The sequence below is a fragment of the Streptococcus sp. IMAU 99161 genome, assembly GCF_014435245.1.
In the GTDB taxonomy this organism is placed as follows: Bacteria; Bacillota; Bacilli; order Lactobacillales; family Streptococcaceae; genus Streptococcus; species Streptococcus lactarius.
In genome coordinates, this window is the sequence record NZ_JAAPAW010000009.1 from 1 (window position 1) to 52,826 (window position 52,826).

A 52,826-nucleotide genomic window follows, 5' to 3' on the forward strand; every position below is an offset into this window, starting at 1 on the left:
TAAGGGAGTTTAGCTCAGCTGGGAGAGCATCTGCCTTACAAGCAGAGGGTCAGCGGTTCGATCCCGTTAACTCCCATTTAAGCGGGTGTAGTTTAGTGGTAAAACTACAGCCTTCCAAGCTGTTGTCGCGAGTTCGATTCTCGTCACCCGCTTTGAACGATTGTTCAATTTACCAAGTTTTTAACTTGGGCGCGTAGCTCAGGTGGTTAGAGCGCACGCCTGATAAGCGTGAGGTCGGTGGTTCGAGTCCACTCGTGCCCATTAATTGTATGGTCCGTTGGTCAAGGGGTTAAGACACCGCCTTTTCACGGCGGTAACACGGGTTCGAATCCCGTACGGACTATATTTTTGGAGGATTACCCAAGTCCGGCTGAAGGGAACGGTCTTGAAAACCGTCAGGCGTGTAAAAGCGTGCGTGGGTTCGAATCCCACATCCTCCTTATTCATATTAACGCGGGATGGAGCAGCTCGGTAGCTCGTCGGGCTCATAACCCGAAGGTCGTAGGTTCAAATCCTGCTCCCGCAATTTGGCTCGGTAGCTCAGTTGGTAGAGCAATGGATTGAAGCTCCATGTGTCGGCGGTTCGATTCCGTCTCGCGCCATCAATTCAATAATTCGGAAGGGTAGCGAAGAGGCTAAACGCGGCGGACTGTAAATCCGCTCCTTCGGGTTCGGGGGTTCGAATCCCTCCCCTTCCATCCTTTACGGGCATAGTTTAAAGGTAGAACTAAGGTCTCCAAAACCTTCAGTGTGGGTTCAATTCCTACTGCCCGTGTTAATAATTATGGCGGGTGTGGTGAAGTGGTTAACACACCAGATTGTGGCTCTGGCATGCGTGGGTTCGATCCCCATCACTCGCCTATTTATTATTTATATTATTGGGGTATAGCCAAGCGGTAAGGCAAGGGACTTTGACTCCCTCATGCGTTGGTTCGAATCCAGCTACCCCAGTTATACTTTGCCGGCGTGGCGGAATTGGCAGACGCGCTGGACTCAAAATCCAGTGTCCGCAAGGACGTGCCGGTTCGACCCCGGCCGCCGGTATAGTATTAAAGACAAGGTTTTCGGACCTTGTCTTTTTCTTTTATTCGTTTAATTTTTGGTGCTGAGTTACTAAAAATTACTAATTCTATAACAAATCATCTAATTTATCCGCTATTTTTTGTTGTTTACTTGGATATAAATGAGAGTAAGTATCTATTGTTGTAGTTATAGATGCATGACCTAGTCTTTCTTTTACAACAAGATAATCTTCTCCTTGATTTATTAGAAGTGAAGCATGTGAATGCCTGAAGTCATGAATTCTTATCTTTTTTAGAGTATTATCTCTTTGTAATATCTTTTTATATTGCTTCTCTATTGAATCTTTAGTTATCGTAATAGGGCTATTTTGGAATATCTGTAGATCATCTAGGTTGGTTGTAAATTCTTTCAATTTTTCATGCTGTATCTGTTTCCACTCTTCTAGTGTCTCCACTAGTTTGGTATTCAAGATGATTCTTCGAGTTCCAGCCTTTGTCTTTGTACTACTAATATATTCTTCACCTTTTTTGACGTATACAGATTTACTTACATGAATTGTATTTGTAGAAAACTCTATATCTTTCCACGTTAGAGCAAGAGCTTCTCCGAGTCTTAGGCCAGTAAAGAATAGAACAGTGAATAGCAACTTTATATTGTATTCATCGTCGTTAAATAGTGTTAAGAAGTGCTTGAATTCTTTTACGGTCCAGAAGTTTAATTTTGCTTTTTCTATTGGCAATTTTTTTAGCAATCCTGCGGGGTGTTCCTTGTAAAATCCCTTTCTTAATCCAACATCCAAAATTTTCTTTAGTAGAATTATAATTTTATTAATAGTATTTGGACTTAGCTTCTTTTCCGAGTTTTGAACATTTTTATCTCTTAAATGTTCTCTGAATTGATAGATATCTTCATACGTTAATTTGGATACATCATCTACTTTTTCAAAATAGCTTTTTATATGCCTGTTATAATTGTTTTCTTGTGTATCTATATAACTTTGTTTTCTGTTGTTTATTTTATCCTCTTCTTTTAAGAGATCATAAAGGATATCGATTGATATTTTTGAGTTGAAACTTTTTTCTTTAAGTTCTACACTTCGTAAGTATTGTTCGGCTTCCAATGCTTCTTTTTTAGTTTTAAATCCTTTTCTTACAATTCTGCGTTGTTTTAAAGATATTGGATTTATACCATTGGAAACATCGACAATCCAAGTTCCGTCTCTACTTTTACGTAAAGCCATAAGCTACGCTTCTTTCTGGAGTTCAATTCCTAGTAGCTCTTCAGCGACACTGGCTGGAATTGTACCAATTCGTTTGTTATCGTAGATGTTAAAACCACGATTAACTAATAGTACCTTGCCGGTATGGATAATCTTTCTTGCAGTTCCTGGAGCAAATCCAAGTTCGATAAGGTCATCTTTTGTTACAGTTTTAATCATGTGATCTCCTTTTCTAATTAGATTAAGTAAGGGGAGGATTAACTCCCCTTGTCTGATACTTATTTTTGTTTTACATCTACTAAATGGATAGCATCCGCCTTGTAATACATTGTCGTGCTAATCATAGTAGCTTGTAAATTGTCAAATGTAACTGGTACCTCGTCCATTGCTTGGATATAGTCATTATCAACTAAAGCTTCCGGATTGTCTACTGAGACTTGGGTTGATTTCTTTTTAAATTGTCCATCTTTGATCGTTACATTGTATTTCCAACCAATGATTTTATCGGTATTGAAACGTCTTTCACTACCATCTCGGTTTTTGATAATTTCTCCGTTTGCATCTGCTCGGACTTCCGTTTCAAATTTTGGAATAACTTCATCCAATTCAAATTTTGTTCCAATGTTATTAAAATTCCAGTCATTTTGTGAAAGCATTTTTGCCATAATTAATTTCTCCTTTTGATATTTTCTTTGATTGTAGGGATCAAATCCTCTCTTTTAAAGAGAATTGTCCTTTCTATTAATCCACTTGCTAAATCTGGTGGATATTCCATATTGTTGAGTGCGAGATAGTTAGACTTCTCATACTCATGCAGTAAGTTATTGTCGTATAGAAATTTATACGCTTTTAGAATAGCTCCAGAACCTTTATAGGTAAACCATTCTAATTTTTGTTCTAGTTCTGTTTTTGGTTTTGAAATAATGATAGAGACAGGTCTTGAGTGACCTAAAAACTTTTCCCAAGATCTCAAAGGTTTTGAGAAGTGACTATCACTATAGAACCTCACTTTTTCTTTGAAATATCCCTTGGTAAAGTTGAGAAGATCTATTTCTGAATGCAACCATTCTTGAATGAAGTAGTGAGCTTTTTCTTTCCTAAGTTCTAACTCAGTTCTTATCCAATTTTCTATATACCGCTTGCTGATACCGAGCTTCTCAGCTCGTTCTAAGCGTTTATCGTAAATTCTAAGTCTTTCATCATCATTGGGTTTTCTCAAATATAAGGTCTGGCCGATTGTTTCATCTCCGTAGGTATTGTAGTAGGTACTTTTTCCATATATAAAGCGTTTCTTCTGACAAATCTTTAGAAGCTGATTAGGAGTGAAATAGGGTGTTTCATTAAAATCATCTATTGCAATATCAATTCGTCTTACTGAAAATTGATTGTAATTGTAGTAGAGGTTGTTCAGAAACTGTCTTTCGGACAGACTATTTGGATTTAATACCATATCTCTATAGAACTCGAGTGCCTGTCCTGACATGACAAGCATGTAGGACGACTCTTTCGCTCCATAGTAGATACGGATATTTCCATAATGAAGCTGGCTATCATAGTTATAGTATTTAAGGCTCCCTATATTCTCAATAAATAGGTCATAGTCAAGAAATAGAATGTCTTCGATTATTTCTCTTGGCGAAAATTCAGTCTTATCAAACTGAATTTGAATCCAGTCAAATACAGAACGTAAATGTTCATTTTTTGCCATAGATTTTGATTCAACTTTTTGCCTAATTTTGCCACCCTTAAAATCTCCGAAACCCTTGGGAATACTGAATTCTTTCGATGGTACACCTAACTTGCAGAGGGTGGTGTTACTACACACCCTCACCAACCTTTGAAAAAGCTCTTTGTCGTTCGTCTGCGCTTACGATTTGTTACGGTCTGCGGTAACATACTCGCTGACCGTAACAAACCTACTTGCCGAACTTCCTACGAGCTTTTTCCCAAGCACCAAATGGAAGTAGTTCAAGTGTTGCGAGAATTTCTTCTTGCTCTTTTTCCAATCGTTGAAATTTCATTTGCAGTTTGTTATTACTGGAATACAAATTCTTAAAATTATCATTCAAGGTAATAAAATCTTCTTTAAGGATTTCAAGTTGCTGAGTAAGAGTGTATTCCTTATGTTTATAAATATCTCCATAGGTTTCCCTTATAGCATCTTTTAATGACATCTCATTTTTCAAATAAGCAATTGTCTTGAAATCCTCAACATCATCATCAGTGAAGTTATAAAAACTCACAAACTGCCGACTATTCCTTGCTTGAACTTTTTTAAACTCATGACCACTAATTTCCTTTATCAAGGTTATCCATTTTTTGGCAGTACTGACAGAGTTTAAACCGTCAACCGTAGAAACAAGTTTATTTATATCCATATTCCCCCCGTTCTAACGGAAAGTGTGGTATAATGATTTTAGAAAAATTTTGTTTAGTCTTTGATTTTGTAGTGATTATCAAAGACTTTTTAATACAATCATAGGCATTTACCTCCGTTTAAATTTTTATCTTTTGGAAAACGTCGGATTATCCGACATAATTATAATACACCCGATTTTAGAGATTGTCAAGAAAAATGTCGTATTTTTCGACATTTTAAATTAATTAGGAGAAAATATGAGCATTTTTGGAGATAATATAAAGAGATTAAGAAAGAATAAGGGCCTAAAACAGCAAGAAATAGCTGAATTATTGGGTGTAAAACGAAATACATACAGTGACTGGGAAAATGGAAAGACGGAACCCAAACTGGAAAACGTTGTTAAAATAGCTCAAATTTTTAATACGACTACTGATGAGTTGTTAGGGCAAACAATATATTCAAAAGCAAGATTAGTTAGATTTTTAGATGACTATGATGTAAGTGATATAAAAAATTGGTCTAAAGAAGAAAGAGATAGCTTTAAATTTGCCATTTTATTTGAAATAATGCAAAGAAATGATAAAATTGGTTTGCTAAACTTAAAGAATAATTTAATTGTAGAGCATAACTTAGATAAAATTGAACGAGAAGTAATTAACACTATTTTTAAAGAAGTGCAATTGGAGTTTCAAGATTTTCCAAATTAGAACACAGTGTAATACCATAGGAATTAAAGTGTTGACAGAGAACTCAATTTGAAATAAGGACAAAAATGCTTTCACAAACCGATTTTGATTTTAAAGGAGAATTTATGAATTTGAAAGGTATAATCTTCGATATGGATGGAGTTATAGTTGATACAGAGTACCAAGATTTTCTAATACAGAAAGATTTTATCAAACACCTTAATCCAAAATCTAGTTACGAAGATTCTGAGCTATTGGTATTAGTTGGTAAATCATATTTTAATCTTTATAGGCTTTTACAGCAATTTATTGGGAAACAATATGATATAAAAACTATAGAAAAAGAATATGCTTCTTTTAGTGATGAGAGATATGAAAAAATTGATTATTCTTTACTTTTTAGAAAAGAAATTCTAAAAATTATTGACTATGCATTGAAAAACGGAATCAAATTAGCTGTAGCATCATCATCAAAATATGAGCATATTAATGAAGTTTTAGAAAGGTGTGACATAAAAAAATATTTTGATGTCATCGTTAGCGGAGAGAATTTTGTAGAAAGTAAGCCAAATCCGTCTATCTATTTAACAACGCTACATAAGTTAGAATTGCAAGCAGAACAATGTATTGCAATTGAAGATTCATACTCTGGAATTGAATCTTCAACTAGCGCCGGAATTGCAACTATTGGTTATTATGATAGCCGATTACCATTTTTTAATGACAAAGCGCAATGGAAAGTTGAAAATATGAAAGAAGTTTTACAAATAATAGAATCACAGAGTCTTTGAGTTGAAAGGCGATGAGGTTCTTGAGGACGTTAGAAAGAAATAAACTTGTTTCATAACGAAATTTAAGGTAACAGCGAACCGCTGAGTGTGTAGCTTTGTTGGTAAAAACGTAAATATTTTTGAGCGAAAGGTATTATGAAGTCACTGGAAACAGTGGCTTTTTGATATTAGTAGGGATGTATTATAGTAACCAATCAAGTTGAGATAGTTGCTTTTATACTAATACATTTTATTTTAATAATGAAGTTTATTACTATAGACACTTGATAGATATGTAAACTAACTACTATACCTCTAATTTTTAACGGACTATAGTTTAATTTGTTTTTTCTGTACTTGATAAGCGAAATCGAATCCCAAGGAAGTCCTTGAACTACCAAACTCCGTATCAAGTTTTTCTGAGTCAGGTGAAATTGTCTAGCTTAATTTGACAAATGAGATAACTAAGAAATAAGATTATCGACTCACTATTTATGGAAGTAGTTATTAAGAGAGAAAGATGAGTTACTAAAAAGGTACTAAATTCTGAAAAAAGTCCCCTTTTTGTGAAAACCAAAAGTTCCAAAAGTCTGTTAAATCAATACCTTGCTACTTAAAAAATGCAAGAATGGAACTCAAAATCCAGTGTCCATTAGGACGTGCCGGTTCGACCCCGGCCGCCGGTATAGTATTAAAGACAAGGTTTTCGAGCCTTGTCTTTTTTTCTTTGTTGTATGTCGAGTTACCAATTTTTTCCATTTTAAAAAGCTCTTTGTCAACTGTAGTGGGTTGATGAAAAGTTACAACCTGGAGAGGACCAAATTGGTTCTCTCCTTTTTCAAGATAATAATATTTTTGTCTTTAATTCCAAGTATCTTTGTTATAAAACTTAATTGTTCCATAAGGTTCTTTCTAATGAGGGTTTGGTCACTTTTTCATTATAGATCTTATGGAGCTTTTTTTACAACAAAACAGACTCCATAATTCCTACAGTGGTTTTACCCACTACAGAAATTATAGAACCAATTTCAATAAGTGTGTTCTTCTTGGAGTATTCTATATATTCGAGGTAACATTATCATGGTATATATCAGGAGAGAAAGGCCTCCAAATATGAATATCAGACCTCCGTTTATATCCTTTTGAAATAGATAAGTAAATACAATGGTACCTATCGGCATAATAGATGTATTTAGTGTGAACAAAGTACTCATTACTCTTCCTAAATAATTTGTTTCAATACTACTTTGAAGATAGGTCATGACGACAATATTTAGAATAACAAGAGTAAATGCGATAATTCCCATGAATAAACCGCCAACGGAAGAAATAATCACTTGGATGTTACTAGTTGCAAATGTAATACCCAAACCAATGATAGAGATAGTTAGAAGAAAAAGCGGGATGCGGATTCTATTAGTGAGAAATGTGTTGGTCTCTTTTTTGTCTGGCAGTAGCGACATAGACACACTGGCTACTAACATTCCAACTGCAGACATTGTTTCCAGGATACCTACTGTTGCATTATCTAATAAGAGTTGCTCTTTGACTACAAATGGCACTCCAATGCTAATGGAAGTATAGAAAAAATTCAGTACAACACTAACAAGAATAATATATTTGACAATCTGATTTTCTTTTAAAAATCGGATAATTTCTTTAACCCCGTGTTGATGGTTTTCATTCTGTTTGATCTCAGCTTCCTGCCCATCGTGTTCATAGAAGAATTTCATGGTAAGTAAGACACCTAAAGCAAGGAGATTTGCAATGATTTCTATGAGAATAAAGTCTGAGAAGCCTAACCAATTGTAAAAAATGACTCCAATAGCTGGGGAAAGCATGGTTGCGATAGCAATGGCGGTTTGTGTAACAGAGCTTAATCGTTGAATTTTTGTATCATTTACTAACTCGTGGATAGAGGCTGAGTAACAAGTATCATTGATGTTAACTGTGATAGAGTGAAGTATGACAAACGGGATTACTAGATATAAGATAGTAGATGAATTCGTTATAGAATAAAAAGCATAAAACAGAAGAAAAATTATAAGCCTAAAGATGAAATTATAAATTAAGATCTTTTTATGACGGTATCGGTCTACTAAATTACCGATTGGAAGCAAGAAAATCAAACTGACTAAAGGATAGATGATCATATTGATTCCAAAACTCATTGCCGATTTTGTTTGGTCCAGTAACATTAATCCTAAAGCAAAACTAAAAGCTTTTCCACTTAAGGAGCTAATAAAACTACTGATAAAGTCTTTAACGATTTGTCTATTAGACATTTGATCACTTATTAAATTTTTAATATTAACCCCCTCCATTCGTGTCAACATTGATTCGGTTATCTAATTCCATTCAATGAACCTGAAAGGTAATCAGATTATTAGATAAACCATAATTTTTGTTAATTAAGATTTTACCAATTATACTAATAAAAGTATATTAAAAAATGTAGAAAGAAAGTAAATTTTTTAAGATTAGTGGTTGTATTATTTAATAACTAAGAAATAAGATTATCGACTCACTGCTTATGGAAGTAGTTATTTAAGAGAGAAAGATGAGTTACTAAAAATTACTATTTAGGATTTGGTGAAATGGCTGCATCTATTGCTGATAATCAATTTGTAAATATGCGTTTTAACTATTTTAGAAATGAATTAGTAGGTTGGAAATATTTGAAGGAATATTTATATTTTTTAAGAAGTAAAGAGTTTTCTTAGTCTTGTATTACTAATAGAGTGTATAATGAACTTATTGCTTCTCAGTATCAGAATACTTTTCCTTAAAAAATTGAGTATGATTTGAAATTTTTCCTTCTCCTTTTTCTTTTTTTGTGATATAATTAACCAGTAAAACATTTACCGGTTAATGAGAAGGAGTTTATTTTGTCTGAAGTTGCTAATAAAATTGATCGTTTTTTAAATTCGATTTTATTATTATCTGAGAATCAGCATGAAATTCTAGTTGGTTCTTGTACTAGTGGCGTTTCTTTAACTAACACGCAGGAACATATCTTGATGTTGGTTGCTGATGAGCCGCTGACAAATTCAGTTTTGTCTAAGAAATTAAATGTCAGTCAGGCGGCTATTACCAAGGCTGTCAAACCGTTGTTGAGTCAGGGTATGCTAGAGACCTATCGTGATGAAAATGATGCACGGGTACTCTATTATCGTTTGACGGATATTGGAAAGCCGATTGCATTGGAGCATCAGCATCACCATCTGCATACACTTCATACGTATGAGGATGTGTTGGGGAAATTTACTCAAAATGAACAAGGTGTGATTTCTCGTTTCTTAGAATTATTAGAAAGGGAGTTGTGATTTGAGGTATATTACGGTTTCGAATTTATCTTTTTATTATGATCGCGAACCGGTCCTCGAAGGAATTCATTATTATTTAGATAGTGGTGAGTTTGTGACATTGACTGGTGAGAATGGGGCCGCAAAGTCTACCTTGATCAAGGCTAGTCTTGGGATTTTGAAGCCTAAAATTGGTTCTGTAGAGATTTCAAAGACAAATGTAAATGGAAAAAAATTGCGGATTGCTTATTTACCTCAACAAATTGCCAGTTTTAATGCAGGATTTCCAAGTACGGTTTATGAATTTGTGAAGTCAGGCCGTTATCCGCGGAAAGGTTGGTTTCGCAAATTAAATGAGCATGATGAACAACATATTCTTAAAAGTTTGGAATCTGTTGGAATGTTAGAGCATAAGAATCAAGCGATTGGATCTTTGTCTGGTGGTCAAAAGCAACGAGCGGTCATTGCAAGGATGTTTGCATCTGATCCGGATATCTTTATTTTGGATGAACCGACAACGGGGATGGATGCCACAACAAAGAGTGATTTCTATGAATTAATGCACCATAGTGCGCATCATCATCAAAAATCTGTTTTAATGATTACCCATGACCCTGAAGAGGTAAGTCAGTTTGCGGATCGCAATATTCATTTGGTGCGAGACCAGAGCTCTCCTTGGAGATGTTTTAACGTCCATGGGACTGAAGGGGAGGGTTACCATGCTTGATTTATTTCAGTATGATTTTATGCAACGAGCCTTACTAGCCATGATTGCCATGAGTCTATTTTCTCCGGTATTAGGGATTTTTTTGATTTTGAGACGGCAGAGTCTGATGAGTGATACGCTGAGTCACGTTTCTTTGGCAGGGGTTGCTTTTGGGCTTTTCCTGGGGATTTCTCCAACGCTTTCGACCATGTTGATAGTGATTGTAGCAGCGGTCTTTCTAGAGTATTTGAGGACCTTATTTAAAGACTTTATGGAAATCGGGACGGCAATTTTAATGTCAACCGGTCTTGCACTCGCCTTGGTCCTGATGCGTGGTGGCGGAAAGAGCTCGATGAGTCTGGATCAGTATTTGTTTGGTTCGACCTTAACGATTACAGATGAGCAGGTGCTGGCCTTGTTTATGATTGCCTTCGTTGTATTGGTGCTGACAGCCTTATTCTTGCGTCCCATGTATATTTTGACGTTTGATGAAGATACGGCCTTTGTCGATGGGCTTCCGGTTCGGACCATGTCTATCTTATTTAATGTAGTAACAGGGATTGCTATCGCCTTAATGATTCCTGCAGCAGGATCGTTACTAGTTTCAACCATCATGGTCTTACCGGCTAGTATTGCGCTGAAACTAGGGAAGAACTTTCGTGGGGTCATGCTGATTGCAGTCATCATTGGCTTTATCGGGATGTTTAGTGGATTGATTTTGTCTTATTTTGCAGATACACCAGCAAGTGCTAGCATCACGCTCTTATTTGTGGCTCTGTTCTTGCTTGTGAATCTTGGATCACGTTTGAGGAAGTAAATATGAAATATAAAAAAATAGGTCTAATGTTGTTGGTGGCTTTTGTCCTTTTCTTGACAGCTTGTGGAAAAAGCCAGAGTAAAAATGGGAAACTGAAAGTGATGACCACTTTTTATCCTGTTTATGATTTTACAAAAAATATTCTTGGAGATGAAGGAACGGTGGATCTGCTGATTGGAGCGGGGTCTGAGCCTCATGAGTATGAACTGTCTGCTAAGGGACGGGCCATGATTCAAGATTCAGATGTCTTTGTCTATGAAAATGAAAACATGGAAACATGGGTTCCAAATCTTTTGAAATCCATGAAGGATAAGAAAACCAAAGTGATCGATGCTACCAAGGGCATGGTCTTGCTTCCGGGATTGGAAGAGGAACATGAACACGAAGGGGGCGAAGAACACCATCATGAATATGATCCTCACCTTTGGCTTTCTCCACATCGTGCCATGAAGATGGTAGAGTCGATTCGCGATCAGTTGGTGGCAGCTTATCCCGATAAGAAAAAGACGTTTGAGAAAAATGCGCAAGCTTATTTGAAGAAGTTACAGGCTTTGGATCAAGCGTATCAGGATGGCTTGAAAGATGCGAAGCAAAAGAATTTTGTGACCCAACACGCGGCTTTCCGTTACTTGGCCTTGGATTATGGCTTGAACCAGGTGGCTATTTCGGGGATTTCACCTGATAGCGAACCTTCTGCTGCACGATTGCGTGAATTGACAGAGTATATCAAGAAAAATGAGATCAAGGTGATTTACTTTGAGGAAAATGCTTCTAAGTCTTTGGCGAAAACCTTGTCTTCTGAAGCTGGTGTTGAGTTGGCTGTCTTAAATCCTTTGGAAAGCCTGACGGATCAAGAAATGAAAGATGGCGAAGACTACGTGTCTGTCATGAAGGAGAATCTGAAGGCGCTAGAGAAAACAACGTCACAAGCTGGCAAGGACATTCAACCGGAACATGAGGAAGATACTAAGACGGTTCAAAAGGGCTATTTCGAGGATAGTCAAGTGAAGGATCGTAGCTTGGCCAATTATGCGGGAGATTGGAAATCCGTTTATCCATACTTGCAAGATGGAACTTTGGATCAGGTCTTTGATTACAAGGCAAAATTAAATCCAACCATGACTGCTGCTGAGTATAAGGAATATTATACCAAGGGTTACCAAACAGATATTGATCGGATCAAGATTGATAAGGATTCAATGGAGTTTTATCAAAAAGGTTCTTCTAAGAAATATACCTATAAATACGTAGGTAAGCACATTTTGACTTATAAGAAGGGGAATCGTGGTGTTCGTTATCTCTTTGAAGCGAAAGAGAGCGATGCGGGAGACTTCAAATATGTTCAATTTAGTGACCATGAAATTACTCCGGTAAAGGCAGCTCACTTCCACATTTTCCATGGAGGAAAGAGTCAAGAGGCGCTCTATGATGAGTTAGAAAATTGGCCAACTTATTATCCTTCGAATTTATCTGGATTAGAAGTGGCACAGGAAATGGTGGCTCATTCATAATCCGTATGCAAAGAAGTTGGGAGGAAACTCTCAGCTTCTTTTTGGTCTAAAATAGGGAGTGAAGCTTGTAAAATACTGGAAAATACGTTACAATGAAAGGGCTTTAAATAAAAATGTATGGGGAATTTTAAATGAAAAAAGTTGGTGCAATGTTAGTAGGCCTTTTCAGTGTGGTCTCGTTGGTAGCTTGTTCGCAGCAGAGTGCGAGTGAAAAAACAGCCACATCTTCTAGCCAAACGAGTGTTTCTTCTGAAGTGAAAAAGACGGTAGCTTCTAGTTCAGAAGCCAAGGAGAAAGAACACAAGGAAGAGAAAAAAGAAGTGAAGAAAATAGATCTTGAAGCGATTGCTAATGGGGATTACAGCAGTATTGCTGGTGTCTGGCAAGATGATAAAGGAAACAAGCTGGTCTTTAACGACAAAGGTTTGGTTTCTCAAGAGTTAGAGGGCTATGGGGCTTCTTTGACGGATTATGGAACAGCTTCTGAAGGTATCTATGGAGGTCGCGATGGAGGCTTCTTGTTGGAGTATATTCCTGCTGGAGTGAGCATTGGCGACCAAGTCGATGACCAAGGGCAAGTCGTATTTAAGGACTCCTCAGACACCACTAAAAATCGCTTGTGGTCTGGTGTTGGACAAGCTAGTTTCGCAGAACAAGGATCTTTCTACTACCATGTCGGAGATCAATAAAAATACAAAAAGGGAATAGGACAGGAGCAACTGGAACGAGTTGTGCTTCTATCTTATTCCCTTTTTAATCTGCACTTTACGGGCTTTGTATCTTGAGTTTTCCAACTAGTATTTGGGCTTCGATGGTGATTTCTGTGAGACGGGTCCAGTTGATTTTTTCTTGGTCAACATGAAATAAAAGAGGGGTCATGGCGAGGAGCGCCTGACGTTCTTCAGGAGTTAAACTCTTGGTGAGGCTGACCGTTTCGGATGAGAGGATCTGACAGTGATCTTCAAAGTGCTCCAAAATTTCCTGGTTGGAGTAAGATTGCTTGGCCAATTGATCTTGGGCCAACTGACGAATTTCTTTCAGATGAGAAGAGGTTGGGACGACCTTAATGATCACCCCTTCTGTCTTTAAGACACGTTCAAATTCAGCGTAATTAGCCGGGGAGAAGATGTCCAAAATGACCTCCATACTCTTAGATTGAATGGGTAAATGAGCTAAATCTCCTACAAACCAATTGACCTTCCAGCTAGCGTCACTCTTGGCAGCTAGTTGCACAGATTCCTTTGAAAGATCAAATGCATAGAAAGTAGCTTCGGGATAGGCTTCTTGTAGTTTTCGGGAGTAATAACCTTCCCCGCAGCCGATATCTAGAATTCTGGCATCATTGGTCGGAATTTTTTGTCCGATCGCTGATAGAATCGGCTCATAAAACCCTGCTTCTAAGATCAGCTGGCGATTCTGGAAATTTTCTTTGTCATAGTCCTTTGATTGTTTGATCTGGGGAGCCAGGTTGACATAGCCAAATTTCGCCAAATCAAAAGAATGGCTCTTGGGACATTTAAAACTGGTCCCCACAAGTTCTATGTCCAGTTGACAGATGGGACAGGCAAAAGCCGTTGCAGTCTGAAATCGTTGTAATTTTGGTTTGATCGGTGTATTCATATTAGTAGTGTAACAAAAGAGCCTCTAGATAGCAACTGATGCTTTAATGGGACTAAGTCACACTTTTTAAACGGTTCTACGCGGTATTGAGTGGACCTTGAGTTTCTTTATCTAATTTTGTCCACTGGATTGTTCAGGACAGTTTTCAATTCAGGACAATATTTACTTACCTCAAATTCAATGATCTCATATTGAGCAATCTCATTTTGATAGAATGGATCGTGTGTAATGATTTCTTGAACGGCTTCTTTATTTTTAGCTCTCATGAGAATGATACCGCCGGTTCTTGGATTTTTTCTTCCAGATGCGATAAAATGACCTTTTGTATAATACTGATTTAAAAAATCTATGTGTTTTTCTAAGAATTTTTCAACTTCATCAAGGGGCTTGATATAGGTAAGATTTACAATAAACATAAGTGACTCCTTTAAAATAAATGATAAATAGATTATAATACTTTACAAACTACCTGAATAGTAGGCACATTTTTGTAAGGAGAAAAAATGTTAACAAATAAAAATTGGAACTGTAGTATGTCTCGAGTCCTAGATGTGGTTGGTGGGAAATGGAGGATGAATATATTATGGGTTATAAACAAGCATAAGAGAGTCCGTTTCAATCAATTGAGAAGAGAAGTTGAAGGGATTACAACGATCAGTTTGACACGTGGATTAGATGTTTTAATAGAGAACCAATTGATTGAGAAATATGATTATGAGTCTCTGCCTCTTCATACAGAATATGAGCTGACAGAAAAAGGTAAGTCACTGATGCCGATTTTAAAGGACTTGAATCAATGGGGAAAAGAATGGTTGCATTAAATTTTCTTCTTTTTGTCACTTTCATCTTGCCACTTAGGTTCTCATTTTGACCGCTTATCCCAAAAGGCCGTTTTTTAAACGGCTTTTTTGCTAGACTGATATTGTCAAAAAGGAGAGAGAACATGATTTTACAAGCTAAAAACATCAGTAAACGGTATGGAAATCATCTAGTGGTTGATCATATTCACCTACAGTTTGAAAAGGGAACGTTTAATGCGATTCTAGGACCAAATGGGGCGGGGAAATCAACGACGATTTCCATGTTGATCGGTTTGAAACAACCAACGCAAGGCGAAATAATCTATGAACCCGGTACTAAAATTGGTGTGGTCTTCCAAACCAGTGTTTTAGATGAGATGCTGACGGTTAGGGAAAATCTGACCATTCGTGCTAAACAGTACAAAGGACTAAAACCAAATCGTGTGGCTGATCTTATTGATCGACTAGGCCTATCAGCTTTCCAAAAGCAGAAATATGGGACGCTTTCAGGCGGCCAAAAGCGTCGGGTTGACATTGCGCGTGCTCTACTGCACGGTCCAGATCTTCTGTTCTTAGATGAGCCAACAACGGGTTTGGATATCCAAACTCGAAAGTCTATTTGGGATTTGCTCTATCAATTGCAGAGGGAAGAGGGAATGACCGTTGTACTGACCACGCATTATCTTGACGAAGCAGATGAAGCTGATCAAATTTATATTGTAGACCATGGGAAAGTGATTGCTCAAGGATCGGCACTAGATATTAAGAGCCAATATGCTACTAATATCTTAAAGATTCGTTTCAAGGAGAGACAGCAGATAGAAAGTCTCAAATCTTCGGGAATGTCAGTAGAGCAACAAAGTCAATTGGAGTATGTTCTTCGACCCGAGAGTGAAAGGGAAGCCATTGATTACCTGGTACAAGTTAGAGATAAATTAGCCCATTTTGAGTTTCGTCCAGGGACCATGGATGATGCCTTTATTGCACTTACAGGAAGGGAGGTTCGCTAATGTTAGCCTTACTAAAGCGAAATTTTTTATTGTATTTTAGGAATCGTTCAGGTGTTTTCTTCTCCTTGTTGGGAGCCTTGATTTCCTTTATTCTCTATATTATTTTTCTTCAAAAAAATCTAACAGATGCCTGGGCTCAGCTTCCCAATGGTGCTCCTGTGTTAAATAATTGGTTGATGAGCGGGACGCTGGCAGTGACAGGTATCACAACGAGTCTGGCTGCCTTGACTCAGTTGGTAAAGGACCGTGAACATCAAGTAGATCAGGATCTTTATTTATCGGATCAAGGAAAGTGGCGGTTAGCATTTTCGTATCTAACGAGTGCAATCATCATTTCTTTTTCCATGCAGATCCTTATGTATGTGCTGATGTGTGGCTATTTTAGAGAAGTTCCCAAACTATCCATACTACCTGAAGTTCTCCTCATTATGTTGCTTAGTAGCCTGCTTTCTAGCTTGGTGAATGCCATTTTTGTTCACTTTTTCCAATCAGTAGATAGTCTTGGAAAGTTTGCGACCATAGTGGGTACAGCTTCTGGTTTTTTGGTAGGGACTTATGTACCTTTGGGCGTTCTACCTAATTTTGCTCAACTACTAATGAAATGTACCCCGGCTACTTATATTGCTGCACTTTATCGACAAGTACTCATGAAAGAAGCATTAAGTGAGACCTTTAAAGGTCAAGATAATCTTCTTCAAGAGTTTCAAGAAAAAATGGGTGTTCAACTCAAGTGGCAAGCTTTATTGACAAAGGAACAAACATACCTTATAGTGTTAGGAGGGATTCTTCTAGCTTTGGGGATTTGGATTTCCTTGGCAAAAAGATCGAGTAAAAGAAAGTAAGTGAGAATTGGAGTAGGAATGAAGATTCGTTTTGAGGAAAAACAAGATATCCCAGAAAACGACCCCTGTGTGGTCATTCAAGCCAAGCAATTATCTGATCAAGCACGAGAGGTGATGGAGTATCTCGAACAGTTTTCGACAGTGAATCAAGTAGTGATCCCTATCAAAACAGATGATCATTTGATCATGGTGAAAATTGATGACATTATTCTAGCCGAGATTGATAAGAATCAGCTAACCATTTATACGACAGACAAAACGTTCACCATCAGAGATACTTTGATAAATTTTCAACATCGGATTAATCGTCGTAATTTTTTACAGATATCACGCCACGCGGTGATGAATATCGACCATTTAGAATCGCTATCGGATAGTTTTTCAGGCAATATGATGGCTAAACTGACACGTGGAGTAAAATCAAGTGTCAGTCGGAAATATATCAAATCCTTGATGGATTATTTAGGGGTATAGGAGAAAGTGATGAAACGAGTTATAGCTTATTTTGTATCTGGTATGAGGACAGGCTCCTTCTTTTATTTGTGTTTGGTGTTATTATCCCATGTCTATACCAACATCGTCTATCCTGCTGTAAATGTCCGCAACATCCTGGCGATCTTTTTAATGAGTGGAACAATGGGAGTCTTGACCTTCATTCTTGAGGAAGAGGAGTTTTTGACCTATAGTTTGCGTGTGGCCTTGCATTTAGTTGTGACAGCTACCATTTTAGCATTGACCTACTTGTTTTTTGGCTGGGGGACAGCCTTACGGAGCCCGATTCCTTGGTTGATCTTTCTAGCCATTTACGGCCTGATCTGGCTGTACCAGATTTGGCAACTCCATAAAAAAACTCAACGAATCAACCAAGCTTTGTTGCATCGCAGAAAAGGGAAATAGTCTCAGAAAAAAGTGTATAAGAAAACCACGAAGTTCATACGAAACTTCGTGGTTTTACTTTCTTAATAAGTCAAAACAAAGTATTTTTTCTTACCGCGACGGATAACGGTCAATTCATTTTCTAATTTATCGCTGTCGCTCAAGACATAGTCAAGGTCCTGGATGCGTTCGCCGTTGACGTAGATCGCTCCATTTTGAACATCTTCGCGGGCTTGGCGTTTAGAATTCACTACACCAGCTGTGACCAAGAGTTCAACAATGTTGAGGTTGTCTTCTTCTTGGACCTGGTAGTTTGGCACACCACGAAGGCCCTGTTTGAGTTCTTTGACAGACAAGTTCTTGATGTTTCCTGCAAAGAGTTGTTCCGTGATGTTGAGGGCTTCTTTGTAGGCTTCTTCACCGTGAACGAGGGTGACCACTTCACGCGCCAAGATCTTTTGAGCCAAACGTTCATGAGGAGCAGCTTCAAACTGTTTGCGGATCTCTTCGATTTCGTCCAGTGACAAGAAAGTGAAGATTTTCAAGAAGCGTACAGCATCGGCATCCATGACATTCATCCAGAATTGGTACATTTCGTATGGAGATGTTTTGTCTGCATTGAGCCAGACCGCATTGCCTTCTGATTTACCGAATTTCTTACCAGTTGCATCTGTGATCAAAGGAACAGTCATAACATGACCCGTCTTATCTGCTTTACGGCGCATCAACTCAGTACCCGCTGTCATGTTCCCCCATTGGTCAGATCCACCGATTTGAAGGGTTACATTGTGTTCTTGGTTGAGGACGTAGAAGTCATAGCCTTGCATGATTTGGTAGGCAAACTCTGTGTAAGAAATTCCTGTCTCAATCCGTTTTTTAACAGATTCCTTACTCATCATAGCATTGACCGTAAAATATTTCCCGACATCCCGAAGGAAGTCAATAAAGCTAATGCTTCCGAACCAATCGTAGTTGTTGACCATTTCGGCTTTATTGTCACCATTTTCAAAATCGAGGAAACGAGACAATTGCCCTTGAATGGAGCGAACCCATTCTTGTACGGTTTCTTTTGTTTGGAGACTACGTTCAGCATCTTTGAAGGACGGATCTCCAATGAGACCAGTCGCACCGCCAACGAGCGCATACGGTTTGTGGCCTGCTAGTTGAAGGCGACGGCTCGTCAAGATGGCAACCAAGTGACCAAGGTGAAGGCTGTCAGCAGTTGGATCATAACCAGTATAATAAGAAACCTGACCTTCTTCTAGTGCTTTGCGCAAGGCTTCTTCATCCGTTGTTTGAAATACCAAACCACGCTCTTTTAGCTCATCAAAAATGTGCATGTGTCTTTTCTCCTTTATTTATTCATTTGTTCATCCTTCTATTCTACCATAAACCAAGGAAATGGCAATGATTTCCATCATTTTCTTACATCTCTGATAAGGAACTATCAAGAATTCTTGCGCGCTTGTGATTGAAATCGGAGGGCCTAATCTGCTATAATATAGGGAACAAGGAGAAAGAATCAGTGAATCAATTCAAAGAGAAGATGCAAGAATATTGGAAGAAGATCCAACAATTCTTTTCAAAACTGTACAAAGATATTTCCAAGAAGGAAAAAAATGAAGAAAGTGGCTGGTCTGTTGGTGATATAGTTGCGACCTGTTTGCGGACCCTCAAACTCTTGTGGGATGTGATGATTGCCCTGTTCGTGTGCCTCTTTTTATTTGGTGCAGGGATCGGGATTGGTTATGCAGCGAGCCTTTTTAGCAATGTCAAGGTTCCAAAAACTGAGCAGTTGATCCAACAGGTTCGTGATGTCAGCAGCGTTTCAAAATTGACCTATTCTGACAAGAGCTTGATTGCAGAGGTGGACAGTGACTTGATCCGTACACCTGTAGCGGGAGATGCTATTTCGGACAATGTCAAAAAGGCTGTGATTGCGACAGAAGATGAGAACTTTGAAAGCCATAATGGGGTTGTGCCCAAAGCGGTTCTTCGGGCAACGCTCGGATCTGTTGCAGGTGTTGGTTCTTCTAGTGGGGGATCGACCTTGACCCAGCAATTGATCAAACAACAAGTCGTTGGAGATGCGCCTACCTTTACCCGTAAGGCAACGGAAATTGTAGATGCCTTGGCTTTGGAGCGGGGGATGGATAAAAATGAGATCCTCACAACCTACTTAAATGTTTCGCCTTTTGGACGAAACAATCGGGGACAAAATATTGCAGGTGTGGAAGCCGCAGCTCAAGGGATTTTTGGAGTCCCTGCCAAAGACTTGTCTGTCCCACAAGCGGCTTTTATTGCTGGCTTGCCTCAAAGCCCCATCGTCTATTCTCCTTATGCAGCAGATGGTAGCTTAAAGAAAAAAGAAGATCTTGAGCTTGGTTTAGCGCGTGCCAAAGACGTCTTGTTCAATATGTACCGAACAGGAGTCCTGTCGAAAAAAGACTACGAAACCTATGCCCAATATGATTTGACCAAGGACTTCCTTGCTTCTGATGGGATCGAGAAAACACCACATGACTACCTCTACTTCCAAGCAATGGCAGAAGCAAAAGACGCCATGTATGATTACTTGATCAAGCGTGACAATGTGACCAAGCAAGACCTTAAAAATAATGAAACAGTCAAGTCTTATCAAGCATTAGCTGAAACTGAATTGCGAGAAGGTGGCTACACCATTCAAACAACCATTAATAAGCCTGTTCACAATGCGATGCAGGCTGCAGTCGCGAATTTTGGAAGCGTCTTGGATGATGGGACGGGACTTGTAGAAGTTGGGAATGTCCTGATGGACAACCGAACGGGTGCTGTTTTAGGATTTATCGGTGGTCGGAATTTTGATGGTAACCAAAACAACCACGCCTTTGATACAGAACGTTCCCCAGGATCTGCTATCAAGCCATTGTTGGCCTATGGGATTGCGATCGACCAAGGCTTGATGGGAAGCAATAGCATCCTCTCAAACTACCCAACTAATTTCTCAAGTGGGGAGCCGATCATGCACGTCGACAGTAAAGGGACTGCCATGATGGACCTCCGTGAGGCTCTGAATACCTCATGGAATATTCCAGCTTACTGGACTTACCGGACCCTTCGTGAAAAGGGTGTGGATGTCCCATCCTACATGAAGAAAATGGGCTATGATATCCCTGAATATGGCATTGAGAGTCTGCCAATGGGGGGAGGAATTGAGGTCACCGTTGCCCAACATACCAATGGTTTCCAAACCATTGCTAATAATGGGAATTACCTCAAACGCTACATGGTAGAGCAAATCATCGACCGAGATGGGGATGTAGTCTACAAGCACGAAGCAGATCCAGTTCGTGTCTACTCTCCGGCAACAGCAACCATTATGCAAGACCTTTTGCGTGGTGTACTCACTTCAGGGGCTACGACGACCTTCAAGAACCGGATTGGTCAAGTCAATCCAACCCTGGCAGGTGCTGACTGGATTGGAAAAACTGGTACAACCAACTCCAATGGCGATATGTGGTTGATGTTGTCGACGCCAAAGGTTTCTTTGGGTGGCTGGATTGGCCATGATAACAATGCGTCCATGCAGACCTTGACTGGTTACAATAACAATGCCCAGTACATGGCTCAGTTGGCCAATGCAATTTACCAAGCAGATCCAAGTCTCTTTGGAGTTCAGGATAAATTTACGCTCGATAAGAGTGTGATTCGTTCGGATGTTTTGAAGTCAACAGGTGAGAAACCAGGACGTGTCAATGTCAATGGCAAAGATGTAGATGTGAGTGGGCAAACTGTGACAAGCCTTTGGGCTAAGAATGGTGCTCCGACGACTCAATACCATTTTGCGATTGGGGGATCAGACAGTGATTATCAAAGTGCTTGGGCAGCCATTTTAGGAAATGGTAGTGGCAGTCAAAACAATAACCGAAATAACAATCATTCAAACCGAAGCGGTTCAAATCGAAGGTGATCAAATTTTGCGCAAAGACTTGATTTTTCAAGGGAAAAACGGTATAATAAAGGTAACTAATTTGTCGTGTGCTTTATTTGAAATATTGTCCAAATAAGAGCTTACAGCAGTTAAATCATACTTGAATAAGTCGATTTAGCTGCTCTTTTTGTGCCTATTTTTCAGAAAAAACCTAGTTTGTTACATAAACTTAATCTTTCTAAAAATTACAAAAACGGCAAATGAGGTGGAGAGATCGCTCTTCACGTGATGCAAATCACACAATTGTAGTTAAAACCGGATAGGTGGTGAAAGTTATTTTACCAAGCTATCCTAGTATGGAAAAAGGAGCTAAAAACTTTGGCAGGACATGACGTTCAATACGGGAAACATCGGACCCGTCGTAGTTTTTCAAGAATCAAAGAGGTTCTTGATTTACCAAACTTGATTGAAATCCAGACAGACTCATTCAAAGATTTCTTGGATCATGGCTTGAAGGAAGTATTTGAAGATGTGCTTCCTATCTCAAACTTCACGGATACAATGGAATTGGAATTTGTGGGTTATGAAATCCGCGAGCCCAAGTATTCGCTCGAAGAAGCCCGCATCCACGATGCCAGCTACTCAGCACCAATCTTTGTGACCTTCCGTTTGGTCAACAAAGAAACAGGTGAAATTAAGACACAAGAAGTCTTCTTTGGTGATTTCCCAATCATGACCGAAATGGGAACCTTTATCATCAACGGTGGAGAACGGATTATCGTATCTCAGTTGGTGCGTTCACCAGGTGTCTACTTTAATGACAAAGTGGACAAAAACGGTAAGGTCGGTTATGGATCAACGGTTATCCCGAACCGTGGGGCATGGTTAGAGCTTGAAACCGACTCAAAAGACATTGCTTACACACGCATTGACCGTACGCGTAAAATTCCATTTACAACGCTTGTGCGTGCTCTTGGATTCTCAGGAGACGATGAAATCATCGATATCTTTGGGGACAGCGAATTGGTTCGCAATACCATTGAAAAAGATATTCATAAAAATCCAATGGATTCTCGGACAGATGAAGCCCTCAAAGAAATCTATGAGCGTCTTCGTCCAGGTGAACCTAAGACAGCTGAAAGCTCACGTAGCTTGTTGGTAGCCCGTTTCTTTGATCCACGTCGCTATGACTTGGCCCCTGTTGGTCGCTACAAGATCAACAAGAAACTCAATATCAAGAACCGCTTGTTGAACCAAACGATTGCAGAACCGTTGGTGGATGCTGAAACTGGAGAAATCCTTGTAGAAGCAGGTACTGTATTGACGCGCGATGTGATCGATAGCATCTCTGAACAATTGGATAATGGCTTGAACAAGATCACCTATATTCCAAATGATGCGGCTGTTTTGACTGATCCAGTTGAATTGCAAAAATTCAAAGTGGTCTCACCAAATGATCCTGATCGTGTCGTTACCGTCATTGGTAATGCAAACCCATCTGATAAAGTTCGTGTGGTGACTCCTGCTGATATTCTTGCTGAGATGAGCTACTTTCTCAATTTGGCTGAAGGCCTTGGACGTGTGGATGATATTGACCACCTTGGAAATCGTCGGATTCGTGCCGTTGGTGAATTACTTGCCAACCAAGTCCGTCTTGGACTTTCACGGATGGAGCGTAACGTTCGTGAACGGATGTCTGTTCAAGATAACGATGTCTTGACACCACAACAAATCATCAATATTCGTCCTGTCACTGCAGCAATTAAAGAATTCTTTGGTTCTTCACAATTGTCTCAGTTCATGGACCAACACAACCCACTTTCTGAGTTGTCCCACAAGCGTCGTTTATCTGCCTTAGGACCTGGTGGTTTGACACGTGACCGTGCTGGATATGAAGTGCGTGACGTGCACTACACTCACTATGGGCGGATGTGTCCAATCGAAACACCTGAAGGACCAAATATCGGTTTGATCAATAACTTGTCATCATACGGACACTTGAACAAATATGGCTTCATCCAAACACCATACCGTAAGGTAGATCGTGAAGCAGGCGTTGTGACAAATGAAATCGTCTGGTTGACAGCTGATGAAGAAGATGAGTACATCGTAGCACAGGCCAACTCTAAGTTGAATGAAAAAGGTGGCTTTGCTGAGCCAATCGTAATGGGACGTCATCGCGGTAACAACCAAGAGTTCCCGTCTGATCAAGTTGACTATATGGACGTTTCTCCAAAACAGGTAGTTGCCGTTGCGACAGCATGTATTCCTTTCTTGGAAAACGATGACTCCAACCGTGCCCTTATGGGTGCCAACATGCAACGTCAGGCTGTGCCATTGATTGATCCAAAAGCACCATTTGTTGGTACGGGTATGGAATACCAAGCAGCTCATGACTCAGGAGCTGCAGTTATTGCACAACATGGTGGTAAGGTTACCTATGCAGATGCGGATAAGGTGGAAGTTCGTCGGGAAGATGGTTCTTTGGACGTCTACCATGTTCAAAAATTCCGTCGTTCAAACTCCGGTACAGCCTACAACCAACGTACTCTTGTAAAAGTTGGTGAAACCGTTGAAAAAGACGACTTTATCGCTGACGGTCCATCGATGGAAAAAGGGGAAATGGCCCTTGGTCAAAACCCAATCGTCGCTTACATGACTTGGGAAGGGTATAACTTCGAGGATGCCGTTATCATGAGTGAACGCTTGGTGAAAGAAGATGTCTACACATCTGTTCACTTGGAAGAATTCGAATCAGAAACGCGTGATACCAAGTTAGGCCCTGAAGAAATTACCCGTGAAATTCCAAACGTCGGTGAAGATGCTCTTCGTGACTTGGATGAAACAGGTATTATCCGTATTGGTGCGGAAGTAAAAGAAGGAGATATCCTTGTCGGTAAAGTAACACCGAAAGGTGAAAAAGATCTTTCTGCTGAAGAACGTCTCCTTCATGCCATCTTTGGAGATAAATCTCGTGAAGTGCGGGATACGTCTCTTCGTGTCCCTCACGGTGGAGATGGAGTCGTTCGCGATGTCAAAATCTTTACGCGTGCAAACGGAGATGAATTGCAATCGGGTGTCAACATGTTGGTTCGTGTTTACATCGCTCAAAAACGGAAGATCCGCGTCGGAGATAAGATGGCCGGTCGTCACGGAAACAAAGGGGTTGTCTCTCGTATCGTTCCTGTAGAAGACATGCCTTACCTTCCAGACGGAACTCCAGTCGATATCATGTTGAACCCACTTGGGGTGCCATCTCGTATGAATATCGGTCAGGTTATGGAACTTCACCTTGGTATGGCGGCTCGTAACTTGGGCATCCACATCGCAACACCTGTCTTTGATGGAGCAAGTTCAGAGGATCTCTGGGATACGGTCAAAGAAGCTGGTATGGATAGCGATGCTAAGACGGTTCTTTATGATGGCCGTACCGGTGAGCCGTTTGACAACCGTGTTTCTGTCGGTGTCATGTACATGATCAAGCTTCACCACATGGTTGATGATAAACTCCATGCCCGTTCAGTCGGACCATACTCAATGGTTACTCAACAACCACTCGGAGGGAAAGCTCAGTTTGGTGGACAACGTTTTGGGGAAATGGAAGTGTGGGCCCTTGAGGCTTATGGTGCATCAAATGTCCTTCAAGAAATCTTGACCTACAAGTCAGACGATGTCAATGGACGTTTGAAAGCCTATGAAGCGATCACCAAAGGAAAACCAATTCCAAAACCAGGTGTGCCAGAATCCTTCCGCGTTCTTGTCAAGGAATTGCAATCACTTGGTCTTGACATGCGTGTCCTTGACGAAGATGATCAAGAAGTGGAACTTCGTGATCTCGACGAAGGGGAAGACGATGATGTGATTCACGTGGATGACCTTGAAAAAGCACGTGAAAAAGCAGCTAAGGAAGCTAAAGCAGCCTTTGATGCGGAAGAAGCAGAAAAATAATCAGTCAAAATGATTGTCTTGTGAGAAACCAATGTTTCTGATAGGATGATTCGATAATAAGATACAGACACAAGGAGGTGGTGAGAAAGTTGGCCTTCTTCCCCCGCCTAATCTGTATCCAAATGAAACAAGTATGAAAACAAGGAAAGGTAAGAAATAGTGGTTGATGTAAATCGTTTTAAAAGTATGCAAATCACCCTAGCTTCTCCAAGCAAGGTCCGTTCATGGTCTTATGGAGAGGTCAAGAAACCTGAAACAATCAACTACCGTACATTGAAACCAGAACGTGAAGGTCTCTTTGATGAAGTCATCTTTGGACCTACAAAAGACTGGGAATGTGCGTGTGGGAAATACAAACGGATCCGTTACAAAGGGATTGTTTGTGACCGCTGTGGTGTTGAAGTAACACGTGCGAAAGTTCGTCGTGAACGCATGGGTCACATCGAGTTGAAAGCACCTGTATCACACATCTGGTACTTCAAGGGAATCCCTTCTCGTATGGGCTTGACCTTGGATATGAGTCCTCGTGCCCTTGAAGAAGTCATCTACTTTGCAGCTTATGTGGTCATCGATCCAAAAGATACACCGCTTGAGCACAAGTCCATCATGACAGAACGCGAATACCGTGAACGCTTGCGTGAATACGGACCAGGTTCTTTTGTTGCCAAGATGGGGGCAGAAGCGGTCCAAGACCTCTTGAAACAAGTAGATTTGGAAGCTGAAATTGCTCTCTTGAAAGAAGAATTGAAGACTGCAACTGGTCAAAAACGTGTGAAGGCTGTGCGTCGTTTGGATGTCTTGGATGCCTTCTACAAATCTGGCAACAAGCCAGAATGGATGGTCCTCAACATTCTTCCCGTTATTCCACCAGATCTTCGTCCGATGGTCCAATTGGATGGTGGCCGGTTTGCCGCCTCTGACTTGAACGACCTTTATCGCCGGGTAATTAACCGGAACAACCGTTTGGCTCGTCTCTTGGAATTGAATGCCCCTGGTATTATCGTGCAAAACGAAAAACGGATGCTCCAAGAAGCGGTTGACGCTTTGATCGACAACGGTCGTCGTGGTCGTCCAATCACTGGACCAGGTAGCCGTCCACTGAAATCATTGAGCCACATGCTCAAAGGGAAACAAGGACGCTTCCGTCAAAACTTGCTCGGTAAACGGGTGGACTTCTCAGGACGTTCCGTTATCGCCGTTGGTCCAACTCTTAAGATGTACCAATGTGGTGTGCCACGTGAAATGGCCATCGAGCTCTTTAAACCATTTGTGATGCGTGAAATCGTTGCGCGTGATATCGTGCAAAACGTTAAAGCTGCAAAACGCTTGGTAGAACGCGGAGATGAACGAATCTGGGATATCCTCGAAGAAGTGATCAAAGAACACCCAGTCCTCTTGAACCGCGCACCGACTCTTCACCGTTTGGGAATTCAGGCCTTTGAACCAGTCTTGATTGACGGGAAAGCCCTTCGCTTGCATCCACTTGCCTGTGAAGCTTATAACGCCGACTTTGACGGGGACCAAATGGCCATCCACGTGCCTCTTTCAGAAGAAGCCCAAGCAGAAGCGCGTATCTTGATGTTGGCTGCTGAACACATCTTGAATCCAAAAGATGGAAAACCAGTCGTAACACCTTCTCAGGATATGGTATTGGGGAACTACTACCTTACAATGGAAGAAGCTGGTCGTGAAGGGGAAGGCATGGTCTTTAAGGACCGTGACGAAGCTGTGATGGCGTATCGTAATGGTTATGTGCACCTGCACTCACGTGTTGGGATTACGACCGATAGCTTGAACAAACCATGGACAGAAGCGCAACAACACAAGATTCTCTTAACAACTGTTGGTAAGATTCTCTTCAACGATATCATGCCTGCAGAACTTCCATATCTCCAAGAGCCAAACAATGCTAACTTGACCGAAGGTGTTCCAGCTAAGTACTTCTTGGAATCAGGTCAAGATGCTAAATCAGCAATTGAAAAATTAGAATTGAATGTTCCATTCAAGAAGAAAAATCTTGGGAACATCATTGCTGAAATCTTCAAACGCTTCCGTACAACAGAAACATCTGCTTTCTTGGACCGTTTGAAAAACCTTGGTTACAACCATTCAACCCTTGCTGGCTTGACAGTGGGGATTGCCGATATTCCAGTTGTTGAAGACAAGGCTGAAATCATCGAAGAATCTCACAAACGTGTGGAACAAATCACCAAGCAATTCCGTCGTGGTATGATCACAGATGATGAACGCTACAATGCTGTTACAGCTGAATGGCGTGCAGCCCGTGAACGATTGGAAAAACGCCTGATTGATAACCAAGATCCGAAGAACCCAATCGTTATGATGATGGACTCTGGAGCCCGTGGTAACATCTCAAACTTCTCGCAACTTGCCGGTATGCGTGGGTTGATGGCCGCTCCGAATGGTCGGATCATGGAATTGCCAATCCTTTCAAACTTCCGTGAAGGTTTGTCAGTACTCGAAATGTTCTTCTCAACTCACGGTGCGCGTAAAGGGATGACAGATACGGCCTTGAAGACTGCTGACTCAGGTTACTTGACTCGTCGTTTGGTAGACGTTGCCCAAGACGTGATCATTCGTGAAGACGATTGTGGAACTGACCGTGGTCTCTTGATCCGCTCTATCACAGAAGGCAAAGAGATGATCGAGTCTCTGGAAGAACGTCTGAATGGTCGTTATACTAAGAAAACCGTTCGCCATCCTGAAACTGGTGAAGTCATCATCGGCCCAGACGAATTGATTACAGAAGACAAGGCGCGTGAAATCGTCAATGCTGGTGTGGAAGAAGTCACTATCCGCTCTGTATTTACATGTAACACTCGCCACGGTGTCTGCCGTCATTGTTATGGTATCAACTTGGCGACCGGTGATGCGGTTGAAGTGGGTGAAGCAGTCGGAACCATCGCTGCCCAATCTATCGGGGAACCGGGTACACAGCTGACCATGCGTACCTTCCACACGGGTGGGGTTGCCTCAAATACCGATATCACGCAAGGTCTTCCTCGTGTCCAAGAAATCTTTGAAGCCCGTAATCCGAAAGGGGAAGCGGTCATCACAGAAGTCAAAGGGGAAGTTACAGCGATCGAAGAAGATGCTTCAACTCGGACTAAGAAAGTCTTTGTCAGTGGAGCAACTGGTGAGGGTGAATACGTTGTCCCTTACACTGCTCGCATGAAAGTCGAAGTGGGAGATCATGTTTCTCGTGGTGCGGCTCTGACAGAAGGGTCTATCCAACCAAAACATCTCCTTGCTGTACGTGATGTCTTGTCTGTTGAAACTTACCTCCTTGCGGAAGTACAAAAAGTATACCGTAGCCAAGGGGTAGAAATCGGTGACAAACACATCGAGGTCATGGTTCGCCAAATGATCCGTAAAGTTCGCGTCATGGATCCAGGAGATACCGACCTTCTCATGGGAACGCTCATGGATATCACAGACTTTACAGATGCCAATAAGGATGTCCTCATCTCAGGTGGGGTGCCAGCGACAGCTCGCCCAGTTCTTATGGGAATCACCAAAGCCTCGCTTGAAACCAATAGCTTCTTGTCAGCTGCTTCCTTCCAGGAAACAACGCGTGTCCTTACAGATGCGGCTATCCGTGGTAAGAAAGATCATCTCCTTGGACTTAAGGAAAATGTTATCATCGGTAAGATCATCCCAGCAGGTACTGGTATGGCTCGTTACCGCAATCTTGAACCACAAGCTGTTAACGAAGTTGAAATTATTGATGAAGTTCCATTGGCAGATGAAGCAGCAGATGAAGTCCAAACTGCTGAAGTCGTGGAAGAATAAAAATGAAAAATCGGAGCCCTCGGGTTCCGATTTTTTTTTGAAGAAAAACATAAAAATTTATGAATAAAAAATTTACTGAATAATTATTTAATTAATATTTTACCAAAAATATTAGCCCGTTAAAATATATGCATTTGCGCCTCAGTGCTTTAAAACTAGTGAATATGTATTACAAAACCCAAAATAAATAAATGACTAACTATTAGTAATTAGTAAATAAAACCAAAATAATATTTGACAAGTACAGTCAGAGGGGGTAGAATGAGAAAAAGATGTACAAAAATTAACAATTTGTTGAGATAATCACGATCTCAACGGGAGAAGTTTATGGGGAAATTGAAGATCATGGTTGTGTTTGGGACACGACCGGAGGCCATCAAAATGGCCCCTTTGGTGTTGGAGTTACAAAAACATCGAGAGACGCTGGAGACAGTTACCGTTGTTACAGCCCAGCATCGTCAAATGTTGGACCAAGTCTTAGAGACTTTTCATATTCAGCCACAGTATGACCTGAATATTATGGGGAAACGTCAAACCTTACTCGAGATTACTGGTAAGATATTGGATCAATTGGATCCTGTGGTGAAAAAGGAAAAACCGGATATGATGCTGGTACATGGAGATACGACAACTACCTTTGCGGCTAGTCTGGTTGCCTTTTACAACCAAGTCAGTATTGGGCACGTCGAAGCTGGTTTACGGACCTTTGATAAGTATTCTCCATATCCAGAAGAGATGAACCGTCAGATGACGGATAACTTAGCAGATTTGTATTTTGCGCCAACAAGCGAAAGCAAGGCCAATCTTTTAATGGAACATCATCCGGAATCTGCTATTGTGGTGACGGGAAACACAGCGATTGATGCGCTGAAACTGACGGTTCAAGAGGACTACCACCATGAGGTGCTGGATCGATTGGATCCAACGAAAAAATTGATCCTTGTGACCATGCATCGAAGAGAAAATCAAGGGCAACCGATGAGAGCAGTATTTCATGCTCTACGAGAAATGGTGGACAAGCATCCAGAGATTGAGGTGGTTTACCCCGTTCATTTGAGTCCGGCTGTTCAAGAAGCTGCGACGAGTATCTTAGGAAATCACGATCGGATTCATCTCATTGCCCCTTTGGATGTATTGGACTTCCATAACTTGGCTTCTAGAAGTAACTTTATCATGTCGGATTCTGGTGGTGTGCAAGAGGAGGCGCCATCACTAGGAAAACCGGTACTGGTCTTACGGGGTACGACAGAACGTCCAGAAGGGGTCAAAGCTGGTACCTTAAAATTAGTTGGTACAGATCCTGCAATGGTCAAATCCACAATGGAAGAGCTATTAACCAACGAAAGACTGTATGCTGAAATGGCCAATGCTCGCAATCCTTATGGAGATGGAAAAGCATCTGAGCGGATCGTACAAGCGATTCAACAGTATTATGGTTTAGGAGATGCTGTTGAAGAATTTCAAGAGGGAGAATAAGAATCATGAAAAAAACTGAGAAGTTAAGTCGATGGTTGCTGATTTTGCTTATTTTCGAAGCCCTTCTTTTCCTATATTGCTTATTTTTTGCAAGAGAGATTCTGATTGAAGAAGGTTTGTTTCTTGTCTTGGGTTTGTTCACAATCATTGTTTTAACGGATTTATTGCTAACCTGGGTCATCCTTCTTTCCTTTGCTTTTGGAATTGTGTCATTGGTCGCAGGCGTTGTGTATATTCCGTTTAACCAGGCCTTGCTCTTACTCTTTAGTTTTCCAGTCTTGCTTGGAATCTTGAGTCAAATTCGTTATCACCTATTTAAAGAAATTGCAAAAGTACAGGATCAAGAACCAGATGCTTATGTGGATTATCGCAATCGAATTGCAGCCTATAGTTCGCAGAGCAACGATCGCATTCAGGCTCTCTTAATTCATTGGTCGCATGAAGAATTGTTTTTCCAAATGCAACCTAGGGAATACAACCGAACCTTGAATCAAATTCATTACTTGTTATCCAATCATATCAAGCAAAATGGGAGTTTGTATTATGTATCAGATGGAAACTTTTTGTTGTTCGATTCAACTAGTCAGACCAATTTGAAAGACGAATATGAAACGGTGGTAAAACCCCAATTGGAAAGTCTCGTTTTTCGTGGTGAAGATGGGGTTCAAGCCCTTCAATTTCAATCAGGATTTTTAGCGGTTGATCCTACTAACCGCACCAAGTATTATCGCTATAAAGAGATGATGAGTTATTTAAAACGTCAGTTAGAGACGGATATTATTGTGGAATATTAGGAGGAAACCATGACGCTCACAACTATCTTTTTTAATATCGCCATCAGCATCAGTCTGTTTTTTGCCTTGTGCTTTATTGTATTATTTGTAGCCTATATGATGATCTATCATCGTGTGAATAAAAACTTTAAGGCGGTGGACCATGATTAGTCAAATTGTGATGATTATTGCCCTGGTCTCCATTTGGCTGTCCTTGGGCTGGGCCTTAGTAATCCTTTTTTCAGCCGTTCATTTTTGGTTCAAACATAGTGATTTTCGTGTCGATACGGCGCCTCTTCCTTATTATCCTAAAGTTACAATCGTTGTGCCAGCCCATAATGAGGATGTGGTCATTGCCCAAACAGCTAAGGCCATTCTCGATCTCAACTACCCCCATGATCGTGTGGAATTATTCCTCTTTGCGGATAATTGTTCTGACAGGACCTATGAAGAATGCCTTGCCGTTCAAGCTCTACCAGAGTATGCGGGACGTGATGTAACCATTATCAACCGAAGTGGGACAGGTGGAAAAGCAGGTGTTTTGAATGACGCTTTGAAAATGGCGACGGGAGACTACATTTGTGTCTACGATGCGGATGCCATGCCTGAAAAGAATGCCCTTTATTTCTTGGTGAAGGAAGTGCTCAAAGATCCAGAGCGTCATGTGGCCTCTTTTGGTCGGAATAAAACGCGTAATGCCGGTCAAAACTTCTTGACCCGTTGTATCAACCAAGAAATTGTGGTCACCCAACGGGTTCACCATGTGGGCATGTGGCATCTCTTTAAGATTGGCCGGATTCCTGGGACCAACTTTATCATCCAAACAGAGTTTGTGAAGAGTATTGGAGGATGGAAGAATGGTGCCTTAACAGAGGATACGGATATTTCCTTCAAAATTATGCACAGTGGGAAATTAATTGCTTTAGCCTATAATTCAGAAGCTTTTCAGCAGGAACCGGAGACCCTGAAGAGTTATTATATGCAACGGAAACGCTGGGCTAAGGGGAATTATGAAGTGGTGCTGTCAAACTTTAAGCATTTGTTTGGCAAGGGCAATTGGCGGGTCAAGCTTGAAGTCATCAATTATTCTTGTATTTTCTTCTGGTTTAATGCAGCGATTGTCTTATCAGACTTGATCTTTTTTGCAAATATCTTAGCCATGTGCCTGCATACAGTGGTGCCTGGGGTTCAAATTCCATTTGCATTTGACTCTGAGAATATTTATATTGCTCAATTGATGCTCTTTAACTGGATCTTGATGATCGGGCTTTATCTACTTCAGATCAATGTAGCCTTGGCTTCTCAGTTTGGACAAGCTACGATCAAGCAAATTTGGTTGGCCTTGGCGGCCTATTTCACCTATTCCCAACTCTTCATCATTGTGTCCATTGATGCCATTTCTTCGATTGTGATGGATAAAGTGTTGCACCGTAAAGAAACCAAATGGGTTAAAACAAAACGATTCGCTGGATAGGAGAACTTATGAAAACAAAAAAGATGAGATATGTGTGGTTTCTAGCGATCCTTTGTATTTTCTGTTTGACCTTGTTTTTGGCGAGAACGAGAAGTAAGGTGGACATGCGCAATCGGATCTACCGTCAGTGGCAGGATCATTTTGTGGTCTCTAAAGGAAAAGAGTCCTATGTTCAAACAAATAATTCCAAGGATCAGACAGTGGTTCTATCAGAAGCGCAGAGTTATGGAATGGTGATAACAGTAGCAGCTGCTAAAAAAGGCCAAGCACAACAAGAAGATTTTGAGCGTCTCTATCAATATTATTTGAATCATCGGATTACGGATACTCAATTGATGTCTTGGAAACAAACGATTGTGGATGGAAAAGCTTCAGCTGAGGATCATAATGCAACGGATGGAGATCTTTACATTGCCTACTCCTTGTTAGAAGCTGCTCAACAATGGCCAAAACAGGCCAAAAAATACCAAGACCAAGCGAAAGCTATTTTAGAGGATGTCCTCAAATACAATTACAATGAAGAAACAGGTGTTTTAACGGTAGGGAACTGGGCCAATCAGGATTCAAATTTTTACTATTTGATGCGGACGTCTGACACGCTGCCAGCGCAATTTCAACTGTTTTATAAGGTCACAAGCGATTCTAAGTGGTTAGATATCAAAGATAAGATGTTGCACCAGTTGGATGTAGTGAGCTCAAAGACATCCTCAGGTCTACTTCCAGACTTCATTTGGGTGGATCACGATGGGGCTAGTGTAGCCGATCCAAATACCATTGAATCTAAGTATGATGGATCTTATTCCTACAACGCCTGTCGTTTACCTTACAACCTCTCCCAAAGTAAGGATAAAACCAGCCAGAAATTGCTGAAAAAAATGCTTGGTTTCTTTAAAAAACAACGAAACCTTTATGCAGGTTATGATTTAAAAGGGAAGGCCTTAAACGATCATCAGGCAGCCAGCTTCCTTGCACCGATTGTTTATGCTTCAGAGAGTGAAGAAGGGTATTTAAAATTGGTTCAACAGAATAAATATATTTTTACCCAAGATCTCCCTTTGAACAACTACTATGATGCAACCATGACTACCATGATTGCCCTAGAATTGTTTTAAGTAAGAAACATAAAAAAGAGAGTCTTGCAAGATGCTTGTTTCATGTTGTAAGGCTCTCTTCTTGTTTGTGTCTCGTAAAAAAGACCTCAAAGAAATAGGACAGCCATTTTTTAGAAAATGGCGCTGATATTTTCATGAAAAGAGGCCCTTAAAGAGGGTCTTGAGCACAAAACTTTTATTCTCAAAGGATTTTCTATATAATAGAGGATACAAAGGATGGAAGAGTTTATGTATCGAGTGATTGAGTTGTACGGGGATTGTGAGCCCTGGTGGTTTTTAGATAATTGGCAAGAGGATATTGTGGATAGTTGGAAGTTTGAGGACTATTACCAAGCTTTGAAAAACTATAAACAAAAGTGGTTGGAATTGAACGAACGTTTTCCTAGTTATAAAAGTAGGAGTGATTTGATGACAGCCTTTTGGGATCCCAAAGAGCAAGAGTGGTGTGAGGAATGTAGTGAGGATGTGCAATTGTTTCACTCGATTGTCTTGCTAGAAGATGGGCATAAAATTCCAAAAAGTAAACTCCGGCCTGGCTACGAAAAGGAAAAAGGAAGCAAGAAGCACCGCTCCTGCCAATATACTCTTAGTGCTAAGCAGGCTCCAAAAAACCTATTATAATGAATCCAGAAGATTTTTTAGATGTTTCTAGAAAATCTTCTTTTTTTGCGTTCTTTTTCGAATAGTATAAGTGAGAGGAGGAACTATGGTTCAAGAAATTGCAAAAAAATTGATTCGCATGGGAAAGAAGGAAGAAGCCCAGGATCTTTATTTCATCCCTCGGAGTGAGGAATACCAGGTCTTTATGAGAGTGGGAGATGAGAGGCGTTTTGTACAGACCTTTCCATTTGAGGAGATGACGGCGATCATCAGCCACTTTAAATTCGTAGCAGGAATGAATGTAGGTGAAAAAAGACGCAGTCAATTGGGCTCGTGTGACTACCCTTTGAAAGAGGGGGTGGTCTCGATTCGTTTGTCAACGGTTGGGGATTATAGAGGCTATGAAAGTTTGGTGATTCGTCTCCTACATGATGAGGAGCGGGAGTTGCGCTTCTGGTTTGACCAGTTACCTGAATTGCAGAAAAAGTTAGCAGGTCGGGGCCTCTATCTTTTTGCGGGGCCCGTTGGTTCGGGCAAGACCACCCTCATGCATGCTTTAGCGCAGGCCCGTTTTGCGGACCAGCAAGTCATGTCTATTGAAGACCCTGTTGAGATCAAGCAGGACAATATGCTCCAGCTCCAGCTCAATGATCAGATTGGCATGACCTATGACAACTTGATTAAACTCTCCCTACGCCATCGACCGGATCTTCTCATCATTGGGGAGATCCGAGATAAGGAAACCGCTCGCGCAGTGGTACGAGCTAGTTTGACAGGTGTGACGGTCTTCTCCACCATTCACGCCAAGAGTGTTAGAGGAGTCTATGAGCGCCTCTTGGAGCTTGGAGTGAGTGAGGATGAGCTAAAGATTGTCTTACAAGGAATTTGCTACCAACGATTAATTGCAGGAGGAGGTGTTGTTGATTTTGCAACGGAAAACTACCAAGAACATACAGCCAGCCGCTGGAACCAGCAAATGGATCTCTTGGCTCAATCAGGATATATCCAGCTGGCTCAGGCGCAAGCCGAAAAAATTATCTACAGCTAAACAAAAGCAAATCATTGAATTGTTTTCTAATCTTTACTCGAGTGGCTTTCACCTAGCTGAAATTGTGGATTTCCTAAACCGTTCCCATCTGGTGGATGGGCGCTTGGTAGCTAAGATGCGGGAGGATCTTGCTCAAGGACGACGCTTCTCTGAGATGATGGCGGGAATTGGTTTTTCAGATGCGGTGACCACACAACTATCTTTAGCAGAGCATCACGGGAACATTGAATTGAGCTTAGAGAAAATCGGAGCTTATTTGGAAAATATGCGCAAGGTCAAGAAAAAATTAATTGAGGTAAGTACCTATCCTCTGCTTTTAATCGGATTTTTAATTCTCATTATGCTTGGCCTGCGCAATTATTTACTTCCTCAGATGGATAGCCAAAATATAGGGACGCAATTGATCAGCCTGTTTCCGCAAATCTTTTTGGCTCTCGTCGCAGGCAGTGGGATTTTGGTCCTACTAGGAGTGGCTTACTACCGGAAATCTGGCAAGATCAAAGTATTTAGTGCCCTGTCTCACCTGCCTTTTGGAAAAGGCATGATTCAAGCTTATTTGACGGCTTATTATGCCAGAGAATGGGGCAATATGATCGGCCAGGGATTAGAGTTATCCCAAATTTTTAGCATGATGCAAGAACAAAAATCTCAGCTCTTTCAAGAGATTGGAGTGGACTTGGCGCTGTCCTTGGATCGGGGTCAATCTTTTTCAGAGACAGTTGGCCACTATCCCTTTTTCAAAAAAGAGTTGCCTCTTATGATTGAGTATGGCGAGGTCAAATCAAAGCTCGGAAGTGAGTTAGAGATTTATGCTGAAAAAACGTGGGAGGATTTCTTCCGCCGGGTTCACAAGGCTATGAATGTGATTCAACCCTTGGTCTTTGTCTTTGTGGCTCTTGTAATTGTATTACTGTATGCAGCTATGTTGCTACCAATTTATCAAAATATGGAGGTTCATTTATGACATCATTAAAAAAATATACGGTAAAGGCGTTTACGCTGATTGAAATGCTGGTGGTTTTATTAATCATCAGTGTCCTATTGTTGCTCTTTGTGCCGAATTTGACCAAACAAAAAGACTCTGTGAAAGAGACAGGAAATGCAGCGGTTGTCAAAGTGGTCGAAAGTCAGGCAGAGCTCTATGAACTCAATCATACTAACGATAAGGCCAGCTTATCAAAACTTATTTCTGAAGGCAATATTACCAAAAAACAAGCAGACTCTTATCGTGCTTATTATGCGAAAAATAGTGGAGAAACACGTGCGGTTGCAGATTAAGGCTTTTACCTTGGTGGAGACACTCTTGACCTTGATGATTGTGAGTTTTATTTATATGGGTTTAGCAGGATCTGTCAAGACTAGTTTTCAGCAGGTGGAGGAAAAAGTATTTTTTGCAGAGTTTGAACACCTTTATCAAGAAAGTCAAAAGATCGCTCTGGCAAAGCAAACCGAGTTAGATCTAGAAGTGAGTGCCAGTGAGATTCGTACGCCTTACCAGACGGTGAGCATTCCTGCATCGGTGAGTGTACAAGACCCGAAAACGATTCAATTAGACCGAGCAGGTGGAAATTCCTCCCTTGCAAATCTTCATTTTACTACACAGAGAGGAGTGGTGACCTATCAGCTATCGCTTGGTAATGGAAAAATTAAAAAGAGTATCCAGCCCCGCTAGTATTCTCCTAGAATCATTAGTGGCCTTGAGTTTATTTGCCATGATTACAACCTTGCTCTTAGGAGAAATGAGGCGGTCACGAACAGAGCGACTAGCGGATTTCAAAGAAATGGAAGTGTTATCCGTCGCTCAAATGGCCCTACAGACAGGTAAGAACTCCTTAACGGTCAATGGAATTCAAGTAGAGGTTGAAAAAGATGCGCAACACATCACGGTCTACCATCAAGGAAAGGCGGTGCTACATGTGGAGTAAACGAAAGGTCAAAGCTTTCACCCTACTCGAAGCCTTGGTCGCTCTGTTGGTGCTTAGTGGCGGTATCCTGATCTTTCAAGGATTGACCAAACTCTTGCATTCGGAGCTAGACTACCAAGCTCACCAAAAACAGGAAGAGTGGCTGTTATTTCAACAACAATTGCAGGTAGAATTGGACCGTAGCCATGTTGAAAAGGTGGAGAACAACCACATCTACTTGATTCAGGATCAAAAACCAATTGCGATTGGCCAGTCTAAGGGAGATGATATTCGAAAAACCGATGATCGGGGCAGGGGATACCAACCCATGATTGCAGGTGTTCGCTCTAGCAAAATATGGCAGGAAGAAAATCTCATTCATGTGCAGTTAAGCTTTGAAGAAGGGCTAGAAAGGGAGTATATCTACCATGTGGTTCCAGCGATTCAAAAAGAAAAGAGTTAAAGCGGGTGTCTTGCTGTATGCCCTCTTGATGGCGGCTGTTTTTAGCCTTTTACTCCAGTTTTATCTGCATCGCCAGGTTGCTGAAAGACGTATTCTCAAAAGTAGTGAGGATCGTCTGCGTGCCTATGCCTTGGTGCAGTTGGCGATGGGTCAGGAAATGAAGGAGGAGACAACAGCGGACGTTCATTTGAAGTCTGGGACGGTTCATCTCAAGCAGGATGCTGGTTTTCTTTATGCCAAGGCTGAGATTCATCGGGAAAGCTATGACTTTGTTTTGCCTGTAAGCGAAGAAAAAGAGAGCAAGAAAGAGAAGAAAGAGAAAAAAGAGAAGAAAGAGAAGAAGGAAAAGAAGTCCAAGAAAGAAAAAGCGATGCCAGATCTACCTTCTGAAGAATCATCAAGCGAGGAGAAGAAGCAAGCAGACAATAGCGAAAACGACTAATTTTTGGTATGATAGGGTGCGGAGGAAATCATGAATTTCGAAAAAATTGAACAAGCCTATACCTATCTATTAGAAAATGTCCAAAGCATTCAAAATGAGTTGGCAACGAGTTTTTATGATGCCTTGGTCGAACAAAATGCGATCTATCTGGATGGTGTGACAAGCCTGGAAGTCGTCAAAAACAATCACAAACGTTTAAAGGAGCTTCAATTAAGCAAGGAAGAATGGCGCAGGGCCTATCAGTTTCTCTTTATGAAGGCCGCACAGACCGAGCCCTTGCAAGCTAACCATCAGTTCACAGCGGATGCAATTGGCTTTATCCTAACGTTTTTGATTGATCAATTGGCCAAAAGTGACCAAGTTGATGTTTTGGAAGTAGGGAGTGGTACAGGCAATCTCGCTGAGACCATTGTCAACAATAGTCGCCTGGAAATGAGTTATTTGGGATTGGAAGTGGATGATCTCTTGATCGACTTGTCTGCTAGTATTGCAGATGTTATGGCGTCGAGTGTGGCATTTGTCCAAGGAGATGCGGTACGCCCTCAAGTCTTGAAAGAAAGCGATTTGATTGTGAGTGATCTTCCCATCGGCTACTACCCTGATGATGCAATTGCACAGCGTTACCAAGTAGCAAGCTCAGAAGGGCATACCTATGCCCATCACCTGATGATGGAACAGGCCTTGAAGTATTTGAAGCCTCAAGGAGTGGCGATCTTTTTAGCGCCCAATAATCTTTTGACGAGCCCTCAGAGCGATCTCTTGAAGGCCTGGTTGAAAGAACATGCCCAACTACTAGCCATGATGACCTTGCCCGAATCCCTCTTTTCAAACCCAGCTTATGCTAAGACTATTTTTGTCTTTAAAAAGCAAGAAGAAGGACAGATACAACCATTTGCCTATCCATTTACAAATTTACAAGATCAAGATGAGATTGTTCGCTTTATGGAAAGTTTCCAAAACTGGTTACAGGATAGTGAAATTTGAGCAAAGATCTGTTATAATAGAGAATGTGAAAACGCTTGATGAGGTGAAAATATGTCGAAAACAATTTCAATTAATGCAGGGAGCTCCAGTTTAAAATGGCAATTGTACCAAATGCCAGAGGAAACCGTTCTTGCAAAGGGATTGATTGAACGAATTGGTTTGAAAGATTCTATTTCAACTGTTAAATTTGATGATCGTTCTGAAAAACAAGTATTGGATATTCATGACCATACACAAGCTGTAAAAATTTTGTTGGATGATTTGATTCGCTTTGATATTATCAAGTCATACGATGAGATTACAGGGGTTGGTCACCGTGTCGTTGCAGGTGGAGAGTATTTCAAAGATTCTGCTTTGGTAGATGACGAAGTTCTTCGAAAAGTGGAAGAATTGTCTTTGTTAGCACCGCTTCATAATCCTGCCAATGCTGCCGGCATTCGTGCCTTTAGAGAGATCTGTCCAAATATTACCAGTGTCGTAGTATTTGATACGTCCTTCCATACGACGATGCCAGAGAAGGCTTATCGCTATCCTCTTCCAACGAAATACTACACAGAAAACAAGGTTCGCAAATACGGTGCCCACGGGACCAGCCACCAGTATGTAGCTGGGGAAGCGGCAAAACTCCTTGGAAAACCATTGGAAGAATTAAAATTGATCACTTGCCATGTCGGAAATGGGGTATCTGTTACAGCGATTGATAAGGGAATTTCTGTCGATACTTCAATGGGCTTCACTCCTTTAGGTGGGGTCATGATGGGAACACGTACAGGAGATCTCGATCCAGCGATCATTGCTTATTTGATGGAGCATACAGAAGACTTCAATACGCCTGAAGATATCAGCCGGATCCTTAATCGTGAGTCAGGCCTTCTTGGGGTATCAGAATCTTCTAGCGATATGCGTGATATCCACACAGCAATGCACAATGGCGATGAAAAAGCTAAATTGGCTTATGATATCTTTATTGATCGCCTACAAAAATATATCGGTCAGTACTTGGCTGTCTTAAATGGTGCAGATGCTATTATCTTTACTGCTGGAATCGGTGAAAATGCAGTGAACGTTCGTTCGTCTATTATTAATGGCATCAGCTGGTTTGGTTGTAAGGTTGACCCTGAAAAGAACGTCTTTGGAGTAGTCGGCGACATTTCTACAGATGACTCTCGTATCAAAGTCTTAGTCATTCCAACAGATGAAGAATTAGTCATTGCGCGTGATGTTGAACGGTTCAAAAATCAGTAGATCAAACGGATAGGAGAAGGTCGGAGGTGTAAGCCTCGGCCTTCTTTTGGACCATCCTCCTTTGCTAGCTATAGTCCTTTAACAAAGTTTGATGAGTCTGTACCCCCTTTCTATATGGTATATCCGGATCAAAAAACGTTTTTTCAAAAAGGTCGATACGAGTGTCCCTACTTGGCCGTCCTCAAAGAGAAACTTCTCCTTCATTTTCTTCATCGCATCAAGAGTTTTCTTCCATGATAAATTGTGATAAAATGGTAGGTACCAATGAGTTTTGATGGTGTTCCATCAGCTAGAGGCAAAGAAGAAATGAACCATCAACTGCAATCGGTCAGATGAGCTAACTCGGAGGTTTGGAACCCTTGTTCTGGCCTCTTTTTATGTCGATACTCTCTGATTGCAAGGGAAAGGAGTTGGAAGATGACGAAATGGGTAGATAGGAAAGGACTAAGTGGCCAAGGGACCCTTCTTTGTGGGATCTTAAATGTCACTCCGGATTCATTTTCTGATGGCGGTAAGTATACGAGTGTGGATGCAGCCTTGCAGCAGGCGAGAAAACTGGTCCAAGAAGGAGCGCAGATCCTGGATATCGGAGGAGAATCGACGAGACCAGGCAGTCATTATGTGGAAATCCAAGAAGAGATTGACCGCGTGGTTCCGGTCATTGAAGCCATTCGGAAAGAAAGTGATGTCTTGATCTCAGTGGATACTTGGAAGTCCCAGGTGGCGACTGCAGCGCTGGAAGCTGGAGCTGATATTGTCAATGATATCACTGGTTTTCTTGGAGATCCAAAGATGGCCACTGTTGTGGCAGAGCATGAAGCTGGTACAGTTCTCATGTTTAATCCAGTGATGGCAAGGCCACATCATCCAAGCTCCACTATTTTTCCAACTTTTGGTTTTGAGCCAGCTTTTACAGAAGCAGAGCTTCAAACAATGGCGCAAGAACCGATTCAAGACGTGATGTGGACCTTCTTTGACCGTTCGCTTGCGCTAGCAAAAGAAGCCGGTGTCCAGATGGACCGGATCATGCTAGATCCTGGGATTGGATTTGGTTTGACCAAGCGCGAGAACTTGCTCTTGTTGCAAGAGCTTGAAACCATCCACCAAAAAGGTTATCCGATCTTTCTAGGGGTCTCCCGCAAACGCTTTGTGGTCAATATTATTGAAGAAGCTGGATTTGAGACAGATCCTGCAACAGAGACTGGCTTTTGGAATCGGGACCTGGCTTCGAGCCATTTGACGAGTATTGCAGCTAGTCAAGGGGTCGAAGTGGTGCGGGTGCATGACATTCCCCTTCACAAGATGGCAGCCAGTTTAGGACAAGCTATTTTCCAAGCCCAAGAGGCAGCAGATACCAATTTAAAACAATACAAGTAAATGAAGACAAAAGAACATCAGTTGGATCTTCGTTGGCTAGAAGCCTATCGTTCTCAGGATCCACATTTTGGCTTGGAGCGCATGGAAGCTCTCTTGGCTTTGAGAGGAAATCCTCACCTAGACTGTCGGGTTATTCATGTTGCGGGGACCAATGGCAAAGGATCTACCATTGCTACCTTATCCCAACTTTTGAGACAGGCAGGCTTGCGCATCGGAGTCTTTACCTCTCCTTATCTGATCCAGTACAATGACCAGATCACCATTAATGGCGAAGCCATCTCCGATCAAGACCTGCAAACCTATCTGGATAGCTACCAACAGCTCTTGGAAGCTGAAGAATCAAGAGACATCTTTCAAGGTTTGACGGAATTTGAAGTGATGACAGCCATCGCCTATGATTATTTTGCTCATGAGGAGCTGGATTATGTGATTATGGAAGTCGGTATGGGCGGACGATTAGACAGCACCAATGTCTGCCAGCCCGTTCTGACTGCGATCACATCGATTGGCTTGGACCACGTCGCCCTTTTGGGGCCGGATCTGGCTTCCATTGCCCGTGAAAAGGCTGGTATTATCAAGCCTGAAATTCCTCTGGTTCTAGGGAAATTAGAGCCTGAAGCCAGTCAAGTGATTGAAGACATTGCGCTTCAAAAGAAAGCACCGATAACAGCCTATGACAAGGATTACCAAGTTGAGCTAGAAGCCTCTCGTCTATCAGGCCAATCCTTTTCTTATTACAGTTCCAAAAGAGAAAAAGCCTCCTATCAAGTGGCACTTTTAGGTCATCACCAGGCCAGAAATGCAGCCCTTGCGATCAGTATTTGTGATGAGCTTTTTGAAAGAGAAGGGCGTGGACTCTTGTCAAAAGAATTGGTGGATGAGGCCCTGCGTCAAGTTGTCTGGCCGGGTCGGATGGAAGTGATCTCTCAAAAGCCCATGATCCTGCTAGATGGGGCCCATAACCCCCATGCTGTTGCGCCTTTGATCGCAAGTCTTCGAGAACTGTTCCCGAGTCAAAAAAAGACCATTCTTTTTACCTGCATCCGGACCAAAGCCTTGGAAGAGATGCTGGAGCAGTGGCAGAGACTGGAAAATAGTCGCTTGGTTCTCACGACCTTTGACGATCCAAGAGCCTATTCTCAAGATAAAATGACAGCTGTTGCTAACAAGCACCAGCTTGAGGAAGTGGACTGGCGAGAATTTCTACAAAACTGGCAAGCTGGAGATGATGAGCTCCTCGTTGTAACGGGATCGCTCTACTTTCTCAGCCAAGTACGACCTTATTTATTAAAAACAGAAAAATCCAACTAGGAGATGATATGGATACAAAGAAAATTGAAGAAGCAGTGAAAATGATCATCGAAGCAGTCGGTGAAGATGAGAACCGTGAGGGACTCCTGGAAACTCCGACCCGCATCGCAAAGATGTACCAAGAGATTTTTTCAGGTTTGGGACAAACGGCAGAAGAGCACTTGTCAAAATCATTTGAAATCATTGATAACAATATGGTGGTTGAGAAGGATATTTTCTTCCATTCCATGTGTGAGCATCACTTCTTGCCGTTTTATGGCAAGGTACATATTGCCTATGTTCCAAATGGCCGTGTGGCTGGGCTTTCAAAACTAGCTCGGACAGTTGAAGTTTATGCTAAAAAGCCACAGATTCAAGAACGTTTGACGGTCGAGATCGCTGATGCCTTGATGGACTATCTGGGAGCACAGGGAGCACTGGTCTGGGTAGAAGCAGAGCATATGTGTATGAACATGCGTGGTGTCCGTAAACCTGGTACTGCTACAGTGACAACGGCTGCGCGTGGACTGTTTGCGACAGATAAAGATTTAAAAAATGAAGCCTATAAACTCATGGGCCACTAATGGCTGGCTATAAGAGGTGAAGAGAGTGGATCAATTACGGATCAAGAACTTAGAAGTATATGCCTATCATGGTGTTTTTCGGGCAGAAAAAGAATTGGGACAACGCTTTGTCTTGGATGTTTGGGTTGATTATGAAATGACCCGAGCTGCTCGTACGGGTGATTTGGAAGCTTCAATCCATTATGGAATCTTAGCGGAACAGTTGACCGAGTGGATGCAGGCTGAAAAGATTGATTTGATTGAAACGGTTGCTTTTCAATTGGTTCAAAAGATTTTCGAACACTATGACTTTGTGAAAAAAGTCCGTCTGGAGTTGAAAAAACCGTGGGCACCAGTTCCTTTGCCTTTAGAGAGTTGTTCGGTGACGATTGAACGGGAGAAAAAACGGGCTTTTATAGGCCTTGGGACTAATATGGGAGACAAAACTCTTCAGCTAGATACTGCGCTAGAAAAGATGAAGGATCGAGGCATTCGTATCCTGCAGACTTCTACAAGGATTGAAACAGAACCTTGGGGGGGTGTGGAGCAGGACGTCTTTTTGAATCAGGTGGCAGAGGTCGAAACCTGGATGACCCCGCAGGATATCCTAGAGACCTTACTTGCCATCGAGCAGGAAATGGGTCGTGTCCGTGAGATCAAGTGGGGGCCACGTGTGATCGACTTAGATCTGCTGTATATGGAGGACACCATTTGTTACAGCCCGAGCTTGATCTTGCCGCATCCTTATGTGGCAGAGCGCGCCTTTGTCCTAGAATCTTTGAACGAAATTGCCCCTCATTTTGTGGATCCTGTTCAAAGAAAGCCCATTCGCCAATTATGGGATGCTGTCAAATAGTCTCTCTTCTTTGCATCAAAAAAACAATCCCTGTTCGAGGGATTGTTCAAATTGAAGACAAAGACTTCTTAAAAAACTTTCCTTAGGTGAGTACGGACGTCTGCGAACTTCTACGAAGTTCCAAGACTAATGATTGAGCCTGTGGTCTCAATCATTCCGAGTGCCTGAAACTGAGTCGTTTCAGGCACTTTTCTCACAGCGGAAAGTTTCAGAATATGATTGAATAACTATAACGAGTATAATTTTTAAAGAATTGATTAGATTTTATTAAAGATTCGTCTATATACACTCTCAACAATCCCTCGAACGGGATTGTTTTTGTTTGTCTTGCTTTATTTACGATACAAGCGATCGTATTGGTAGACGGGATCCATGGTGACGTGGATACCGAGCTTGCGTAGGACGTTCTTGTCTTCGTCTGTCAGCATAACGGTTGAATGGGCTTCGCTGCCTTTCAACTTGCCTAATTCTTGCATAGCAAGCTTAGCGTCTTCATTGCTCATGGCCGTAATAGCAAGGGCAATGAGGATCTCATTTGAGTGAAGGCGAGGGTTGCGACTGCCTAAATGATTGATCTTCAAGCCTTGGATCGGTTGTACGTACTCTGGCTCGATCAACTTAGTTTCTTTGCCAATGTGAGCCAATTTCTTAATGGCATTGATCAAGAGGGCTGCGGTTGGACCAAAGAGATCAGATGTTTTTCCGGTGACCATCTCGCCATTTGGCAATTCAAGTGCCAAGGCTGGCTCGCCTGTTTCTTCTTCTTTTTGACGGGCAAGGACGGTCACTTTCCGATCATTTGGCGTAATGCCCAAATCATTCATCAAGAGCTCAATCTTTTTCACAGCTCCTTCACTGACACGTTCTGCCTTGACATCCAAGATGGTTTGGTAATAGCGACGGATGATTTCTTGTTGGGAAGCTTCAATCGCAGCATCATTGTCCACAATGGCAAAGCCAACCATGTTGACACCCATGTCTGTCGGAGAAGCGTAAGGGGAGGTTCCCAAGATCCGTTCCAACATGCGCTTCAAGACAGGGAAGATTTCGATATCGCGGTTGTAGTTGACCGTTGTTTCCCCGTAGGTTTGGAGGTGGAAGGGATCGATCATATTGACATCGTCTAGATCGGCAGTCGCTGCTTCATAGGCCAAGTTGACTGGGTGGTGCAAGGGAAGGTTCCATACTGGGAAGGTTTCAAACTTAGCATAACCAGATTTGATGCCATTCAATTGGTCATGGTACATATTGGACATACAAGTTGCGAGCTTACCAGAACCAGGTCCAGGAGCTGTCACAACGACCAAATTGCGGCTGGTCTTGATGTAGTCATTTTTCCCCATCCCCTCAGGAGAGATGATGTGGTCCATATCGGTTGGGTAGCCCTTGATCGGATAGTGTAGATAAGAAGTGATCCCACTTTTATCCAGTTGCTTACGAAAGGCGTCCGCTGCGGCTTGTCCCGCATATTGCGTGATCACGACCGAGCCTACAAAGATCCCTAATTCGTTGAATTTATCGATCAAGCGCAGCACTTCTTGGTCATAAGAAATCCCAAGATCTCCACGGGCTTTTGAGTGCTCAATGTTGTTGGCGTTGATGGCAATGACAATTTCCACCTGGTCGCGCAATTCTTGGAGCAGCTTGATCTTATTGTCTGGTTCGTATCCAGGGAGGACACGAGCAGCGTGGAAGTCTTCTAACATCTTACCACCAAATTCAAGGTAGAGCTTGCCATCGAATTGATTGATCCGCTCGATAATGTGGTTACGTTGCAAATTCAAATACTTTTCAGAACTAAAAGCTTGTTTTTTCATCTAAATCTCCTGTAAATAAGGGGAGCCTGCTCCCTACACGAAACATTCATTCTTTCATATTATATCAGAAAACAGATGGAAGACAAACTATTCTCTGTCGCTTTCCATAGAAGAGATTAGACATCATAGAATTTGATTGTTCAGGCATATTTTTTACATAAAATAACCTAAGTAATGATAAACAAATAAAATGAGGTAGTCTATTAAGGTCATTGCAGGGGGCACTTAAACTTTCCGCTGTGAGAAAAGTGCTAGAAACACTACTGTTTCTAGCACTCGGGAGTTTTGGGAGTAAAACAGTTTGGGAAACTGTTTTAGCCTGAGCCAAAAAAATGAAAAGCGAAGGGTCCAAAAATAAGTTATGGAACTTCCTGGATCGCTGAAATCATCCACTGGATAATTTCACCTAACGTCCGTACTCACCTAAGGAAGGTTTTAAGAGGATTTTATCTTCGATCTGAAAGCCTCTTACGGGGCCTCGTGATCAATGCTCTTAATAGTGTTTGATCACATCAACTGTTGCGCGATCCAATTTCTTGACCAAGGCTTGTAAGAAGGCTTGGGCTTGCAAGAAATCATCCATAGCATAGAGGGTTTGGTGAGAGTGGATGTAGCGGGCACAGACACCGATGGTAGTGGATGGCACTCCACCATTCTTCAAGTGTGCGGCACCAGCGTCGGTTCCACCTTTACCGCAGTAATATTGGTATTTGATGCCGGCTTCTTCAGCAGTTGTGAGTAAGAAATCTTTCATATTAGGCAAAAGGATGTGACCAGGATCATAGAATCGGATCAGGGTTCCTTCGCCAATAGCACCTTGGCCTCCAAAGATATCAGCAGCTGGGGAACAATCGACAGCAAGGAAGACTTCCGGATCAAATTTAGTGGTAGAGGTATGGGCACCACGAAGTCCCACTTCTTCTTGAACATTGGCTCCGACATAGAGTTCATTGTTCAAGTCTTGACCAGAGAGATTCTTGGCCAATTCGCTGACCATCAAGACGCCGTAGCGGTTATCCCATGCTTTAGAGATCACATTTTTACCATTTGCTGTGAGAATAGCAGAGCTGTCTGGCACCAAGGTGTCCCCAGGATGGACGCCATAGCTTTCAGCCTCAGCTTGGTTGCTAAATCCAGCATCAAAGACAATGTCCCCAATAGCAGGAACGGTTGGACCGCCCGCACCACGTGTCAAATGTGGAGGGACAGATCCAGAAATGGCAGGGTATTCACGGCCATCGCGTGTCAAGAGTTTGAAACGTTGGCTGCTGACGACCATCGGGTTCCAACCCCCGATTGGCACCACACGGAAAGTCCCGTCAGCTTTGATTTCGCTGATCATAAAACCAACTTCATCCATGTGGGCAGCGACTTGGACGCGAGGGGCATCACTCGCTGTTGAGTGTCTGACCCCAAAGATTCCACCGAGACCATCGGTCACGATCTCATCCACATGAGGGGTCAATTGTTGGCGCAAATAGTCCCGTACAGGGGCTTCATGGCCTGAGATAGCGGGAATTTCAGTTACTTCTTTGATTTTAGAAAATAAATTAGTCATAGGTTACCTTCTTTCTGATGCTATTTTATCATTTTTTTGGCGAGGATGGTAGCCTCACGGGAGAGGTGTTTCTGCTGGAGATCCAGGAGGAAACCCTAGCTCGACCATTGTCCCCTTGCTGATTTTGTGTTACAATAGGCACTATGAAAGCAAAAAAAATTATTTTATCTAGTCTGGCTGTCGCAAGTGCCGGAGCTCTTGCGGCTGGTGTTTATAAAATTGCCAAAGATCAAAAGCGCCTTCGTACCCAAGAAGAGTTGGTCGCAGAAGTACGGGAGCAGATGGAAGCCATGGGGACGATTGCGACCCTGTATGTGGAACTTTATGAGTCGAGTGAAGAGCGTTTAGTAGGGGGCGTTATCTTTGAGGATGAGCGCCATTACCGCTTTGTCTACGAGGACGGTCTCTTGCAGTATGAAGAGGAAAAACTATGATCACACCAAATTCTCTAGAAGAAATTGCTTCTTATATAGAGCAAGAAGGCAAGAAAGTCTTTGTCTTTTCAGCAGATTGGTGTGGGGATTGTCGCTATCTCCAACCTTTTTTGCCGGAAATTGTGGCGGAAAACCCTGAATTTACCTTTATTTTGATTGACCGAGATGCTTATATGGATCTGGCGAAAGTCTGGAATGTGTACGGAATTCCGAGTCTGGTCGTACTGGAAAAGGACAAGGAAATCGGACGGTTTGTCAATCGTGATCGAAAAACCAAAGCGCAGATTACGACCTTCTTAGCAGGATTAAAATAGGAGAAAATGATGATTGTAACATACAACAAAGAACAAGTCGGCGATGTCTTGATGCTGACCTTGAAAAATAGTGGAGAAGCAAAGCTCGCTGTTGAAAGAAAAGGAAAGGTGGCTCGCGTTTACCGTGAGGACAAGCAAGAAACGGTTGCCTGGAATATCTTTGATGCCTTGTCTTTCTTCGTCATCGAAGGCAATGGCCAAGTCTTTTTGACAGATGAGCAAGTAGATCGGTTGAACCAAGAGTTGGAAAGCGAAGGCTTTGCAGAACGCTTGGTCAATGACCGCGAACCAAAATTTGTGGTGGGAGAAATCCTTGAAATGGTAGCCCATCCAGATAGTGACCACTTGAATATCTGTCAAGTAGCAGTTGGGCCGGATAAGACAGTTCAGATCGTGGCAGGAGCTCCAAATGCGCGTGTCGGTCTCAAGACCATTGTCGCTCTTCCAGGTGCCATGATGCCAGATGGCAGCTTGATTTTCCCAGGTGCCCTTCGTGGTGAAAAAAGTTATGGCATGATGTGCAGTCCTCGCGAATTGCACTTGCCAAATGCTCCTCAAAAACGAGGTATTATTGAATTAGATGACGCAGAAGTGGCAGGAACACCTTTTGATCCTGCTCGTCACTGGCACGGATAAAAATAAGAAGATTCTAGGATGCTTGCAGTCCTAGAATTTTTTTATGGGAGCACCTCCATTTTTGAAGATTTTTTCGAATAAATAGATAGGAGGTAAATGATGTATAATAAAGTTATTTTAATCGGTCGCCTAGTAGCGGCTCCAGAATTGCATAAAACCAGCACAGATAAATCGGTTGCTCGAGTGACCGTGGCGGTCAATCGCCGTTACAAGGATCAAAATGGAGAGCGGGAAACCGATTTTGTCAATGTCGTTGTCTGGGGGAAATTGGCCGAAACCATGGCTAGTTATGCCAGTAAAGGCAGCTTGATCTCTTTGGATGGAGAGATCCGTACCCGTCGCTATGAGAAAAATGGGGTTATGCAGTATGTGACAGAAGTCCTCTGTCAGAGCTTCCAGTTGCTCGAGAGCCGGGCTCAACGAGCGATGCGTGAAAATGGTGGGACAGGAGATCTAGCTGATGTCATCCTTGAAGAGGAAGATTTACCTTTCTAGAAAGATCGAACCATCAGGCTTTGTGGGTGGAATGAGGCTGGGACAAAAGTTCTAGCCTCTTAATTGTTTTTGGATTGTCGAGCAAGACGCAGTGGTTGAGTGCTCAAAGCACTGCTTTGAGGTGACGGATAGAACTTGCGAAGCAAGTATCCTAAGTCTTTGTTCGCTTTTTAAGCTTCAAAGATGCCCTATGTTGACGGAAACTATGTTTCCTTTATCTGCAACCTTCAACAGTCTCTCAGACTGTTGAAGCTGTGCGGAGATGGGACGACGAAATCGAATTCTAACGAATGACCGATTTCTGTCCCACTCTCTCTTTTTTAGTCTTAGAGAAAGCTTGGTAAATTCCCAAGGATAGGGGAAATGGAATCGTTTTTTGCCCTTTTCGAACTTGAAGATTCTCTGCTTTATTTGAGGTGTTTTTTTCTTGACTATTTCTGACCAAGTGATACAATAGAAACATAGGTTAGCACTTGAATGACTAGAGTGCTAAAATACAAGTATGGAGGAACGACAATGTTAAAACCATTAGGAGACCGCGTGGTCTTAAAAGTAGAAGAAAAAGAACAGACTGTTGGAGGTTTTGTCCTCGCAGGAGCGAGCAAGGCCGAAACGAAAACCGCTACAGTTGTTGCTGTTGGTGAAGGAGCTCGTACCTTTACCGGTGAGTTGATCGCACCAAGTGTAAAAGCAGGAGATCAGGTCTTGATCGAAAGCCATGCAGGCATTGAAGTCAAAGATGGGGATGAAACCTACACCCTCGTTGGCACATCAAATATTCTTGCAATTGTAGAGTAAGAGAAGAAAGAGGTAAGAAAAATGGCAAAAGATATTCAATTTTCATCAGACGCACGTTCTGCCATGGTCCGTGGTGTCGATATTTTAGCAGATACAGTCAAAGTCACCTTAGGCCCTAAAGGACGCAATGTAGTCCTTGAAAAATCCTTTGGTTCACCATTGATCACAAACGATGGGGTCACCATCGCAAAAGAAATCGAATTGGAAGACCATTTTGAAAATATGGGTGCCAAATTGGTGTCAGAAGTGGCTTCTAAGACCAATGATATCGCAGGTGACGGTACAACAACCGCAACGGTCTTGACCCAAGCCATCGTCCGTGAAGGGATTAAAAACGTCACAGCAGGGGCCAACCCAATCGGCATCCGCCGTGGGATTGAGACCGCTGTTGCAACAGCAGTAGAAGCTTTGAAAAACAATGCGATCCCCGTATCCAGCAAAGAAGCCATTGCTCAAGTCGCTGCTGTGTCTTCACGTTCTGAAAAAGTCGGTGAATATATCTCCGAAGCCATGGAAAAAGTTGGTAAAGATGGGGTCATCACCATTGAAGAATCCCGTGGAATGGAAACAGAACTGGAAGTCGTAGAAGGTATGCAGTTTGACCGTGGTTACCTTTCTCAATACATGGTGACGGACAATGAAAAAATGGTGGCTGACCTTGAAAATCCATACATTTTGATTACGGACAAGAAAATTTCAAACATCCAAGAAATCTTGCCATTGTTGGAAAGTATTCTTCAAAGTAGCCGTCCACTCTTGATTATCGCAGATGATGTCGATGGAGAAGCTCTCCCAACACTTGTTTTGAACAAGATTCGTGGTACCTTCAATGTTGTCGCTGTCAAGGCACCAGGCTTTGGAGATCGTCGCAAGGCGATGCTAGAAGATATTGCGATCCTCACAGGTGGTACAGTGATCACAGAAGACCTCGGCTTGGAATTGAAGGATGCAACCATCGAAGCTCTTGGTCAAGCAGCGAAAGTCACTGTTGACAAAGATAGCACTGTGATTGTCGAAGGTTCTGGTAACCCAGAAGCGATTGCCAACCGTGTCGCTGTCATCAAGTCTCAAATCGAAACCACAACATCTGAATTTGACCGTGAAAAATTACAAGAACGTTTGGCTAAATTGTCTGGCGGTGTTGCCGTGATCAAGGTCGGTGCTGCGACAGAAACAGAATTAAAAGAAATGAAACTTCGTATCGAAGATGCATTGAACGCTACTCGCGCAGCCGTCGAAGAAGGGATCGTTGCCGGAGGTGGTACAGCCCTTGTCAATGTCATCTCTGCAGTTGCAGCTCTTGAATTGGAAGGGGATGAAGCAACAGGACGCAATATCGTCCTTCGTGCTTTGGAAGAACCTGTTCGTCAAATTGCTCACAATGCTGGCTATGAAGGTTCCATCATTATTGACCGTTTGAAAAATGCAGAAGCTGGAACTGGCTTCAATGCAGCAACTGGTGAATGGGTAAATATGATTGATGCTGGTATCATCGACCCAGTCAAAGTGAGTCGTTCAGCCCTTCAAAACGCAGCTTCCGTTGCCAGCCTCATTTTGACAACCGAAGCCGTCGTAGCCAACAAACCAGAACCAGCTGCCCCAGCAGGACCAGCAATGGATCCAAGCATGATGGGTGGGATGATGTAACCTGATACCAATGATTGGTGCTAAAGCACCGAATCATTGGACGGTAGCCGCTATGTTGCGGTCTACCTAATCATCTTACTAGCTCAAAGGGAGGAAAGTAACGTTCCTCCCTTTTCACGTCGTAACTCCTTGGTTAATTTATCAGGTGTATTTATTGTTACGGCAAGCACCATGGTGCCTTGCCGAAGTGTCTTACTAAGAAAATAAGAGAGTGGGACAGAAATAGGTCATTCGTTAGAATTCGATTTCGTCGTCCCACCTCCGCACAGTTGAGTAGGGCTGTAAAAGCTGATGAAATCAGC

General features: G+C 41.9%; 52 protein-coding genes, 12 tRNA genes and 1 pseudogene. 54 read left to right on the forward strand and 11 right to left on the reverse strand.

All coding sequences use genetic code 11. The annotated features are described in order from the left end of the window. Positions 1 to 3 precede the first annotated feature (3 nt). The 12 genes from HA044_RS04440 to HA044_RS04495 all read left to right on the forward strand — a co-directional run bounded on the left by HA044_RS04440 (position 4) and on the right by HA044_RS04495 (position 1,044). A tRNA-Val gene (locus HA044_RS04440) sits at positions 4 to 76 on the forward strand. Positions 77 to 81: 5 nt separating this feature from the next. Next, positions 82 to 152, forward strand: a tRNA-Gly gene (locus HA044_RS04445). A 35-nt stretch (positions 153 to 187) separates the two neighbouring features. Then, positions 188 to 261: transfer RNA gene (locus tag HA044_RS04450), tRNA-Ile, on the forward strand. A 10-nt stretch (positions 262 to 271) separates the two neighbouring features. Beyond that, positions 272 to 343: transfer RNA gene (locus HA044_RS04455), tRNA-Glu, on the forward strand. Positions 344 to 350: 7 nt separating this feature from the next. Then, positions 351 to 440, forward strand: a tRNA-Ser gene (locus HA044_RS04460). 12 nt (positions 441 to 452) lie between these two features. Beyond that, positions 453 to 526: transfer RNA gene (locus HA044_RS04465), tRNA-Met, on the forward strand. Positions 527 to 529: 3 nt separating this feature from the next. After that, a tRNA-Phe gene (locus HA044_RS04470) sits at positions 530 to 602 on the forward strand. Positions 603 to 617: 15 nt separating this feature from the next. After that, positions 618 to 698 (forward strand) — tRNA-Tyr (locus HA044_RS04475). Positions 699 to 704: 6 nt separating this feature from the next. Then, positions 705 to 775: transfer RNA gene (locus HA044_RS04480), tRNA-Trp, on the forward strand. A 12-nt stretch (positions 776 to 787) separates the two neighbouring features. Then, positions 788 to 860, forward strand: a tRNA-His gene (locus HA044_RS04485). Positions 861 to 879: 19 nt separating this feature from the next. Further along, positions 880 to 951, forward strand: a tRNA-Gln gene (locus HA044_RS04490). 9 nt (positions 952 to 960) lie between these two features. Then, positions 961 to 1,044, forward strand: a tRNA-Leu gene (locus HA044_RS04495). Positions 1,045 to 1,129: 85 nt separating this feature from the next. On the opposite strand, the gene HA044_RS04500 is transcribed toward HA044_RS04495, so the two are convergent. The 5 genes from HA044_RS04500 to HA044_RS04520 form a co-directional block, all read right to left on the reverse strand. Next, complete coding sequence (locus tag HA044_RS04500) at positions 1,130 to 2,263, reverse strand: site-specific integrase (RefSeq protein ID WP_187539648.1); 1,134 nt, start codon at positions 2,261 to 2,263, stop codon at positions 1,130 to 1,132. Between the two features lie 3 nt (positions 2,264 to 2,266). Continuing rightward, positions 2,267 to 2,461 (reverse strand): DUF3173 domain-containing protein, encoded by a 195-nt coding sequence (locus HA044_RS04505; protein ID WP_021144813.1) that lies wholly within the window; start codon positions 2,459 to 2,461, stop codon positions 2,267 to 2,269. A gap of 59 nt (positions 2,462 to 2,520) precedes the next feature. Then, positions 2,521 to 2,907: a hypothetical protein gene (locus HA044_RS04510; RefSeq protein ID WP_061599443.1), complete on the reverse strand. Its 387-nt coding sequence runs from the start codon at positions 2,905 to 2,907 to the stop codon at positions 2,521 to 2,523. Between the two features lie 2 nt (positions 2,908 to 2,909). Next, positions 2,910 to 3,950, reverse strand: a complete 1,041-nt coding sequence (locus HA044_RS04515; protein WP_262407537.1) for a replication initiation factor domain-containing protein — start codon at positions 3,948 to 3,950, stop codon at positions 2,910 to 2,912. Between the two features lie 208 nt (positions 3,951 to 4,158). Next, positions 4,159 to 4,620 (reverse strand): hypothetical protein, encoded by a 462-nt coding sequence (locus tag HA044_RS04520; protein WP_187539652.1) that lies wholly within the window; start codon positions 4,618 to 4,620, stop codon positions 4,159 to 4,161. Positions 4,621 to 4,858: 238 nt separating this feature from the next. Between HA044_RS04520 and HA044_RS04525 the strand changes: the two genes are divergently transcribed. The 3 genes and pseudogenes from HA044_RS04525 to HA044_RS09900 form a co-directional block, all read left to right on the forward strand. After that, complete coding sequence (locus tag HA044_RS04525) at positions 4,859 to 5,311, forward strand: helix-turn-helix domain-containing protein (protein ID WP_187539654.1); 453 nt, start codon at positions 4,859 to 4,861, stop codon at positions 5,309 to 5,311. Between the two features lie 104 nt (positions 5,312 to 5,415). Next, positions 5,416 to 6,081: an HAD family phosphatase gene (locus HA044_RS04530; RefSeq protein ID WP_003005418.1), complete on the forward strand. Its 666-nt coding sequence runs from the start codon at positions 5,416 to 5,418 to the stop codon at positions 6,079 to 6,081. Positions 6,082 to 6,401: 320 nt separating this feature from the next. Further along, positions 6,402 to 6,512, forward strand: a pseudogene (locus HA044_RS09900) (IS30 family transposase); the annotation flags it as partial. Positions 6,513 to 7,088: 576 nt separating this feature from the next. Here HA044_RS09900 and HA044_RS04535 read toward each other — a convergent pair. Then, on the reverse strand, positions 7,089 to 8,345 hold the full coding sequence (locus tag HA044_RS04535) for an MFS transporter (RefSeq protein ID WP_262407538.1): 1,257 nt from the start codon (positions 8,343 to 8,345) through the stop codon (positions 7,089 to 7,091). 312 nt (positions 8,346 to 8,657) lie between these two features. Between HA044_RS04535 and HA044_RS09995 the strand changes: the two genes are divergently transcribed. The 6 genes from HA044_RS09995 (at position 8,658) to HA044_RS04560 (ending at position 13,088) form a co-directional block, all read left to right on the forward strand. Continuing rightward, the gene (locus HA044_RS09995; protein ID WP_262407539.1) at positions 8,658 to 8,783 is read left to right on the forward strand and encodes a hypothetical protein; all 126 of its coding nucleotides are present in this window, start codon (positions 8,658 to 8,660) and stop codon (positions 8,781 to 8,783) included. 165 nt (positions 8,784 to 8,948) lie between these two features. Continuing rightward, positions 8,949 to 9,386, forward strand: coding sequence for a zinc-dependent MarR family transcriptional regulator (locus HA044_RS04540; protein WP_187539658.1), 438 nt, complete (start codon positions 8,949 to 8,951; stop codon positions 9,384 to 9,386). 1 nt (position 9,387) lies between these two features. After that, the gene (locus HA044_RS04545) at positions 9,388 to 10,092 is read left to right on the forward strand and encodes a metal ABC transporter ATP-binding protein (protein ID WP_187539661.1); all 705 of its coding nucleotides are present in this window, start codon (positions 9,388 to 9,390) and stop codon (positions 10,090 to 10,092) included. Continuing rightward, a complete protein-coding gene (locus tag HA044_RS04550; protein ID WP_187539663.1) occupies positions 10,085 to 10,888 on the forward strand; it encodes a metal ABC transporter permease in 804 nt (267 codons plus the stop codon). The genes HA044_RS04545 and HA044_RS04550 overlap by 8 nt, the downstream gene beginning before the upstream one ends. A 2-nt stretch (positions 10,889 to 10,890) precedes the next feature. Then, a complete protein-coding gene (locus tag HA044_RS04555) occupies positions 10,891 to 12,399 on the forward strand; it encodes a zinc ABC transporter substrate-binding protein AdcA (RefSeq protein WP_187539665.1) in 1,509 nt (502 codons plus the stop codon). 131 nt (positions 12,400 to 12,530) lie between these two features. Next, positions 12,531 to 13,088, forward strand: coding sequence for a DUF6287 domain-containing protein (locus tag HA044_RS04560; RefSeq protein WP_187539667.1), 558 nt, complete (start codon positions 12,531 to 12,533; stop codon positions 13,086 to 13,088). A gap of 76 nt (positions 13,089 to 13,164) precedes the next feature. Here the strand turns inward: HA044_RS04560 and HA044_RS04565 are convergent, their stop codons facing one another. Beyond that, positions 13,165 to 14,019, reverse strand: a complete 855-nt coding sequence (locus HA044_RS04565; protein WP_187539669.1) for a methyltransferase domain-containing protein — start codon at positions 14,017 to 14,019, stop codon at positions 13,165 to 13,167. 107 nt (positions 14,020 to 14,126) lie between these two features. After that, complete coding sequence (locus tag HA044_RS04570) at positions 14,127 to 14,435, reverse strand: YciI family protein (RefSeq protein WP_187539671.1); 309 nt, start codon at positions 14,433 to 14,435, stop codon at positions 14,127 to 14,129. A gap of 87 nt (positions 14,436 to 14,522) precedes the next feature. Between HA044_RS04570 and HA044_RS04575 the strand changes: the two genes are divergently transcribed. From HA044_RS04575 to HA044_RS04595, 5 genes are all read left to right on the forward strand, one after another. Continuing rightward, positions 14,523 to 14,840 carry a helix-turn-helix domain-containing protein gene (locus tag HA044_RS04575; RefSeq protein ID WP_187539673.1) on the forward strand — a complete coding sequence of 106 codons (318 nt, stop codon included), beginning with the start codon at positions 14,523 to 14,525 and terminating at the stop codon, positions 14,838 to 14,840. 122 nt (positions 14,841 to 14,962) lie between these two features. After that, positions 14,963 to 15,829 carry an ABC transporter ATP-binding protein gene (locus tag HA044_RS04580; protein WP_187539675.1) on the forward strand — a complete coding sequence of 289 codons (867 nt, stop codon included), beginning with the start codon at positions 14,963 to 14,965 and terminating at the stop codon, positions 15,827 to 15,829. After that, positions 15,829 to 16,671, forward strand: coding sequence for an ABC transporter permease (locus HA044_RS04585; RefSeq protein ID WP_187539677.1), 843 nt, complete (start codon positions 15,829 to 15,831; stop codon positions 16,669 to 16,671). The genes HA044_RS04580 and HA044_RS04585 overlap by 1 nt, the downstream gene beginning before the upstream one ends. A gap of 18 nt (positions 16,672 to 16,689) precedes the next feature. Further along, entirely contained in the window at positions 16,690 to 17,145 is a 456-nt protein-coding gene (locus tag HA044_RS04590) for a LytTR family DNA-binding domain-containing protein (protein WP_187539679.1), read from the forward strand. Between the two features lie 9 nt (positions 17,146 to 17,154). After that, a complete protein-coding gene (locus HA044_RS04595; protein WP_187539681.1) occupies positions 17,155 to 17,568 on the forward strand; it encodes a DUF3021 domain-containing protein in 414 nt (137 codons plus the stop codon). A 62-nt stretch (positions 17,569 to 17,630) separates the two neighbouring features. Here HA044_RS04595 and tyrS read toward each other — a convergent pair whose 3' ends face one another. Further along, complete coding sequence (gene tyrS / locus HA044_RS04600; RefSeq protein ID WP_187539684.1) at positions 17,631 to 18,887, reverse strand: tyrosine--tRNA ligase; 1,257 nt, start codon at positions 18,885 to 18,887, stop codon at positions 17,631 to 17,633. 185 nt (positions 18,888 to 19,072) lie between these two features. Here tyrS and pbp1b point away from each other — a divergent pair, with 185 nt between their 5' ends. From pbp1b to folK, 22 genes are all read left to right on the forward strand, one after another. Beyond that, positions 19,073 to 21,496, forward strand: a complete 2,424-nt coding sequence (gene pbp1b, locus HA044_RS04605; protein WP_187539687.1) for a penicillin-binding protein PBP1B — start codon at positions 19,073 to 19,075, stop codon at positions 21,494 to 21,496. A 339-nt stretch (positions 21,497 to 21,835) separates the two neighbouring features. Beyond that, positions 21,836 to 25,405: a DNA-directed RNA polymerase subunit beta gene (rpoB, locus tag HA044_RS04610; protein WP_187539689.1), complete on the forward strand. Its 3,570-nt coding sequence runs from the start codon at positions 21,836 to 21,838 to the stop codon at positions 25,403 to 25,405. Between the two features lie 159 nt (positions 25,406 to 25,564). Continuing rightward, a complete protein-coding gene (rpoC, locus tag HA044_RS04615) occupies positions 25,565 to 29,218 on the forward strand; it encodes a DNA-directed RNA polymerase subunit beta' (protein WP_187539691.1) in 3,654 nt (1,217 codons plus the stop codon). 327 nt (positions 29,219 to 29,545) lie between these two features. Further along, positions 29,546 to 30,694, forward strand: coding sequence for a non-hydrolyzing UDP-N-acetylglucosamine 2-epimerase (gene wecB / locus HA044_RS04620; protein WP_187539693.1), 1,149 nt, complete (start codon positions 29,546 to 29,548; stop codon positions 30,692 to 30,694). A gap of 5 nt (positions 30,695 to 30,699) precedes the next feature. Next, the gene (locus HA044_RS04625) at positions 30,700 to 31,488 is read left to right on the forward strand and encodes a hypothetical protein (RefSeq protein ID WP_187539695.1); all 789 of its coding nucleotides are present in this window, start codon (positions 30,700 to 30,702) and stop codon (positions 31,486 to 31,488) included. Between the two features lie 9 nt (positions 31,489 to 31,497). After that, entirely contained in the window at positions 31,498 to 31,638 is a 141-nt protein-coding gene (locus HA044_RS04630) for a hypothetical protein (RefSeq protein ID WP_187539697.1), read from the forward strand. Beyond that, positions 31,631 to 32,941 carry a glycosyltransferase gene (locus tag HA044_RS04635; protein WP_187539699.1) on the forward strand — a complete coding sequence of 437 codons (1,311 nt, stop codon included), beginning with the start codon at positions 31,631 to 31,633 and terminating at the stop codon, positions 32,939 to 32,941. The genes HA044_RS04630 and HA044_RS04635 overlap by 8 nt, the downstream gene beginning before the upstream one ends. Before the next feature lie 8 nt (positions 32,942 to 32,949). Next, positions 32,950 to 34,053, forward strand: coding sequence for a glycosyl hydrolase family 8 (locus tag HA044_RS04640; protein ID WP_187539701.1), 1,104 nt, complete (start codon positions 32,950 to 32,952; stop codon positions 34,051 to 34,053). Positions 34,054 to 34,281: 228 nt separating this feature from the next. Continuing rightward, positions 34,282 to 34,674 (forward strand): DUF1033 family protein, encoded by a 393-nt coding sequence (locus HA044_RS04645; RefSeq protein WP_187539872.1) that lies wholly within the window; start codon positions 34,282 to 34,284, stop codon positions 34,672 to 34,674. 85 nt (positions 34,675 to 34,759) lie between these two features. After that, complete coding sequence (gene comGA / locus HA044_RS04650; RefSeq protein ID WP_187539703.1) at positions 34,760 to 35,701, forward strand: competence type IV pilus ATPase ComGA; 942 nt, start codon at positions 34,760 to 34,762, stop codon at positions 35,699 to 35,701. Continuing rightward, positions 35,634 to 36,665, forward strand: coding sequence for a competence type IV pilus assembly protein ComGB (comGB, locus tag HA044_RS04655; RefSeq protein WP_316250424.1), 1,032 nt, complete (start codon positions 35,634 to 35,636; stop codon positions 36,663 to 36,665). The genes comGA and comGB overlap by 68 nt, the downstream gene beginning before the upstream one ends. Continuing rightward, positions 36,662 to 36,979: a competence type IV pilus major pilin ComGC gene (gene comGC / locus HA044_RS04660; RefSeq protein ID WP_187539705.1), complete on the forward strand. Its 318-nt coding sequence runs from the start codon at positions 36,662 to 36,664 to the stop codon at positions 36,977 to 36,979. The genes comGB and comGC overlap by 4 nt, the downstream gene beginning before the upstream one ends. Further along, complete coding sequence (gene comGD, locus HA044_RS04665; protein ID WP_262407540.1) at positions 36,969 to 37,373, forward strand: competence type IV pilus minor pilin ComGD; 405 nt, start codon at positions 36,969 to 36,971, stop codon at positions 37,371 to 37,373. The genes comGC and comGD overlap by 11 nt, the downstream gene beginning before the upstream one ends. 40 nt (positions 37,374 to 37,413) lie before the next feature. After that, entirely contained in the window at positions 37,414 to 37,626 is a 213-nt protein-coding gene (gene comGE, locus HA044_RS04670) for a competence type IV pilus minor pilin ComGE (RefSeq protein ID WP_234700115.1), read from the forward strand. Next, positions 37,616 to 38,068, forward strand: coding sequence for a competence type IV pilus minor pilin ComGF (gene comGF / locus HA044_RS04675; protein WP_187539711.1), 453 nt, complete (start codon positions 37,616 to 37,618; stop codon positions 38,066 to 38,068). Before comGE ends, comGF begins: the two co-directional genes overlap by 11 nt. After that, positions 38,034 to 38,510, forward strand: coding sequence for a competence type IV pilus minor pilin ComGG (gene comGG / locus HA044_RS04680; protein WP_187539713.1), 477 nt, complete (start codon positions 38,034 to 38,036; stop codon positions 38,508 to 38,510). Before comGF ends, comGG begins: the two co-directional genes overlap by 35 nt. A 30-nt stretch (positions 38,511 to 38,540) precedes the next feature. Next, a complete protein-coding gene (locus tag HA044_RS04685; RefSeq protein WP_187539715.1) occupies positions 38,541 to 39,494 on the forward strand; it encodes a class I SAM-dependent methyltransferase in 954 nt (317 codons plus the stop codon). 51 nt (positions 39,495 to 39,545) lie between these two features. Further along, positions 39,546 to 40,739 carry an acetate kinase gene (locus HA044_RS04690; protein ID WP_187539717.1) on the forward strand — a complete coding sequence of 398 codons (1,194 nt, stop codon included), beginning with the start codon at positions 39,546 to 39,548 and terminating at the stop codon, positions 40,737 to 40,739. A gap of 417 nt (positions 40,740 to 41,156) precedes the next feature. Continuing rightward, positions 41,157 to 42,116, forward strand: coding sequence for a dihydropteroate synthase (gene folP / locus HA044_RS04695; RefSeq protein WP_187539719.1), 960 nt, complete (start codon positions 41,157 to 41,159; stop codon positions 42,114 to 42,116). Then, the gene (locus HA044_RS04700) at positions 42,117 to 43,427 is read left to right on the forward strand and encodes a folylpolyglutamate synthase/dihydrofolate synthase family protein (RefSeq protein WP_187539721.1); all 1,311 of its coding nucleotides are present in this window, start codon (positions 42,117 to 42,119) and stop codon (positions 43,425 to 43,427) included. An 8-nt stretch (positions 43,428 to 43,435) separates the two neighbouring features. Continuing rightward, positions 43,436 to 43,990 carry a GTP cyclohydrolase I FolE gene (folE, locus tag HA044_RS04705; protein WP_187539724.1) on the forward strand — a complete coding sequence of 185 codons (555 nt, stop codon included), beginning with the start codon at positions 43,436 to 43,438 and terminating at the stop codon, positions 43,988 to 43,990. A 25-nt stretch (positions 43,991 to 44,015) separates the two neighbouring features. Then, entirely contained in the window at positions 44,016 to 44,825 is an 810-nt protein-coding gene (gene folK, locus HA044_RS04710; protein WP_187539726.1) for a 2-amino-4-hydroxy-6-hydroxymethyldihydropteridine diphosphokinase, read from the forward strand. Positions 44,826 to 45,157: 332 nt separating this feature from the next. Here the strand turns inward: folK and HA044_RS04715 are convergent, their stop codons facing one another. Both HA044_RS04715 and pepA read right to left on the reverse strand, forming a co-directional pair. Next, positions 45,158 to 46,642: a DUF1846 domain-containing protein gene (locus HA044_RS04715; protein ID WP_187539728.1), complete on the reverse strand. Its 1,485-nt coding sequence runs from the start codon at positions 46,640 to 46,642 to the stop codon at positions 45,158 to 45,160. 493 nt (positions 46,643 to 47,135) lie between these two features. Beyond that, a complete protein-coding gene (gene pepA / locus HA044_RS04720) occupies positions 47,136 to 48,200 on the reverse strand; it encodes a glutamyl aminopeptidase (RefSeq protein WP_187539730.1) in 1,065 nt (354 codons plus the stop codon). A 143-nt stretch (positions 48,201 to 48,343) separates the two neighbouring features. Here pepA and HA044_RS04725 point away from each other — a divergent pair, with 143 nt between their 5' ends. The 6 genes from HA044_RS04725 (at position 48,344) to groL (ending at position 52,524) form a co-directional block, all read left to right on the forward strand. Further along, a complete protein-coding gene (locus HA044_RS04725) occupies positions 48,344 to 48,634 on the forward strand; it encodes a DUF4651 domain-containing protein (protein WP_150905154.1) in 291 nt (96 codons plus the stop codon). Beyond that, positions 48,631 to 48,948, forward strand: a complete 318-nt coding sequence (locus HA044_RS04730) for a thioredoxin family protein (RefSeq protein ID WP_187539732.1) — start codon at positions 48,631 to 48,633, stop codon at positions 48,946 to 48,948. The genes HA044_RS04725 and HA044_RS04730 overlap by 4 nt, the downstream gene beginning before the upstream one ends. A gap of 9 nt (positions 48,949 to 48,957) precedes the next feature. After that, positions 48,958 to 49,584: a YtpR family tRNA-binding protein gene (ytpR, locus tag HA044_RS04735; RefSeq protein WP_187539876.1), complete on the forward strand. Its 627-nt coding sequence runs from the start codon at positions 48,958 to 48,960 to the stop codon at positions 49,582 to 49,584. Positions 49,585 to 49,683: 99 nt separating this feature from the next. Continuing rightward, the gene (locus HA044_RS04740) at positions 49,684 to 50,079 is read left to right on the forward strand and encodes a single-stranded DNA-binding protein (protein ID WP_187539878.1); all 396 of its coding nucleotides are present in this window, start codon (positions 49,684 to 49,686) and stop codon (positions 50,077 to 50,079) included. Positions 50,080 to 50,595: 516 nt separating this feature from the next. Further along, the gene (gene groES / locus HA044_RS04745) at positions 50,596 to 50,877 is read left to right on the forward strand and encodes a co-chaperone GroES (RefSeq protein WP_187539734.1); all 282 of its coding nucleotides are present in this window, start codon (positions 50,596 to 50,598) and stop codon (positions 50,875 to 50,877) included. 21 nt (positions 50,878 to 50,898) lie between these two features. Continuing rightward, positions 50,899 to 52,524, forward strand: a complete 1,626-nt coding sequence (groL, locus tag HA044_RS04750; RefSeq protein ID WP_187539736.1) for a chaperonin GroEL — start codon at positions 50,899 to 50,901, stop codon at positions 52,522 to 52,524. Positions 52,525 to 52,826: the final 302 nt, after the last annotated feature.

Bases quoted from the DNA above. Each gene is read 5' to 3' on its own strand.
- HA044_RS04625 (WP_187539695.1), top strand. From the start codon at position 30,700: ATGAAAAAAACTGAGAAGTTAAGTCGATGGTTGCTGATTTTGCTTATT.
- tyrS (WP_187539684.1), bottom strand. From the start codon at position 18,887: ATGCACATTTTTGATGAGCTAAAAGAGCGTGGTTTGGTATTTCAAACA.
- HA044_RS04690 (WP_187539717.1), top strand. From the start codon at position 39,546: ATGTCGAAAACAATTTCAATTAATGCAGGGAGCTCCAGTTTAAAATGG.
- HA044_RS04530 (WP_003005418.1), top strand. From the start codon at position 5,416: ATGAATTTGAAAGGTATAATCTTCGATATGGATGGAGTTATAGTTGAT.
- HA044_RS04595 (WP_187539681.1), top strand. From the start codon at position 17,155: ATGAAACGAGTTATAGCTTATTTTGTATCTGGTATGAGGACAGGCTCC.
- comGC (WP_187539705.1), top strand. From the start codon at position 36,662: ATGACATCATTAAAAAAATATACGGTAAAGGCGTTTACGCTGATTGAA.
- HA044_RS04535 (WP_262407538.1), bottom strand. From the start codon at position 8,345: ATGTCTAATAGACAAATCGTTAAAGACTTTATCAGTAGTTTTATTAGC.
- HA044_RS04565 (WP_187539669.1), bottom strand. From the start codon at position 14,019: ATGAATACACCGATCAAACCAAAATTACAACGATTTCAGACTGCAACG.
- pepA (WP_187539730.1), bottom strand. From the start codon at position 48,200: ATGACTAATTTATTTTCTAAAATCAAAGAAGTAACTGAAATTCCCGCT.
- HA044_RS04640 (WP_187539701.1), top strand. From the start codon at position 32,950: ATGAAAACAAAAAAGATGAGATATGTGTGGTTTCTAGCGATCCTTTGT.
- HA044_RS04500 (WP_187539648.1), bottom strand. From the start codon at position 2,263: ATGGCTTTACGTAAAAGTAGAGACGGAACTTGGATTGTCGATGTTTCC.
- HA044_RS04715 (WP_187539728.1), bottom strand. From the start codon at position 46,642: ATGAAAAAACAAGCTTTTAGTTCTGAAAAGTATTTGAATTTGCAACGT.
- folP (WP_187539719.1), top strand. From the start codon at position 41,157: ATGACGAAATGGGTAGATAGGAAAGGACTAAGTGGCCAAGGGACCCTT.
- groL (WP_187539736.1), top strand. From the start codon at position 50,899: ATGGCAAAAGATATTCAATTTTCATCAGACGCACGTTCTGCCATGGTC.
- HA044_RS09995 (WP_262407539.1), top strand. From the start codon at position 8,658: ATGGCTGCATCTATTGCTGATAATCAATTTGTAAATATGCGTTTTAAC.
- HA044_RS04725 (WP_150905154.1), top strand. From the start codon at position 48,344: ATGAAAGCAAAAAAAATTATTTTATCTAGTCTGGCTGTCGCAAGTGCC.
- HA044_RS04510 (WP_061599443.1), bottom strand. From the start codon at position 2,907: ATGGCAAAAATGCTTTCACAAAATGACTGGAATTTTAATAACATTGGA.
- HA044_RS04515 (WP_262407537.1), bottom strand. From the start codon at position 3,950: ATGGCAAAAAATGAACATTTACGTTCTGTATTTGACTGGATTCAAATT.
- HA044_RS04525 (WP_187539654.1), top strand. From the start codon at position 4,859: ATGAGCATTTTTGGAGATAATATAAAGAGATTAAGAAAGAATAAGGGC.
- HA044_RS04555 (WP_187539665.1), top strand. From the start codon at position 10,891: ATGAAATATAAAAAAATAGGTCTAATGTTGTTGGTGGCTTTTGTCCTT.
- groES (WP_187539734.1), top strand. From the start codon at position 50,596: ATGTTAAAACCATTAGGAGACCGCGTGGTCTTAAAAGTAGAAGAAAAA.
- HA044_RS04590 (WP_187539679.1), top strand. From the start codon at position 16,690: ATGAAGATTCGTTTTGAGGAAAAACAAGATATCCCAGAAAACGACCCC.
- ytpR (WP_187539876.1), top strand. From the start codon at position 48,958: ATGATTGTAACATACAACAAAGAACAAGTCGGCGATGTCTTGATGCTG.
- HA044_RS04520 (WP_187539652.1), bottom strand. From the start codon at position 4,620: ATGGATATAAATAAACTTGTTTCTACGGTTGACGGTTTAAACTCTGTC.
- HA044_RS04685 (WP_187539715.1), top strand. From the start codon at position 38,541: ATGAATTTCGAAAAAATTGAACAAGCCTATACCTATCTATTAGAAAAT.
- HA044_RS04630 (WP_187539697.1), top strand. From the start codon at position 31,498: ATGACGCTCACAACTATCTTTTTTAATATCGCCATCAGCATCAGTCTG.
- HA044_RS04645 (WP_187539872.1), top strand. From the start codon at position 34,282: ATGTATCGAGTGATTGAGTTGTACGGGGATTGTGAGCCCTGGTGGTTT.
- HA044_RS04635 (WP_187539699.1), top strand. From the start codon at position 31,631: ATGATTAGTCAAATTGTGATGATTATTGCCCTGGTCTCCATTTGGCTG.
- HA044_RS04700 (WP_187539721.1), top strand. From the start codon at position 42,117: ATGAAGACAAAAGAACATCAGTTGGATCTTCGTTGGCTAGAAGCCTAT.
- HA044_RS04585 (WP_187539677.1), top strand. From the start codon at position 15,829: ATGTTAGCCTTACTAAAGCGAAATTTTTTATTGTATTTTAGGAATCGT.
- comGF (WP_187539711.1), top strand. From the start codon at position 37,616: ATGTGGAGTAAACGAAAGGTCAAAGCTTTCACCCTACTCGAAGCCTTG.
- HA044_RS04505 (WP_021144813.1), bottom strand. From the start codon at position 2,461: ATGATTAAAACTGTAACAAAAGATGACCTTATCGAACTTGGATTTGCT.
- HA044_RS04560 (WP_187539667.1), top strand. From the start codon at position 12,531: ATGAAAAAAGTTGGTGCAATGTTAGTAGGCCTTTTCAGTGTGGTCTCG.
- HA044_RS04580 (WP_187539675.1), top strand. From the start codon at position 14,963: ATGATTTTACAAGCTAAAAACATCAGTAAACGGTATGGAAATCATCTA.
- HA044_RS04570 (WP_187539671.1), bottom strand. From the start codon at position 14,435: ATGTTTATTGTAAATCTTACCTATATCAAGCCCCTTGATGAAGTTGAA.
- HA044_RS04575 (WP_187539673.1), top strand. From the start codon at position 14,523: ATGTTAACAAATAAAAATTGGAACTGTAGTATGTCTCGAGTCCTAGAT.
- HA044_RS04740 (WP_187539878.1), top strand. From the start codon at position 49,684: ATGTATAATAAAGTTATTTTAATCGGTCGCCTAGTAGCGGCTCCAGAA.
- HA044_RS04550 (WP_187539663.1), top strand. From the start codon at position 10,085: ATGCTTGATTTATTTCAGTATGATTTTATGCAACGAGCCTTACTAGCC.
- comGA (WP_187539703.1), top strand. From the start codon at position 34,760: ATGGTTCAAGAAATTGCAAAAAAATTGATTCGCATGGGAAAGAAGGAA.
- folE (WP_187539724.1), top strand. From the start codon at position 43,436: ATGGATACAAAGAAAATTGAAGAAGCAGTGAAAATGATCATCGAAGCA.
- comGG (WP_187539713.1), top strand. From the start codon at position 38,034: ATGTGGTTCCAGCGATTCAAAAAGAAAAGAGTTAAAGCGGGTGTCTTG.
- HA044_RS04730 (WP_187539732.1), top strand. From the start codon at position 48,631: ATGATCACACCAAATTCTCTAGAAGAAATTGCTTCTTATATAGAGCAA.
- comGE (WP_234700115.1), top strand. From the start codon at position 37,414: ATGATTACAACCTTGCTCTTAGGAGAAATGAGGCGGTCACGAACAGAG.
- wecB (WP_187539693.1), top strand. From the start codon at position 29,546: ATGGGGAAATTGAAGATCATGGTTGTGTTTGGGACACGACCGGAGGCC.